Origin of the sequence: Paraburkholderia caffeinilytica, from assembly GCF_046030355.1 — a bacterium.
GTDB lineage: Bacteria > Pseudomonadota > Gammaproteobacteria > Burkholderiales > Burkholderiaceae > Paraburkholderia > Paraburkholderia caffeinilytica_B.
This window is the reverse complement of sequence record NZ_JAQQCQ010000020.1, coordinates 1-50,311: the sequence shown is the minus strand read 5'-3', so window position 1 is coordinate 50,311 and position 50,311 is coordinate 1. Positions and strand designations below refer to the sequence as shown.

79 protein-coding genes and 2 tRNA genes (1 of these 81 cut by a window edge) are annotated in these 50,311 nt (G+C 58.6%); 41 read left to right on the top strand and 40 right to left on the bottom strand.

Annotation, left to right across the window (positions count from 1 at the left end; translation table 11 throughout):
- The 3 genes in view from PQQ95_RS26345 to PQQ95_RS26335 are tightly spaced (at most 12 nt apart) and all read right to left on the bottom strand, a layout consistent with a single transcriptional unit that may run on beyond the window.
- Positions 1-942 carry the 5' portion of a DUF2184 domain-containing protein gene (locus tag PQQ95_RS26345; RefSeq protein ID WP_408442557.1) on the bottom strand. 84 nt of this gene lie to the left of the window's left edge, so only the first 942 of its 1,026 coding nucleotides appear in the window; it begins with the start codon at positions 940-942; its stop codon lies beyond the left edge, outside the window.
- Positions 943-954: 12 nt separating this feature from the next.
- Positions 955-1,560 (bottom strand): hypothetical protein, encoded by a 606-nt coding sequence (locus PQQ95_RS26340; protein ID WP_408442556.1) that lies wholly within the window; start codon positions 1,558-1,560, stop codon positions 955-957.
- Positions 1,561-1,571: 11 nt separating this feature from the next.
- Positions 1,572-3,467, bottom strand: coding sequence for an NUDIX hydrolase (locus PQQ95_RS26335; RefSeq protein WP_408442553.1), 1,896 nt, complete (start codon positions 3,465-3,467; stop codon positions 1,572-1,574).
- Positions 3,468-3,515: 48 nt separating this feature from the next.
- Here PQQ95_RS26335 and PQQ95_RS26330 point away from each other — a divergent pair, with 48 nt between their 5' ends.
- Positions 3,516-3,710, top strand: a complete 195-nt coding sequence (locus tag PQQ95_RS26330) for a hypothetical protein (RefSeq protein WP_408442551.1) — start codon at positions 3,516-3,518, stop codon at positions 3,708-3,710.
- Between the two features lie 51 nt (positions 3,711-3,761).
- On the opposite strand, the gene PQQ95_RS26325 is transcribed toward PQQ95_RS26330, so the two are convergent.
- The 31 genes from PQQ95_RS26325 to PQQ95_RS26175 form a co-directional block, all read right to left on the bottom strand.
- Positions 3,762-4,610, bottom strand: a complete 849-nt coding sequence (locus tag PQQ95_RS26325) for a hypothetical protein (RefSeq protein ID WP_408442548.1) — start codon at positions 4,608-4,610, stop codon at positions 3,762-3,764.
- The gene (locus tag PQQ95_RS26320; RefSeq protein ID WP_408442545.1) at positions 4,607-6,067 is read right to left on the bottom strand and encodes an anti-CBASS protein Acb1 family protein; all 1,461 of its coding nucleotides are present in this window, start codon (positions 6,065-6,067) and stop codon (positions 4,607-4,609) included. Before PQQ95_RS26320 ends, PQQ95_RS26325 begins: the two co-directional genes overlap by 4 nt.
- A 39-nt stretch (positions 6,068-6,106) precedes the next feature.
- Positions 6,107-6,781, bottom strand: a complete 675-nt coding sequence (locus PQQ95_RS26315) for a hypothetical protein (protein ID WP_408442543.1) — start codon at positions 6,779-6,781, stop codon at positions 6,107-6,109.
- Between the two features lie 48 nt (positions 6,782-6,829).
- Complete coding sequence (locus PQQ95_RS26310) at positions 6,830-8,104, bottom strand: hypothetical protein (RefSeq protein WP_408442540.1); 1,275 nt, start codon at positions 8,102-8,104, stop codon at positions 6,830-6,832.
- Positions 8,101-8,526, bottom strand: coding sequence for a DUF2280 domain-containing protein (locus tag PQQ95_RS26305; RefSeq protein WP_408442537.1), 426 nt, complete (start codon positions 8,524-8,526; stop codon positions 8,101-8,103). Before PQQ95_RS26305 ends, PQQ95_RS26310 begins: the two co-directional genes overlap by 4 nt.
- 28 nt (positions 8,527-8,554) lie before the next feature.
- Positions 8,555-9,217: a putative metallopeptidase gene (locus PQQ95_RS26300; RefSeq protein ID WP_408442534.1), complete on the bottom strand. Its 663-nt coding sequence runs from the start codon at positions 9,215-9,217 to the stop codon at positions 8,555-8,557.
- 64 nt (positions 9,218-9,281) lie between these two features.
- Positions 9,282-9,371, bottom strand: a tRNA-Ser gene (locus tag PQQ95_RS26295).
- A gap of 5 nt (positions 9,372-9,376) precedes the next feature.
- Positions 9,377-9,452: transfer RNA gene (locus PQQ95_RS26290), tRNA-Phe, on the bottom strand.
- A gap of 736 nt (positions 9,453-10,188) precedes the next feature.
- Positions 10,189-10,620 carry a hypothetical protein gene (locus PQQ95_RS26285; RefSeq protein ID WP_408442532.1) on the bottom strand — a complete coding sequence of 144 codons (432 nt, stop codon included), beginning with the start codon at positions 10,618-10,620 and terminating at the stop codon, positions 10,189-10,191.
- A 2-nt stretch (positions 10,621-10,622) separates the two neighbouring features.
- A complete protein-coding gene (locus PQQ95_RS26280; RefSeq protein ID WP_408442529.1) occupies positions 10,623-10,757 on the bottom strand; it encodes a hypothetical protein in 135 nt (44 codons plus the stop codon).
- Complete coding sequence (locus tag PQQ95_RS26275) at positions 10,754-10,951, bottom strand: hypothetical protein (protein WP_408442526.1); 198 nt, start codon at positions 10,949-10,951, stop codon at positions 10,754-10,756. Before PQQ95_RS26275 ends, PQQ95_RS26280 begins: the two co-directional genes overlap by 4 nt.
- 424 nt (positions 10,952-11,375) lie before the next feature.
- Positions 11,376-11,690, bottom strand: a complete 315-nt coding sequence (locus PQQ95_RS26270; protein ID WP_408442524.1) for a hypothetical protein — start codon at positions 11,688-11,690, stop codon at positions 11,376-11,378.
- A gap of 181 nt (positions 11,691-11,871) precedes the next feature.
- Positions 11,872-12,075 (bottom strand): hypothetical protein, encoded by a 204-nt coding sequence (locus tag PQQ95_RS26265; protein WP_408442522.1) that lies wholly within the window; start codon positions 12,073-12,075, stop codon positions 11,872-11,874.
- Positions 12,076-12,266: 191 nt separating this feature from the next.
- Positions 12,267-12,527, bottom strand: a complete 261-nt coding sequence (locus tag PQQ95_RS26260) for a Y16D family protein (protein WP_408442519.1) — start codon at positions 12,525-12,527, stop codon at positions 12,267-12,269.
- A complete protein-coding gene (locus tag PQQ95_RS26255) occupies positions 12,524-12,649 on the bottom strand; it encodes a hypothetical protein (RefSeq protein WP_408442517.1) in 126 nt (41 codons plus the stop codon). Before PQQ95_RS26255 ends, PQQ95_RS26260 begins: the two co-directional genes overlap by 4 nt.
- Positions 12,650-12,925: 276 nt before the next feature.
- On the bottom strand, positions 12,926-13,720 hold the full coding sequence (locus PQQ95_RS26250; protein WP_408442514.1) for a DNA cytosine methyltransferase: 795 nt from the start codon (positions 13,718-13,720) through the stop codon (positions 12,926-12,928).
- Positions 13,717-14,319 carry a recombination protein NinG gene (locus PQQ95_RS26245; RefSeq protein ID WP_408442512.1) on the bottom strand — a complete coding sequence of 201 codons (603 nt, stop codon included), beginning with the start codon at positions 14,317-14,319 and terminating at the stop codon, positions 13,717-13,719. Before PQQ95_RS26245 ends, PQQ95_RS26250 begins: the two co-directional genes overlap by 4 nt.
- Positions 14,316-14,519 carry a hypothetical protein gene (locus tag PQQ95_RS26240; RefSeq protein WP_408442509.1) on the bottom strand — a complete coding sequence of 68 codons (204 nt, stop codon included), beginning with the start codon at positions 14,517-14,519 and terminating at the stop codon, positions 14,316-14,318. Before PQQ95_RS26240 ends, PQQ95_RS26245 begins: the two co-directional genes overlap by 4 nt.
- Positions 14,516-14,983, bottom strand: coding sequence for a hypothetical protein (locus PQQ95_RS26235; RefSeq protein WP_408442507.1), 468 nt, complete (start codon positions 14,981-14,983; stop codon positions 14,516-14,518). Before PQQ95_RS26235 ends, PQQ95_RS26240 begins: the two co-directional genes overlap by 4 nt.
- Positions 14,980-15,162, bottom strand: coding sequence for a hypothetical protein (locus PQQ95_RS26230; protein WP_408442505.1), 183 nt, complete (start codon positions 15,160-15,162; stop codon positions 14,980-14,982). Before PQQ95_RS26230 ends, PQQ95_RS26235 begins: the two co-directional genes overlap by 4 nt.
- Entirely contained in the window at positions 15,159-15,659 is a 501-nt protein-coding gene (locus PQQ95_RS26225) for a hypothetical protein (protein ID WP_408442503.1), read from the bottom strand. The genes PQQ95_RS26230 and PQQ95_RS26225 overlap by 4 nt, the downstream gene beginning before the upstream one ends.
- Complete coding sequence (locus PQQ95_RS26220; RefSeq protein WP_408442500.1) at positions 15,656-15,973, bottom strand: hypothetical protein; 318 nt, start codon at positions 15,971-15,973, stop codon at positions 15,656-15,658. Before PQQ95_RS26220 ends, PQQ95_RS26225 begins: the two co-directional genes overlap by 4 nt.
- 25 nt (positions 15,974-15,998) lie before the next feature.
- Positions 15,999-17,393, bottom strand: coding sequence for a replicative DNA helicase (gene dnaB, locus PQQ95_RS26215; protein ID WP_408442497.1), 1,395 nt, complete (start codon positions 17,391-17,393; stop codon positions 15,999-16,001).
- Complete coding sequence (locus PQQ95_RS26210; protein WP_408442495.1) at positions 17,394-18,269, bottom strand: hypothetical protein; 876 nt, start codon at positions 18,267-18,269, stop codon at positions 17,394-17,396. It abuts the gene before it with no gap.
- Between the two features lie 36 nt (positions 18,270-18,305).
- Positions 18,306-18,695, bottom strand: coding sequence for a GIY-YIG nuclease family protein (locus PQQ95_RS26205; protein ID WP_408442492.1), 390 nt, complete (start codon positions 18,693-18,695; stop codon positions 18,306-18,308).
- A gap of 1 nt (position 18,696) precedes the next feature.
- Positions 18,697-18,873 carry a hypothetical protein gene (locus PQQ95_RS26200; RefSeq protein ID WP_408442490.1) on the bottom strand — a complete coding sequence of 59 codons (177 nt, stop codon included), beginning with the start codon at positions 18,871-18,873 and terminating at the stop codon, positions 18,697-18,699.
- A gap of 47 nt (positions 18,874-18,920) precedes the next feature.
- Positions 18,921-19,091: a hypothetical protein gene (locus PQQ95_RS26195; RefSeq protein WP_408442488.1), complete on the bottom strand. Its 171-nt coding sequence runs from the start codon at positions 19,089-19,091 to the stop codon at positions 18,921-18,923.
- A gap of 88 nt (positions 19,092-19,179) precedes the next feature.
- Positions 19,180-19,434 carry a hypothetical protein gene (locus tag PQQ95_RS26190; RefSeq protein WP_408442485.1) on the bottom strand — a complete coding sequence of 85 codons (255 nt, stop codon included), beginning with the start codon at positions 19,432-19,434 and terminating at the stop codon, positions 19,180-19,182.
- Positions 19,431-20,060 carry a hypothetical protein gene (locus PQQ95_RS26185; RefSeq protein WP_408442483.1) on the bottom strand — a complete coding sequence of 210 codons (630 nt, stop codon included), beginning with the start codon at positions 20,058-20,060 and terminating at the stop codon, positions 19,431-19,433. Before PQQ95_RS26185 ends, PQQ95_RS26190 begins: the two co-directional genes overlap by 4 nt.
- The gene (locus PQQ95_RS26180) at positions 20,057-20,422 is read right to left on the bottom strand and encodes a hypothetical protein (protein WP_408442480.1); all 366 of its coding nucleotides are present in this window, start codon (positions 20,420-20,422) and stop codon (positions 20,057-20,059) included. The genes PQQ95_RS26185 and PQQ95_RS26180 overlap by 4 nt, the downstream gene beginning before the upstream one ends.
- Positions 20,423-20,528: 106 nt before the next feature.
- Positions 20,529-20,861, bottom strand: coding sequence for a transcriptional regulator (locus PQQ95_RS26175; RefSeq protein ID WP_408442478.1), 333 nt, complete (start codon positions 20,859-20,861; stop codon positions 20,529-20,531).
- A 103-nt stretch (positions 20,862-20,964) separates the two neighbouring features.
- On the opposite strand from PQQ95_RS26175, the gene PQQ95_RS26170 reads away from it, so the two are divergent.
- The 3 genes from PQQ95_RS26170 (at position 20,965) to PQQ95_RS26160 (ending at position 22,298) form a co-directional block, all read left to right on the top strand.
- Complete coding sequence (locus PQQ95_RS26170) at positions 20,965-21,762, top strand: S24 family peptidase (protein WP_408442476.1); 798 nt, start codon at positions 20,965-20,967, stop codon at positions 21,760-21,762.
- Between the two features lie 87 nt (positions 21,763-21,849).
- Positions 21,850-22,110 (top strand): hypothetical protein, encoded by a 261-nt coding sequence (locus tag PQQ95_RS26165; protein ID WP_408442474.1) that lies wholly within the window; start codon positions 21,850-21,852, stop codon positions 22,108-22,110.
- The gene (locus tag PQQ95_RS26160) at positions 22,107-22,298 is read left to right on the top strand and encodes a hypothetical protein (protein WP_408442471.1); all 192 of its coding nucleotides are present in this window, start codon (positions 22,107-22,109) and stop codon (positions 22,296-22,298) included. Before PQQ95_RS26165 ends, PQQ95_RS26160 begins: the two co-directional genes overlap by 4 nt.
- A 170-nt stretch (positions 22,299-22,468) precedes the next feature.
- On the opposite strand, the gene PQQ95_RS26155 is transcribed toward PQQ95_RS26160, so the two are convergent.
- The gene (locus tag PQQ95_RS26155; RefSeq protein ID WP_408442468.1) at positions 22,469-22,693 is read right to left on the bottom strand and encodes a hypothetical protein; all 225 of its coding nucleotides are present in this window, start codon (positions 22,691-22,693) and stop codon (positions 22,469-22,471) included.
- Positions 22,694-22,852: 159 nt separating this feature from the next.
- Here PQQ95_RS26155 and PQQ95_RS26150 point away from each other — a divergent pair, with 159 nt between their 5' ends.
- The 33 genes from PQQ95_RS26150 to PQQ95_RS25990 all read left to right on the top strand — a co-directional run bounded on the left by PQQ95_RS26150 (position 22,853) and on the right by PQQ95_RS25990 (position 39,592).
- Complete coding sequence (locus PQQ95_RS26150) at positions 22,853-23,245, top strand: hypothetical protein (protein WP_408442466.1); 393 nt, start codon at positions 22,853-22,855, stop codon at positions 23,243-23,245.
- Positions 23,246-23,290: 45 nt separating this feature from the next.
- Positions 23,291-23,623, top strand: coding sequence for a hypothetical protein (locus tag PQQ95_RS26145; RefSeq protein ID WP_408442463.1), 333 nt, complete (start codon positions 23,291-23,293; stop codon positions 23,621-23,623).
- A gap of 1,357 nt (positions 23,624-24,980) precedes the next feature.
- On the top strand, positions 24,981-25,676 hold the full coding sequence (locus PQQ95_RS26140) for a pentapeptide repeat-containing protein (protein ID WP_408442461.1): 696 nt from the start codon (positions 24,981-24,983) through the stop codon (positions 25,674-25,676).
- Between the two features lie 212 nt (positions 25,677-25,888).
- Complete coding sequence (locus PQQ95_RS26135) at positions 25,889-26,161, top strand: hypothetical protein (RefSeq protein WP_408442459.1); 273 nt, start codon at positions 25,889-25,891, stop codon at positions 26,159-26,161.
- A 229-nt stretch (positions 26,162-26,390) separates the two neighbouring features.
- A complete protein-coding gene (locus tag PQQ95_RS26130) occupies positions 26,391-26,732 on the top strand; it encodes a hypothetical protein (protein WP_408442456.1) in 342 nt (113 codons plus the stop codon).
- 2 nt (positions 26,733-26,734) lie between these two features.
- On the top strand, positions 26,735-26,959 hold the full coding sequence (locus PQQ95_RS26125; protein WP_408442454.1) for a hypothetical protein: 225 nt from the start codon (positions 26,735-26,737) through the stop codon (positions 26,957-26,959).
- Between the two features lie 133 nt (positions 26,960-27,092).
- Positions 27,093-27,347, top strand: a complete 255-nt coding sequence (locus tag PQQ95_RS26120; RefSeq protein WP_408442451.1) for an acyl carrier protein — start codon at positions 27,093-27,095, stop codon at positions 27,345-27,347.
- Positions 27,348-27,397: 50 nt separating this feature from the next.
- Positions 27,398-27,883 carry an HNH endonuclease signature motif containing protein gene (locus tag PQQ95_RS26115; protein WP_408442448.1) on the top strand — a complete coding sequence of 162 codons (486 nt, stop codon included), beginning with the start codon at positions 27,398-27,400 and terminating at the stop codon, positions 27,881-27,883.
- A 152-nt stretch (positions 27,884-28,035) separates the two neighbouring features.
- Entirely contained in the window at positions 28,036-28,341 is a 306-nt protein-coding gene (locus PQQ95_RS26110) for a hypothetical protein (RefSeq protein WP_408442446.1), read from the top strand.
- Positions 28,338-28,727 carry a hypothetical protein gene (locus tag PQQ95_RS26105; protein WP_408442443.1) on the top strand — a complete coding sequence of 130 codons (390 nt, stop codon included), beginning with the start codon at positions 28,338-28,340 and terminating at the stop codon, positions 28,725-28,727. Before PQQ95_RS26110 ends, PQQ95_RS26105 begins: the two co-directional genes overlap by 4 nt.
- Entirely contained in the window at positions 28,727-28,930 is a 204-nt protein-coding gene (locus PQQ95_RS26100; RefSeq protein WP_408442440.1) for a hypothetical protein, read from the top strand. The genes PQQ95_RS26105 and PQQ95_RS26100 overlap by 1 nt, the downstream gene beginning before the upstream one ends.
- 7 nt (positions 28,931-28,937) lie before the next feature.
- Positions 28,938-29,339, top strand: a complete 402-nt coding sequence (locus PQQ95_RS26095; RefSeq protein WP_408442437.1) for an LIM domain-containing protein — start codon at positions 28,938-28,940, stop codon at positions 29,337-29,339.
- On the top strand, positions 29,332-29,517 hold the full coding sequence (locus PQQ95_RS26090; RefSeq protein ID WP_408442434.1) for a hypothetical protein: 186 nt from the start codon (positions 29,332-29,334) through the stop codon (positions 29,515-29,517). The genes PQQ95_RS26095 and PQQ95_RS26090 overlap by 8 nt, the downstream gene beginning before the upstream one ends.
- A 324-nt stretch (positions 29,518-29,841) precedes the next feature.
- Positions 29,842-30,171: a hypothetical protein gene (locus PQQ95_RS26085; protein ID WP_408442432.1), complete on the top strand. Its 330-nt coding sequence runs from the start codon at positions 29,842-29,844 to the stop codon at positions 30,169-30,171.
- Positions 30,168-30,389, top strand: coding sequence for a hypothetical protein (locus PQQ95_RS26080; RefSeq protein ID WP_408442429.1), 222 nt, complete (start codon positions 30,168-30,170; stop codon positions 30,387-30,389). The genes PQQ95_RS26085 and PQQ95_RS26080 overlap by 4 nt, the downstream gene beginning before the upstream one ends.
- A gap of 18 nt (positions 30,390-30,407) precedes the next feature.
- Positions 30,408-30,710: a hypothetical protein gene (locus tag PQQ95_RS26075; RefSeq protein ID WP_408442426.1), complete on the top strand. Its 303-nt coding sequence runs from the start codon at positions 30,408-30,410 to the stop codon at positions 30,708-30,710.
- Entirely contained in the window at positions 30,707-32,017 is a 1,311-nt protein-coding gene (locus PQQ95_RS26070; RefSeq protein ID WP_408442423.1) for a coiled-coil domain-containing protein, read from the top strand. The genes PQQ95_RS26075 and PQQ95_RS26070 overlap by 4 nt, the downstream gene beginning before the upstream one ends.
- Positions 32,014-32,943: a hypothetical protein gene (locus tag PQQ95_RS26065; protein ID WP_408442420.1), complete on the top strand. Its 930-nt coding sequence runs from the start codon at positions 32,014-32,016 to the stop codon at positions 32,941-32,943. The genes PQQ95_RS26070 and PQQ95_RS26065 overlap by 4 nt, the downstream gene beginning before the upstream one ends.
- The gene (locus tag PQQ95_RS26060; RefSeq protein WP_408442417.1) at positions 32,940-33,707 is read left to right on the top strand and encodes a lambda exonuclease family protein; all 768 of its coding nucleotides are present in this window, start codon (positions 32,940-32,942) and stop codon (positions 33,705-33,707) included. The genes PQQ95_RS26065 and PQQ95_RS26060 overlap by 4 nt, the downstream gene beginning before the upstream one ends.
- Positions 33,708-33,860: 153 nt before the next feature.
- Complete coding sequence (locus PQQ95_RS26055; RefSeq protein ID WP_408442415.1) at positions 33,861-34,550, top strand: hypothetical protein; 690 nt, start codon at positions 33,861-33,863, stop codon at positions 34,548-34,550.
- A gap of 47 nt (positions 34,551-34,597) precedes the next feature.
- Entirely contained in the window at positions 34,598-35,098 is a 501-nt protein-coding gene (locus PQQ95_RS26050; protein ID WP_408442412.1) for a class I SAM-dependent methyltransferase, read from the top strand.
- Between the two features lie 2 nt (positions 35,099-35,100).
- On the top strand, positions 35,101-35,595 hold the full coding sequence (locus PQQ95_RS26045; protein ID WP_408442409.1) for a DUF1643 domain-containing protein: 495 nt from the start codon (positions 35,101-35,103) through the stop codon (positions 35,593-35,595).
- A complete protein-coding gene (locus PQQ95_RS26040; protein ID WP_408442406.1) occupies positions 35,592-36,152 on the top strand; it encodes an HNH endonuclease in 561 nt (186 codons plus the stop codon). Before PQQ95_RS26045 ends, PQQ95_RS26040 begins: the two co-directional genes overlap by 4 nt.
- Complete coding sequence (locus tag PQQ95_RS26035) at positions 36,145-36,423, top strand: hypothetical protein (protein WP_408442404.1); 279 nt, start codon at positions 36,145-36,147, stop codon at positions 36,421-36,423. Before PQQ95_RS26040 ends, PQQ95_RS26035 begins: the two co-directional genes overlap by 8 nt.
- On the top strand, positions 36,423-37,088 hold the full coding sequence (locus tag PQQ95_RS26030) for a hypothetical protein (RefSeq protein ID WP_408442401.1): 666 nt from the start codon (positions 36,423-36,425) through the stop codon (positions 37,086-37,088). Before PQQ95_RS26035 ends, PQQ95_RS26030 begins: the two co-directional genes overlap by 1 nt.
- A complete protein-coding gene (locus PQQ95_RS26025; protein ID WP_408442398.1) occupies positions 37,085-37,345 on the top strand; it encodes a phiTE_015 family protein in 261 nt (86 codons plus the stop codon). The genes PQQ95_RS26030 and PQQ95_RS26025 overlap by 4 nt, the downstream gene beginning before the upstream one ends.
- The gene (locus PQQ95_RS26020; protein WP_408442396.1) at positions 37,342-37,575 is read left to right on the top strand and encodes a hypothetical protein; all 234 of its coding nucleotides are present in this window, start codon (positions 37,342-37,344) and stop codon (positions 37,573-37,575) included. Before PQQ95_RS26025 ends, PQQ95_RS26020 begins: the two co-directional genes overlap by 4 nt.
- Positions 37,572-37,847 carry an ASCH domain-containing protein gene (locus tag PQQ95_RS26015; RefSeq protein ID WP_408442393.1) on the top strand — a complete coding sequence of 92 codons (276 nt, stop codon included), beginning with the start codon at positions 37,572-37,574 and terminating at the stop codon, positions 37,845-37,847. Before PQQ95_RS26020 ends, PQQ95_RS26015 begins: the two co-directional genes overlap by 4 nt.
- The gene (locus PQQ95_RS26010; RefSeq protein ID WP_408442390.1) at positions 37,848-38,144 is read left to right on the top strand and encodes a hypothetical protein; all 297 of its coding nucleotides are present in this window, start codon (positions 37,848-37,850) and stop codon (positions 38,142-38,144) included.
- A 175-nt stretch (positions 38,145-38,319) separates the two neighbouring features.
- Positions 38,320-38,454: a hypothetical protein gene (locus PQQ95_RS26005; RefSeq protein WP_408442387.1), complete on the top strand. Its 135-nt coding sequence runs from the start codon at positions 38,320-38,322 to the stop codon at positions 38,452-38,454.
- On the top strand, positions 38,451-39,056 hold the full coding sequence (locus PQQ95_RS26000; protein ID WP_408442385.1) for a hypothetical protein: 606 nt from the start codon (positions 38,451-38,453) through the stop codon (positions 39,054-39,056). The genes PQQ95_RS26005 and PQQ95_RS26000 overlap by 4 nt, the downstream gene beginning before the upstream one ends.
- Entirely contained in the window at positions 39,056-39,295 is a 240-nt protein-coding gene (locus tag PQQ95_RS25995; RefSeq protein WP_408442383.1) for a hypothetical protein, read from the top strand. Before PQQ95_RS26000 ends, PQQ95_RS25995 begins: the two co-directional genes overlap by 1 nt.
- A gap of 24 nt (positions 39,296-39,319) precedes the next feature.
- Complete coding sequence (locus PQQ95_RS25990; protein ID WP_408442380.1) at positions 39,320-39,592, top strand: helix-turn-helix transcriptional regulator; 273 nt, start codon at positions 39,320-39,322, stop codon at positions 39,590-39,592.
- Here PQQ95_RS25990 and PQQ95_RS25985 read toward each other — a convergent pair.
- On the bottom strand, positions 39,549-40,859 hold the full coding sequence (locus PQQ95_RS25985) for a tyrosine-type recombinase/integrase (RefSeq protein ID WP_408442378.1): 1,311 nt from the start codon (positions 40,857-40,859) through the stop codon (positions 39,549-39,551). The genes PQQ95_RS25990 and PQQ95_RS25985 overlap by 44 nt on opposite strands.
- Before the next feature lie 717 nt (positions 40,860-41,576).
- Here PQQ95_RS25985 and PQQ95_RS25980 point away from each other — a divergent pair.
- The 4 genes from PQQ95_RS25980 (at position 41,577) to PQQ95_RS25965 (ending at position 47,006) form a co-directional block, all read left to right on the top strand.
- Positions 41,577-42,317 (top strand): response regulator transcription factor, encoded by a 741-nt coding sequence (locus tag PQQ95_RS25980; RefSeq protein WP_408442375.1) that lies wholly within the window; start codon positions 41,577-41,579, stop codon positions 42,315-42,317.
- Positions 42,314-43,768, top strand: coding sequence for a FecR family protein (locus PQQ95_RS25975; protein WP_408442373.1), 1,455 nt, complete (start codon positions 42,314-42,316; stop codon positions 43,766-43,768). The genes PQQ95_RS25980 and PQQ95_RS25975 overlap by 4 nt, the downstream gene beginning before the upstream one ends.
- A gap of 66 nt (positions 43,769-43,834) precedes the next feature.
- On the top strand, positions 43,835-46,357 hold the full coding sequence (locus PQQ95_RS25970) for a CHASE2 domain-containing protein (protein WP_408442370.1): 2,523 nt from the start codon (positions 43,835-43,837) through the stop codon (positions 46,355-46,357).
- Between the two features lie 34 nt (positions 46,358-46,391).
- Positions 46,392-47,006 (top strand): DUF4136 domain-containing protein, encoded by a 615-nt coding sequence (locus tag PQQ95_RS25965; protein ID WP_408442367.1) that lies wholly within the window; start codon positions 46,392-46,394, stop codon positions 47,004-47,006.
- 16 nt (positions 47,007-47,022) lie between these two features.
- On the opposite strand, the gene bluB is transcribed toward PQQ95_RS25965, so the two are convergent.
- The 4 genes from bluB to PQQ95_RS25945 are packed head-to-tail and all read right to left on the bottom strand — an operon-like array spanning position 47,023 to position 50,199.
- Positions 47,023-47,682, bottom strand: coding sequence for a 5,6-dimethylbenzimidazole synthase (gene bluB / locus PQQ95_RS25960; RefSeq protein WP_408442365.1), 660 nt, complete (start codon positions 47,680-47,682; stop codon positions 47,023-47,025).
- Entirely contained in the window at positions 47,666-49,045 is a 1,380-nt protein-coding gene (locus PQQ95_RS25955) for a cobyrinic acid a,c-diamide synthase CobB (RefSeq protein WP_408442362.1), read from the bottom strand. The genes bluB and PQQ95_RS25955 overlap by 17 nt, the downstream gene beginning before the upstream one ends.
- 3 nt (positions 49,046-49,048) lie before the next feature.
- A complete protein-coding gene (cobO, locus tag PQQ95_RS25950; RefSeq protein WP_408442360.1) occupies positions 49,049-49,651 on the bottom strand; it encodes a cob(I)yrinic acid a,c-diamide adenosyltransferase in 603 nt (200 codons plus the stop codon).
- Entirely contained in the window at positions 49,648-50,199 is a 552-nt protein-coding gene (locus tag PQQ95_RS25945) for a cobalamin biosynthesis protein (RefSeq protein ID WP_408442357.1), read from the bottom strand. The genes cobO and PQQ95_RS25945 overlap by 4 nt, the downstream gene beginning before the upstream one ends.
- Between the last annotated feature and the right edge of the window lie 112 nt (positions 50,200-50,311).

Sequence of the window (50,311 nt, the reverse complement as noted above, 5' to 3'; positions counted from 1 at the left end):
CGCGCCGTCTTCAGTCGGAGTCGGGATTTCGATCGGCGCCGCCATCGACGCGTACTGGACATTCACCGCCTTCATCGAAGGAGAGGTTTCGCCGAACACGTTGGTGTTGATACCCGGGATGTCCGGCACTTCGATTTCAGGGATCGTCAGGATCACTGCGTCGGAACCGCCCGAGCCCTTGCCTTGGAGGGTGTCATCGAAGAACCACACGAGATCGTCGCCAGCCGCAGCCAGGTTCTCTTGCGCGACATTCGCGGTGGTCGACGTACCCGCGCCCGGACGTTGATACGCCGTGACCTGCACGATGTTCGCGATCTGGGCCTGCAGGAAGATGCGCTGCGGGCTGATGACGACGATCTTGTTATGGATCTTGCCGCCCGACTGATACATGCCGATCTTCAGGTTGACGATCTGCGTGAGCAACCACAGAGCCATCGCACCGTTGTCGTACGTCGAGAACGTCGTGTTGCCGTACGGGTCAGGTGGAAGCGTCACTTGCGTGGCGGCCGGAGCATTCAGCAGGCCTTCACCGTTCGACGGCTGGTAGCCATAGAGCAGTGACGTACGGTACTGCTGGTAATGGCCCTGACGTGCAGCAAGACCTTGCGCGGCCGGCAGGCTAACGTTGTAGTTAGCTGCTGCGGCAATGTCGTGCCGATCCCACACCGAACGCGTGCGAACCAGGTACGTGGCGGTGCTGAATTGATCGCCGGCCAGCGTTGCGGACGGCAGGAAGTTCGGCGCCGCACCCGAGGCCTGTGCTTCCGTACGCAGATCCAGCGAGTTCACGTAGACGTACAGATCGTCCTGACCGATCTTGACGCGGGGCTTGCCGCCCTGGAGTGCTTCGAACGCACCCGATGCCTGCGCATAGGTGACGATGAGATCGGGCTCGGCGAAATGCGGATTGATCCGCGCGCGAGCCGGGAACAGATTTGCCATGTGGTGGGCTCCTTAGATCTGGATGATGGCTGCGTTACCCGTCGTCCAGGTCAATGCCCCGGTGCCCGAGTTGTAGCTGATGGTCTTGCTGTTGGAATTCAACGAAAGAATCTTCGTCGTCGCCGGCAGCGCGAACGCACCGCTCGTGCCCGATGCCGTCAATTGCTGGAGCGCCGGATCCCAGTACAGCGTCTGGTTGATCGCGCCGCTATCCAGCGTGGCGACGATGCTCGAGAGCACGCCGACTGCGATACGGATGTTCGAACCGAAGCGGAAAAAGTTGACCGTCATGCCGGCGACGGACTGCTGCACTGTATTGCCCGGCACGATGATCATGTTGTGCGCCTGGTCGAACACCGTGAAACCTGTCACGTTGCCAGCAGCGCTTGCCAATACAAGCGAATTGCCGAGGGCGTTGGCGTTGACCGTGGCGACTTCTTCGGTAATTGCCATGCCGCCCCATACAGGCTGCGTGACGCTCGGCGCGACGACGCCCGAAGTCAGCCACATGCGCGCCGACGTATCGTCAAGGGTGGTGCCCTGGACGTAGCCTTCCGTCGATTGCAGAAACGTATTCGACGGAGAAGTCGTCAACTGCGGATTGAAAGAGACAGTCATCTATCGACTCCTTAGTGTTTCTGGCGGGGGTCAAGGATGCGAACACCCTGACCTTCGTGTTTGAAGAAGCCGAGCCATGCGTTCATGTCGCCGCTATACTCGGTGATCTGGCGACCAGCTTCGTCGCGGCGCACGATCGGAATCAGGCGGCCAGTCGGCGATACAGCGGGGCTACGTGCGTAGGTTTGCGCGTCCATGCGGATCTGCTCTTCGATGGCATCGAACGAGTCGATATCGAGAGAGTCCAGCCGGATAGCCTTGAATTTCGGGCTGTGCTTCTGATATTTCGAAGCAAGGCGAACCATGTAGGCGCGCGGGCTTTCGCCGTGAAGTGGTGCCGACGCCTGTTCGCCGAACATCTGCGCAACCGAATCCCAGCGGGCTTGCGCCGAACTTAGTGCATCGCGATCAGTGACCGACAGGGGAGTCGTAAGCGAAGTGATGCGAGCATTCATTGCATCGAGCTTCGCCTTCAGATCGGCGTTTTCGCGGGCTTGCGCATCCATGCGCTCTGCTGCGTCCTTGCGTTCCATCGCTTCCTTCTCCTTGCGCTCCTTTTCTTCGGAGTCAAGCCGTGCCGTTTCTGCGGCGTCGCGGCGCTCAGCATCTGCGCGCGCAGCCTTGGCCTCTGCCGATTCCTCGACAGCGCCAGCAGCCAGAGCCGCGGCTTCGAGCTCGTGCTCCTTGTGACCGGCCGTCTCGGCAGCACCGAGTTCGCCAGCAGCGGAATCAGCGGTCAGCGGCGCGGCCGGCATCGGATCGCCGCCCTTGTTTTCCAGCGTGTCGAGGCGCGAGCACACTTCATCGAAGCGTTTGCCCAAAGCGTCAGCCCATGCCGGAACCTGTTCGGCCGGAGCCGCGGTTACGTTTTCATCCATTCTGATTTCTCCATTGTTGACTCCGCTGGGCTCGCCACCTTTGTCCCACACGCCTTCCTTGCAGATTGCGAGATGGTCCAAGTAGGAGGGCTTACCTTCGATAAGAACCGTCTTCCCATCTATTTCCAGGAATTCGGCTGAGCCCGCGTCGCGGAAGACAACCGCGGGACTGGTCGATTCGTGAGACTCGTGCATCAGCACGGCCGCATCGTCATCGAATACTTTGGCGATGCCCCAGACCTCATCAGTGGTGAGGTAGGGCAGGAAAATTGAGCCGAGATTGCGCTCTCGGTACTCCTTCGAATTCAACAGCGTCTCGGGGTGTTCGAAGATGACCGGCAGACCATTGCAGCGCTGGCGGAACTCTTCGGTCAGGAAGTCATCCGGCGTGCGCCATGAATATTCATCGAGCGCCGTGCGGTAACTCAGCCCTGTGCCTGTGATGCGGATATCAAAGAGCCAGACGTTTTCGTATCGCTGGGGCGACGGCAACTCATGTGCTGCCATCCGCTTGGCGATGTCGAGTTCATTACCCGAGACCAGCGCAATGGTTTTGGCGACTTCGGGGTGCGTCGGCTCGGGGAGCGCAGAAGGCGAGACCCATTGCCATTCGGTATGCTCGTCGTTGAGCTTCGGGTCGAAGGGTTCCGGGACGTCCTGCAGAAAGCAGGTGTAGTCGCCGCCGTCCGGATTGACTGTCGTCCGGGCGATCCAGCGGACGCCGTCAGGACAGCCGCCGATTTCCTCGACACATTCGCGTGCTGCGGATTCTTCGGGCGTTTCATCGGCTTCGATGTGGCCGCCCGGCTGCTCCCACTCACCCGTGTCGCTGCGCTTGACGAGCAGGTATTGCGGACCGGGAGCGCGGAAGAGGATGCCGGCGCAGTGGGGCGAGGTAGAGTCGTTGCGACTCTTGCCCGCCTCTTTCTCTGCAATGGCGATCGACTGATTCTCGGGATGCCCTGCGTGGCGAAGTTCTGCGATGTTGTGCCCGATTACCTCGTCGCCAGATCCTTTCTCGAGAGGCATAGGTCGTTTTCAAGGAGTAAGATTGGTGATTCGCACTAGGAGCCAGCCATGGACGAAGAACTTCGACCAATTGAGACGGCGCCGCTGGACGGCACCACGATTTTTCTCGTGACGCCAAGGATGAAATGCCAAGGCAGATTCAAGAACGGACAGTGGTGGATAGCGCCGCCATACCCAACCGTCCTTGCCGACATGGCCTATTCGCCATCGAATCTGAAACCAGCTTTCTGGCATCCGCTTTAGGCAAAAGAAAAAGCCACCGCATGGGTGGCTTCGTGTGTGAGTGAGGCGGGGTCAGGCATAAGCAGGGCGCTTGATGCGAGTTTCTTCGAGCAGCGTCTTGCCCTTTTCAGTCAGCATCTCTTCGGACAATTCACGCAAGGCATAGATCGCCACGACGTAGCACTGGCAGAAGGGCTCCTGCGCCGCAGACGTGATCTCGTCGTAGTAGCCGGCAGGCCCGACCTTGATCAGCCCTTGCTCTTTGGCCCAGCTATTACGCAACAGATAAATCTTGCCGTCGCGCTCCTTGTGATCCTCTCGGTAGTCGTATCCAGCGCGCTTCCAATGAGAGCGCCACCGGTATGCTATTGCGCCGCCTTGGGTCGCCACTACATCATTGATCGCGGCAACGAGTTTCGCGCCCTGGTCGATCTGGCAACGCCGCGCCTCGTATTTCACCTGGGCGATCGGCTTGGCGATGTGTTCCTTGACGTCGGCCTTTTCGACTATGCGTGAGCCGCCGTCAGGAATGGACGTTGCCCAGCCGGAGAAGCGCTGGAGGGTCTTGTCGATCGCCTGTTCACGATTCAGTTTGATCAGGTTCGCGCTGGCCAGAACTTTTCGATCCAGCTCCGCTCGAGCGTAAGGCTTTAGCCGTTCCAGCGTGAACCTCGGCATGCCCGGGTGATACTTGAGCGCCGCAGACTTTGAGAACGTCCGATTAAAGACGGTCTGCATTGCCAGTTGCATGCGGCTCTGGATTTCCTCTGGCGAGGGGAGGTCAGCAACAGCGGCGTATCTCAGGCGTTTCAGCCAGTCATCAAGTCGCGCAACGTCGTCGTAGCCATTTTCCGAAATGTCGCGCACCGCCGCCGTCAGGACTTCGTGAAAAGTCGCGTTGATGGATGGACGGTCGCTCATTCGTGGCTGCTTTCGACAACAGGTTTAGGTTCTGCGACAGGCTCGGGCGGGACATACGATGCAAGAGCATCTTCGTCCAGTTCCAGCGGGTTGGAGAATAGATTTTTCCGCTCGTTGGCGACTTCGGTCAGCCAGATGGTCGCTCGTGCCTTGTTCACCGGATCAAGCTGCGGCGATGCGACTTCGTACAGAGAGATGGCCGACTTCATAATGATGTCGTCCACTTTCGCCTTTTCACTATCAGGCTCGACTAGCAGATTAGGCCACTTCGCCGTGAACGCGTTCTTCCACTCGTAGAACGCCGTCTCATACGGAACCGATTGATACTCGGCATACTTGCGCTGGATGATCTTGTAGAAGTCGGGACTCCACGCGCGCCGCATGACAATCTCGTCCATGAAGCGGTAGTCAGGGTTCATTTCGATCCGCATGCGGTCGATGAAGCGCGCGATGATCTTGGCGTCTTCCGAGCCTTCGCCGAACCCTTCTGTCAGTGTCTCCTGATACAGCATCGATGCGGGCATCTTCGCCGCGGTCGAGATGTTCTTGATGCAGTTATTGCGCGAGAACTCGGCGGCATCCCTGACGTTCTTCAGATCGACCGATTCGATATTCTCAGTCAGGCCAATCGAGATCACATTTCCTGTTTTGGCACCTTTCAGGGCTTGCCGCTTCAATCCGAACCAGGAGCGCGCACGCTGGTCGATGACCGAGCCGGGCGATTGCAGTTTCATCACCAGCAGTGCAGCCTTTTCAGCCACCGCCTGGTCGGTAATCATCGTCTGGACATAAGTCTTCAGCGGGAAGAGGGCGCGCTGATAGACGGAACGTCCGACGAAGCCAAAGGCGCTATTGGTCCATTCAATATAGACTGGCGACTCGTTGAGCGCGATCACGGCCCGAGAGAAGTGATAATCCTTGCCGGCGACGCGGATGTGTTGCGGTTGCTGGAAGTCGGGCGCGTTCGGATCCTGATTCAACGTCAGGGAGCCGGCCGTATTCAGCGGGTCCCAGATTTTGAAATCTAACTCCATTTCGTGGAGTTTGTCATACGGCAAAGGATCGGTGGATGGTAACTCCGTACCATTCAGGAACTTTCCGCCCACGCCGAGAGACGCTATGCCATAGACGCGTTTGAGCGTCTGGTGACCTTTGATAATCTCGTCGGCGCCCGTCCTGCCGATAGCCATCCATTCGCGCTGGAAGGCCTGTTTCAGATCATCCTCGGGACCGCCGGGAATAGTGATCTCGCGTTCCTGGCTCTGAGCTTCCTCGATCGGAGCCTCGGCCATCTTGGCGCCAAGCGGATGCGCCACATACAACGTTTTCGCCATCTCGTACGAGGGCATGGACCCTGGGACGATATCCTCCGCCATCAGAATCTGCATGAGCGAAGACGGAATGCTGGCGCCGATGCTTACTGTCGCCGCACCGCCGTCATTATCGATATCGCTCATTTACCAGCCTAGTTGATGCCAAGGCTGGATGCCCGGCGATTAATCCGTTTGATCGAATAGAGGTTTCTGGGTAATGGCGCGCTCGGGCGTCCAGCCCATGTAAAGACGGGTATGAATGAGTCCGCGTCGGAAGCCTTGACGATCCTCCCATTCAGCAACTGTCAGGGTTTCGCCGTTGAATTCGAGCAAGCGACTCGATCGACGATTGTTTGCCTGTTCTTTCGCCGTAGCCCAGCGCACATTCTCCGGCTCGTAGTTCCCATCGTTGTTCGGGAACCGGTCCAAAGTCATGCCTTTTTGCGGGGGCAGCCCCATATCTTCGAAGAAGTTTTCGAAGGTATGCCAGCGCTCGCATACAGTGATCCCGCGACCGCCATATCTCGAGAATGAGTCAGATTTGGGGTCATTGCAACGCTGCAGCATGGTCATCCAAGTGTTATGGATGGATGTGTGCGACATGCCATGGCGCTTGCTGGCAGCGCTCGCCCGCTCACGCTGAAGGCATCCGCACGATAACGTTGCTCCGCGACGCAGGCTCTGTGCCATCGCAAAAGCCTCACCACCACAATCGCATTCGCACTTGTAGTAGAGCTTTTGCTGCGTCTTACCCATCACAGAGACGCTTTCCCCGGCAATCAATCGCCCAAATCGCTGACCAGTCAAATCCTTTCTATTAAAAGCGGCCCTTCCAGTAACAGCACCTTTCACGCTCATCCCAAGACTCCCACTTTAAAGAGTCATTAGGATAACACAATGTTTATTTCACCACCCTTCTGAATCGCCCATAGATATTGCTACGCTGTAGCAGAAGACGTCGAGGGCGTCCATGTGATGAGGGGTTTTTGTGCCAATACGAAATCCGCAAACTTGCGCCAAAAGGTGATTGCGTATCTGCCCTTTGAAGTTCGTAACCTTGTCGTATGCGTACTGGCTGAATTTCACGTCGCCGCGGTATATATAGCCGCTCACTGAGAGTGCACGCCCTTCCTTTCCAAGTTCGACCAGTTTTTCCGAGATCGGGTAGACCGGAAGGCCGCGACGCTCGGACTGTTGTATCAGGACGATGCCGCTGCCCTTGTCCTCGACCCAGATGCCGATATTGCCCTGGCGCGCGCCCGTTTCACCAGCCAGATCTTCAAGCCGCTGATTGACCGATGGAAGCCACTCTTCAAGCAGCGCGCCCTGAATCTGGATCAGATCCCAATCGAGGATGATCAGTGGATGGCCAGCGATCTTGTTGCGCGCGCAGTAAATGACTGCCGTGCCGTCATGCTCCAACCCGTCTTTGAGCGCCGTATCTACGACAGCGAATACCTGATCGCATCGAGTCGGATAATCGACCCCGCGACCATCGGCAAGCAGGCTGATTTCGGAGAAGAACGCTGAGCCGCGCCAGTCGACGAAATCCGCGAGATATTCTTGCTGGTAGACCAGCGGCGGATAATCATGAATCAGTTTTGCGACAACATCCGGGTCTAGGTGTGGATTGGATGCAGTCGGGGCGTGGTACTCAACCCATCCTTCAACGGGGTTGGTGCACGCCTCATAGAAGTAATTGTCAGGGTCGATGCCTTTCGGCGTACCGGCCATGATGATCGAGCCGTTGTAATCCAACAGCGTTGGACGTATCGACTGATCGATGATCTCTTTCAGGCCCTTCGCCTTGAGGCTTGCCTCATCAACGATGACCTTGTGATATTTGCGGGACCGGCCGGCATTCTCGTCTTCCAGCGTCCAGAATTCAACCAAGCCGCCCGTGTTGAGCTGGATAAGCTGATCGATCTTCGACTTGGATTGAATGACCGGCTTTAGCGTATGGATGAGATTCCCATACGTCGGCGCATTCAACTTGTACTTCGGCCCAAGCCAGCCAACACGCTCACCATTGAACGCCCATTTTGCAGCGCATCGCTCAAGCAGGCTGGTTTTGCCGAAGCGTCGTCCGCAACGGATCACTACTTTTTTGTGCTGCTTGAAACCTTGAGCGATCTCTATCTGCCGCTCGTGAAGCTTCTGCAGCTTGACGGATTCCTTCATACATCTGGATCCGGGTCATTGAGCTTTGGCGCCTGGTCATCGTCGGACTTAGCCCGAGCCGAAAACATCCCGCCAGCCTCTTTGGCCGCCTGTTCAATCAGTTGCGCTGCCATCGCAAAATTGCCACGACCGGTCGATTTCTCGTACATGCGCTGAAGCGCGCGCAGACGGAAAGACTGATTGGCTATCGGGATGGCCGCAGTATTGGCAAGGAAGGTCTTACGTGTTGCATTGAAAATCGCATGCCATTTCTTGCCTAGCGTCCGGGAAGTCTTCTTCGTCGGGTCGTATGCCGCAACCTGCTGGCGCGTTACATCGAGGCCAAATTCTTCCTTAACGGCTTCAGAAACCTGTGTGGGAGTATCAAAGCATGCCAACGCTTGCACGATGAACGCTTTCACGTCCTCCGTGAGCGTTGTCATTTGGTATTCCGTAAGATGTTAGTAAAACTCAAGCCGCCCTCAACAAACAAGTCCCGCACATCCGCGCGATATCCACACCCCCGATCTCAGGCGTACGCTTTGCAGCCTCAACCAGAGCGGCTGTCTTGCCTGCTGCGGCACCGACGCCATACCTGCGAACGATGCCAACAAATTCCTCGACGTCGTGTGCGGATATGCCGATCTTGGGGAGACCGTCTTTGGTGAAAGCTGGTTGGTCGAACTCGTCCAGCTTGTGGGCGATGTGCATCAATTCATGCTCTACGAGAGCGCAGAACTCAATGTCCGAGCATTCCCGCGCGTAATGGGCGTCGAGCGTGATGAGGTAGGCCGGGACTCGCCCGAACCATTCCTTCATCTGCTGTTCCTGCCGTCCTTTCTGCCATGCGCCACAGCGGAAGGTCACTTCCTCGCACTGTCCGACTACCCGGCGCATCTGCCTGGTGTTGGGAACTGCGGCCCAGAGGTATTCGATGTCGGCGAAGTGAAGGTGTTTGTGATCCTCGTTGTACAGGGGCGAGGATTCATCCATCAGGGTCTTGGCTACCCACTCGGCGAGGCCATCAGCCGGCACAAAGTGCTTGGTCCAGTTGCTCTCGTCGAAGAGCGCAGCGGGTGGCGTTGGGCGCAACGACGCGAGATTGGCCGAATTATCGGGTTTCTTCTTGCGCATATACCGGCTTGAGAAGATTCCACCTTGCCGCCCAGCGACAGGGTTTAAGAACGTTTCGCGAAAATGGCGGAAGCGGGGTAGAGTCGAACTCCCAAGGCCTTGCGGCTCGCACGGTTTTCAGGACCGGTCCCGTCGCCAATCGGGTAGCGCTTCCGAAACTGGCCGTCCCAGATGGATTCGAACCATCGACGCCTGCGCCTTCAACGCAGCGCTCTACCAACTGAGCTACAGGACGAAATAGAAAAAGCCCGATCCACTGGGCGAACGTCGGTGAGAGCCGACGCGAGGAGTGATGGGTTGAGGAAGACACCAGAGCTTAAGACGCAGTCACCGGTTGACCTTCGCGAAGGTGTGGGCGGGCATACGCTACTGGTTTTTCATCTGACGCGATTCTCATGGAGCAACCCTATGTTTCAGTGGATCGGCATAATTGGACGTCCGATCAACCTAATTCCCTTGGCTGTCCACACCCGGGAGGGCTGCTTCATGAAGAGGCTCTTAACGGGAGCCACGCGGCCGATTATTCCTTCGGCGTCGTGTCCACCCCAGTGACGCGAATGGCCCTACCACTTCAGCCGCTCCAGTGCTTTCGCAAAGCTAGCGGCGTGTCACATCGTTGAGAATGGCCAGAGCTGATCTCTGGCTTGCCGGAACCGTTTTTTACCCGGACCATCGGAAACACGTTTAACGCAGTCAGCACCTGCGCATTCACCCTCATGAGTGGCGGCTTGGTACTCGGGACTTTACTTTCCAGTGCTCCGGCTACCCCTCGCAAACCACCACACATGAAGAGGCTCTAATTTCGGGAGCCAACCGGATACGCTTTGGGCTTATGAACTGGCGTATCACCGGAGACTCGGACCACAAGGGCCGGGCGGCTTCACCCGATTGCTCCTGTCTGTTGCCGTTATTGCTCTCCCGCCATCCGTATCACGCTATGCAGTCGATCTGCATTGATGGGGGGAGCAGAGTTATTTCGCGGACACAATTTCAGCATTCGTGAACCCGGCCAACTGGTATGCGGGTTCGGTTTTCATTGGCATCACCGATAGATCAATCGGCTTATACCAGCCATCCATCTGGATTGTGCATGCACGACGCCCGAGCGGTTTGGCCTCGACTTCGACAAGCTTAGCGCCCAATCCGTCAGCGATGTGGCTCATGACTTCGAGGTAGTTGAGTTTTAATGCCTCTTCCGACCAGGGTGCGGCGATCAGATCAAGATCGCGCTCCAGCGATCTGTGCACCCCAATCGCATAGCCGATTTCTTTCGCCAACTCCCGGATGCGGCCAATCGGCGGTATTTCGGGATATTCCCACCCCGCGACAGGCTCAATCGTTTCGGCCCCGCATTTCCAGCATGCGCCGCCGTTGCGCTGAGAATTGCATTGAGGGCAGTGCATATTCACTTCTCGCTCACGAGCGTCCGCAATTCATCCAACCTCGCCAGCATCGACGTCTTCAGCGCGGGATCCAACTCGCGCATCCGGTCAATGTCTGCCTCAAGGCTATCGAGGATCGTTTCGGCTTCGGATTTCATTGGCGGGTAGCGAATAGGGCCTGCGCTGCCTCGGCCGGGTTCAACCCCGACACATAGTAGCTCTGCAGCGTGTTACGCATGGCGGCGGATGGTTTCCATGGTGGCGAGATATATCCAGCGTGGACAGCGGCGTCGAAGGCGTCACGCACCCATTCTGAAAGCATTGCCTGATCCCGCTCCGACATATCGTCCATCGCTCAATCCGCAAAAAGCTTTTCAGCTGCTACCCGAGCCGGACTGGGGGCGGTGCGTTCGTCTGCCGACCCAGCGAAAAGCGCTTCGGCAGCCTGACGGGCAGGGCTCCATGCCTCGACGGATTCCAGCGCCGGAGTGCGGCGCCCTGAATCCGAGAGCGGGCGATTTCCCATCTCCGAGCGCTCGCGCAAAGATGGCTTCTTGCCAGACGCGTTGGCTTGCTCCCATTCCAGTTGAGCCAGCGGCTCACGTCCGAATGATGGGGACGAGAATGTAGCGGAGCGGGCCATATGGTCACCAGAATGCAAAAAGCCCGACCGGGCCAACCGAATCGGGCTTGTGGTAGCTAATGCCACCGTAGCCGAAAGGGTAGCAAAAACAGAGAAAGTGTACGGGCCTAAAATGCACGGAGAAATCCGTACACTAATCCGCCATCGCCATATCTTCCACGTGCGCCACTGCGGCCAGGTGCACTTTTTTGATCGTCGGCGTCCACTTCAGCGCGAGTCGAGCAAAACGGTGCATCCGGTCATAGAAGGTCTGGCGTCCGATGCCGAGATCGTAGGCGAGCGTTTTGATGTTCTTCGCGCGGTGGAAATAGTAGAGGGCGAAGCAAGCGCCGCCTTCGGGATCATCCTCTGCGATCCGCTGTAATGCCATATTGAAGAATGACAGGTCGGCGCTCATCGGGCCGTCAGGCTCCCAATCGCCGCGGTCTGCGACCTGTAGTTTCGCCATGATGCTCGGCGGCACAGGCGGGGCAAGATATCGCCGCGTCCTCGCCCAGAACGCCCATTCATTACAATATGCTCCGAGTTCCTGATCCGTCATGCGATACCCCCGATTCAGTTAAACCAAGCCTCAATCAGGCTGAAGTATTTTACCGTAAGTACTACTTATAAGCCATTGAATCTACTACCTAATCAGACTCCTGACCCCCTCTCGGATAAGCCGCCTCAACGCCCACATCGTAGAGATCGGCCTCACGCAAGCCATTCCGATCTTTCCTCGGCAAAACAGGCGCAACATACCTCGGGCGGTAAGTGAGCATCAGCAGTAGCGGAACGCCGACTGAGAAAGCGCCTGCGGCAAAACAGGTAACGCAGAGCAGCAGAGTTTTCATGCGTCCCTCCGTCCAGTGATTCGGGCGAGCCGAAGTCGATAAGCCATTTCGATGGCCTTATCGAGAGTTCCGGCGACGAAACTAATGTGTGAATCAGGGAAGCGCACGCGCCATCCATCGGGCCTATTGCCGTGCGGCGATGGTGACCAACGTGCGCGGGGCTTTGTAGTCTGGAGATTCATTTGCGCCCCTTAATAAAGGTTCTCGGAATACAGCGTTCCGCCGTTCGTGTCATCGCCACCGACGCGACGAATGATCTGCCCGGCAGCCTCCGCGACTTTCCATGCATCAATGCGACTCAGGAAATTACCGCGGTTGTCGATAAAACCCTGTTCGACGGGATCGCCTTCCGTATCCAGCTTGTGCATAAACGCATCCCAATGACGGATGCCAAGTACGATTTCGCCCGTGAAGCACTTCTTGTTTGCAGCGCATACGATGCGGATAATCATTTCTTCCCCCACAAAGCCGGCGCACAGATAGCACGCGCCACACTAACAATCGATACCGTTGCAAAGTAGCCAAGAATGACCGTAAGGATTGGGTGGTCGGCCATGAATTGGTAGAGGGTCATGCGATCTCCAGGATTTCCATTGATGCCTCTATGAACTCGGCGGCTTGATGTGGGTTTATGGCGTTTCCATATCCGCGCAGACTTCCGACTCGATAGGCCTTTGCTCGCTTGAGGCTTGCAGCATCAAGGCCTACCACTTCGACCAATCGGCGTAACCCGGCGCTGAGCTTGCCCATTCCGGCGGGTAACCCATCAACCAGCGGGAATGTTCCGGGTTCAACTGGCCGCCACTTTTCGTCCCGGCAGAGCAGCCAGTCAGCATCTCTCCAGAAGCCGTTAGTCGGGCCGTGCGAGCGCATCGCCTCGCGTATGCCGCCCTCCGTTGACCGAACGCCCTTGCCCGCGAGTGCCGATGTCGGCGTCGGCCAACTCGCGAGCATCGCCAGGTCGTTCAAGTTCGCCATGCCGTGGCCCAGCGCCTTCTTCGCCGCGATGTATTCCGGCGAGTGAGCCGGAAAGTGATCCCGCGCGCATGGCGTCGGCCATCCCGTCAGCCAAACCACCCGACCCAACAGAGCGTTCAGCGGCACGTTCGCGCACTCGGCGCCGTCCTTGTGATCGCGTGTGGTTGGCGTGGGCCATCCAGTAAAGTCGGTCACGGATGTGCGGAGCACCGATGCCCGCAGACGGGAACGCAATCGCCCCAGCGGCGTAACCCAAGCCTTCCAGGTCAGCCGAAACAAGGTCGATCCACGGTTCTGCATCGCGGCTCGCAACTTGCTCTCCAAACAGTATTGAAGGGCGACACTCTGCGATGAGCCAATGCCAGAATGGCCAAAGGTGCCGCTCGTCAGCAAACCCAAGTCCTGCGCCTGCCTGGGAGTAAGGTTGGCAAGGAGCGGAACCGGTCCAAATAGGTCGATCGTCGGGATATCCTGAGAGTCGGAGTGCGAGCGGCCATCCCGCAATGCCGGCGAAGAAGTGACACTGGGTGTATCCGCGAAGGTCATCAGGTCGGACATCTCGAATATCTCTCTCATCAACGTCGCCGGCGGCAATATAGCCATCGGCTATCAGGTTGCGAATCCACTCTGCGGCATTCGGGTCTATTTCGTTGTAGTAGGCCGTCATACGACCTCCAATTCAACAGTTGCCACTTTCTTCATCTCCCGAACTTTCGCCCTGTATTCCGCCTTTAACGCCACGATCTCGGCGATGGTGTACTTCTTCGGTTCGTGCGGACCCTCAATCCATTCGACGCGCGCCAGGCCGATTTTCTTGATCATGCCGATACGCATTTGGATCAAATTTCCAGACAAGTGCACGTTGCATGGCTGGCAGGTTAGATGCACGTTATCCGGCTCGAACCTTAATTCCGGGCACGACCCAACGCTGCGATAGTGGCCGGCGTGATTCTGCCCCTGGTGGTGACGCTGGCAGGCGATGCATGGCTGTCCGGCGTCCCGTTGGCGCACCCATGCATTGAACACCGCCTGCAATTCCTTCAGATGCGTGCCGCGAGTCTTGGATTTTTCGACCGCTTCACGGAATGATTTGCGCTCGTCTCGCTTGGCGCGGGCCGCCTTCTGCTCCGAGAGTTTGCGAGCCCATGCTTGTGCGCAGGCAGGGGAGCAAACGACGGCCATGCTCCGCTGCGGGACGAAAACCGAAGAGCACATGCGGCATTTCTTGGGCTTGAGCATCTTTGGCTGGAATGAGGAGCGGTTCACAGTTTTCCTGCCGCTTGCAAAATAGCGTCAGCGCAGTCCTGTTGCGTCTTGAACCACGATTCCTCAAGGACTGCTGCAGCAGCCAACATCCCCTCGCGATAGCCGATTCCAAACAGCATCAATTGGGTCTGTTCACTCGCAGGCTCACTGGCTATTTTCTCGACGTTGAATTGCTCGTGGAGTTTTTCTTTGATGTTCATTTAATCCCCCGCGCCGCTTTCCACTTAACCCATGGCCCGCGAATTACGCGATGGAATACAGTGGCCGCATCGGCGTTATGGTCGAGCTCGGCGCGGGTCGTCACCCCGCACATCTGCCTAATCGTCTCTGCTGCCTCCTGATCGTTGCCGGCGTGCCAGCCCTGCGCGCTCATGAACACTCGGAATTCAACGTCCTGGCAGAGAACGCCTGCCATGCGGGCAAGTTCTCCGCCCTTGGGCTTCTCTGGCTCGACCTGTTGCACCGGCTGTTCGTCATCGCCGATTTCTACAAGGACGGCAGCGACACGATGACCCGCGATCTTGCCGCTCTTGCACTTGAGGCTACGGAATGCCTCGAGGTCTTCCGGCGTTATCCAGAATTTGACCCATGCGCCGTTAGCCGAAGACTCGCCCCAGTTCATTAGCTGCATTTCGCCGCTGAAGACGGGTTGTAAATCGCTCATTCCGTCTCTCCCAAAACACGAATCTCAACGACTGGACCATCTACCGCCACAAACTGGGCGAGAGTGGCGGATTCAATAAATGCAGCGAGTGCGTCAAACTCAGCAATCGAGCAGTGCAACTTGAATTTCTCGATCGCGTCGCATTTCTCGCGCTGGGTGAATTTGAGGACGGTGGTCATGCGGCACGACCAAACATGGCTTCAATGAAGGGGTCGCGGCGAACTGGTCGGCTACGCTCCACCTCGCGTTGCGCATCAATCGCGGCCTGCTTGCGTTCGCGTTCAATTGCGAATTCACTTGGCACATGCTCGCCAGCGCCAACCATCCACAACGGCGCACACTTGCCTCGATGCTTCGAGGGAAGGTGGTCACAGATTCGGCAAAGATCCTCTTCGTGCGCGCGCTGCAGCAGAAAATTGACCGAGTTCGGGCGATAGCCAAGGCGCTCGGCGATCTGTTTCACCGTCAACTTCTCTTTCCCCATCGCAGCAAGCAATTTGGCATGCGAAAGGTCTTTCAGATCAGGGCGGTGCAAACCTAGTGCGTTAGCCTTCTTGCGGATCGTCGTGCAGTCGCGGCCCGGCAGCATCGGCTCTAGTTCGTAAATGCTGTTGGCTGACTCGAAATGCGCAAACAGGACGGCCTTTTCTGCGTCTGTCCATTTCACCTTGCTCATGCTGCCTCCAATACGGGAGTGGCTGCCAGTTGCCTGCGCCCGGCCTCCTGCATGCCCCGCAGCGTTTCCTTCGCTCTGAAGATCGGCGGCGTAGCAACTGGTGCAACAACGTCGAATTTCGCCAGGCTCCAGACGTCATCGAACCGCGACCCGTTGCCCGCGCGCTTGACCTGGCTGTGCTCAAGCAGACGAACAAGCGACTGGGCGGCAATTCGCAAGCTGACGCCGACGTGTTCCGCGATCTCGTGACCGGTGGCGCCACGCGGCTTGGTGGCAAGAAACCGCTCGATTAACTGCATGCTGCTGGATTTCATGGTTTGCGATCCTTCCGGAATGTGATTACTCAAACCCTCGCCGTGCTTTCTCGGGTGCCTTGCGCGGCACCGACACATAGCCGGGCGCCATGTCTGCGAACTTCTGATGTTCGCCAATGAACGCGAGTCGAACCGGACCGGTCTCGCCGTTGCGTTGTTTGCCAACGATGATTTCAGCGGTGCCGCGATCAGGTGTGTCCGGGTTGTAGACCTCATCGCGGTAGAGCAACAGGATGATGTCGGCGTCCTGCTCGATGGCTCCCGAGTCACGAAGGTCGCCCATCGTCGGGCGCTTGTTCGGGCGTTGTTCGACTCCGCGGTTAAGCTGGGCCAGCGCGATAACCGGAATTCCCAGTTGTTTCGCCAAGCCCTTAAGGCCCGCTGAATAGCTGCCGATCTTCAGATCCTGCCGTTCGTCGGTCCCACCGGTCATCAGGCCGAGATAATCGACGACGACCATGCTCAATCCCATCCGGCGCTTGACTATCCGTGCGCGGCTTGCGATCTCCGGCATCGTCAGGCCCGACGTGTCATCAACAAACATCGGCAGTTCAGACATGACCGACACTGCATGCGTCAGGCGCGGCCAGTCTTCTTCGACGATCTTCTTGCCGTCGAGGATATGCCCCAGCGGAATTCCGCCAATGCGAGCCAGATTGCGTTGGTGCAGGGATTTCTCCGACATCTCGAGCGAGATAATCAGCACCGGGCCGACTTCCTGCGCAACATATCCGGCAATGCACATGGAAAATGCCGTCTTGCCCATCGACGGGCGCCCGGCAACGATGACCAGTTCTGAGCCGCGCAGACCACCGCCGAGCTTGTGGTCAAGATCGCGAAAGCCCGTCGAGATTGCCGATGACTCCGCGCCGTGATAGCGCTCATCGATCTCAGTCACGATCTCGGTCAACGCAGCACCGGGCAGGCGGGGCTCAAATGATCGAGCCTCGGAAAGTGGTTCAAATCTGGCTTGGGCTTCGCTGACGATGTCCGACGCTGTCTTGCCGGCGCGGTTATGCACCATCGCACCGATCTCATCGACGGCGCACAGGATGCCGCGAAGTTGGGCGCGTTCGATCACGATCTCGGCGTAGCGGCGGATGCCGGCACTGCCAGGGACGTTCTGCGCCAGGGCGTTGAGGTATTGCAAGCCGCCGATCTGCTGATCCTTGCCGGAGGTGCCCAACGCCTCGTAAGTCGTGATCACGTCGGCACGGCGACCGGCCATGATCATTCGCGTGATGTGCTCGAAAATGATCCGGTGGTCGTAGCGGTAGAAGTGCTCGGCGCGGAGTTCAGCGATGCGGTCTACAGCGTCGTTGTCGAGCAGTAGGGCGCCGAGTACGGATTGCTCGGCTTCCAGGCTATGCGGCGGTACGGCGAGGCCGTGTTCGTTGGGGATGCGGTCGGGTGCGTTCATTTAATCGTCCTCGTGATATCTGTTCTCAAGCGACTTCGCGAAACCTTTGGGCGACATCAGAAAATCGATGTCGGCGAAGAATGGTTTCTTTCCGGGCTGCGGAGCTTTGCGACCCGTTAAGAAATCCGACTGCGCGCAAATCGTGAAGAACGCTTTCCATGCCTTCAGCCCTTCAGGCCCGGTCGTGTAGCCGAAAGGCTTAACGCTGTTCAGCAGAGCTGCTTGCTTCCATCTCGCGCGGATCGCTCCCTTGCGCGAGTCGTCCAGGATCTTGACCCTTGGGTTGAGAGGCATGCACTCGTGATACAGGTCGACAATCTGCTGCGCAGGGCATGCAGGAATGTTCGTCGTCACGCGCTCCCCGGATTTCCCGTTACCTTCGCGGACTTCGCCAAGCAGGTCGGCAGCAACGCTGTCGACAGAGCCGTTAGGCTCAGGGTTTTCTCTACTCTTATCTTCTCTACTCTTATCGTCACTCTGCGTCACAGACGCGTCACCGGTCGTCACAGAGGACTCCTTAGCCTTACGCTCACGATAAGCGCGAGTCCTTACTGCGCTTGAATCCTCCCGCTTTGGCTGGCGTTTTTCCCAGTTAGCAATTACGCCGTCAGCGATCATTCCTTTGACGGTGAAGGCATCGAAAATCTTGGCGCAGGAACCATCGTCTAAGCAGAACAAAACATCGTGGTCGTCACAGTCAAATCCTGTGACGTCACCTCGCGTCACATCTGCGTCACCTTGCGTCACACTGCTTGCTCGTTCCAACAAGGCAACCCACAAGGAGATGACCGCAGTGAACGGCTGGCCAGACTTACGTGCGACCCATTGGAACTTCGGGTCGGTCAGTGTTCCGTGCCACCAGCGAAACCATTCCATTTAGGCTCCCGCCTTATTGCGATTCTTCGACCACGTTTATTCCGACGTCACGCGCCATCTGATCTGCGACGCGCTTGCGCTCGTGGAAAAGCTTGCTGTCCGAATAAAGAAGGGGTGCATCTGGTGCTCGCAGAGCGACGATGCCTCTTCCTCGTCCATGACAAGGTTTGTGATGTGCATCAGATCGCACCTGAAGAACTCACGATCAGGCGTCACCCTGAACTTGTCCAAAAGGCTATGGATCTCCTGTTCGCGATCACGCGGGTTCTCATATTCGGCGTAACAGATCAGATCGAAGTCGCCGGGCACCGATGTGCTTTTACTGAGCTCCTCAAGACGAGCCCGCGGACTGCGCTCCGTAAAGCCAACCTTGTAAACACCAGGCATGCAGTGATGCCCCAAGATATAAACAAATCCCCAACTCATTTCACTTCCCCTTAATCAAATACGCCCGCAGCCTCCGGATAGCCTCTCCAGCCATGCGCGTTGCCGGCGTATCCTCCTGGCACACGGTCATCCGGTGCAGCAGTTCCGACAGCGCCGCCAAGTCAGGGTCGGCGATCGGGAAGACATCAGCCGGCAGTTTCTTGACCAGCGAATCCATCGCCCTGGCTATGCGCGTTTCAGCTCTGGACAGTCGGCGCGGTGAATTCACAGCGGCCTCCGATGCTTCGGCTTTTCCGTCATGCGTGCGAGCGATGTACACAGGAGGCTGACCAGTTGGTGCTTTTCCGCCTTCTTGCGGGCCTGCGCGATCTTTCGGGCGAGTTCGGATTGCTCGAGCCAGGCAGGCGGTGGGTGATTGAATAGGTCGGGGCTCATGCTGCCGCCCGGTCAAATTCCCGTATTGCTTCCTTCGCTACCGCGAGACCCGGCAGCGCCATCGGCCCATCAATCCATTCGGACGCGCTCATGCCGACACCTCGTCACAAAAACTTTCAACCGGCGTCAACCATTCATCGGGTATGTGGAAATTCAGTGTGGGAACGACGGTACCGTCCGGAGCCCGGCACAGAATCGGCTCGCCTTGAATTTCAACGTACCAGGATGGAAGGCCCGATGAGTGAACATGAGGCGCTTTCGTTTTATCAAGGATGAAAACTTCACGGCCCTTGTGGGGTCCGTCCTTGCTGATGATTGCCAGGTCCCACTGTGTGCAGTTCATGCAGCCCTCTGCGCAATAACTTCTTCCATGATGGTCAACGTCAATTCGATTCCTGCCTTGTAGAGCAAATACTGAGTGACGGCCCGGTTTCCCGCAGCCCATTCAAAATCATCAATCAGATCAGCCGGAAGATTGCGGCGCGCTTTTTGATCATCCGGGTGCATGTAGTCGCTAACGTGAGATGCGTAAGCACCGATTCGTTCAGCGAGCGAAGATCGCGTCATGTTTTGAATGCGGCGCAATTCCCAACCTAACCGAACAGCATCCCGGAATGACTCGCATTCAGCGACAGAATCAATCGGTGCGAGTGCCGGTTGTTCGGCGCGCGCTTTCCATCCACGCTCACTCTCAATAACCGCCTCACGATATTTCTCAAGCGTTTCCGGATTGGGGAGCGCCCGTCCGCGCAGCGCGTTGCAGGAGTCGCAAACGGGCTGGACATCAAGCGGATTTGCGTAATCGCGATGGTCGTATGCTTGTGCTTGTACCCCGCAATCAACGCAATTCTGCGTAGATACGACAGGGAGATCGCCACGCGCGACGGCCTTATTTACCTCCACATGAGCATTACGGGCTCCAGAGATCGTGATTGCCGCGCGCCTTGCCTGGATAACCGGTGTATTCATGCCGCCCTCGCTGCCGCAAGTTCACTTTCAAGCTCACGGATGCGCCGTTGTTCGGGCGTTTCCGTAACTGTTTTGAATCCCATCACCCGATCTTCGTACTGGCGGATCGCATAGTTGCCGCAAAACGTTTGAAAGCGAATTCGCATGTCGTATGGCAAATATTTTTTGCCTCCCAAAATATTCGATAGATGCGACTTCGGAAGGCCAAGGAGGGCCGAGGCATCGCTCATCGAATACTTGATTCGGCGCTTGTTCCAGCACAACAACACTGAGTCGTGCTCATTGCGCAAACGCTCAATCAAATACTCAGGCAGCCAATCGGGATCCTTGATGGCTTGGAGAATCGGCATTTCTTGTTGCATTGGATGCCTCAGATAAAAGTTATCGGTGTTACACGTAGCGTTCCATGTGCTGCACCGCGTCAAATAAAGACGTCACTAAGGACGTCTAAAAATGAAATCGAACTACTTATTCCTTGCTGTCGTCGATGCTTCCGCCAGTCGGACTCTGTGCATCATCCGATGCCGCGCTGTTGTGAACGACGCCATTGCCTTGAAATTCACTATTGGCGATAGACTGGGCCGAGCTACGGATGTATGCCCAATCAACATCGGGGCGAAGATCTTCGACACGAACTGCGCCCTTGGAAGCCTTCTCGATTTCAATGGCCATCGATTCAGCGCAACGACGTTGTTCGTAGGCGATCTGCCAGAGATAGGCGACGGATGTGCCGACCTGATCGGCAATCGCTTTGCGCTCGTCCTTGGACAGAGACTTAAAGTAGGCGTGGAAAGTGTTCATGGCTTTGACGATAGCATTTGCTCTCGCAAAGCGCAAGCACTTGCTCGCAAAACAATAGCTTTTGTGAACACAGCAAATGCTAGTTTTCGGGTTTAATCGAGCGATGGATATCCACGCATACCGACGAAGCCGGCTCCAGGAACTCGTAGACAAAGAGGCGGAAGGAGTTGCAGCAGAATTTGCACGCAAGCACAACCAGGACGCGACACGCATCCGTCAACTATTGAGCGCGACCTATCGGGAGGGGCGCGGATTCGGTGAGGGTGCAGCGCGCAATCTGGAGAAGGCGCTAGGGCTCCCCAACCTGTATTTTGACTTTGGCGTGGAGAGCGCACTCGCTGCTGAGCACAATTCAGGCATTCCCGATGCCTCAATTAGTGGGATGAAAGGTACTGTAATTGTTAAATCGGATGAACAGCACGTCGATAGTCTGGATGAAGGAGACCTTCCCCATCCAACATCAGACGAGTTCGCCTACGTGCAACAACTAGACATTGCAGCAGCCTGCGGAGATGGGCGGTTTGAAGATCATGTCGTCGTCAAAGGCGGTTTGGCCTTCAAGCGTTCTAGTCTTCGGGAGTTTGGCGTTCCGGAACATGCTGCCCGGATTATCTATGCTGCAGGCGGCAGCATGGCCCCGAGAATTCAGGACGGGAGGGTGGTTCTCATCAATACCGCAGATACGGCTCCATCGGATGGCAAGATCTATCTGATTTGCATGCCAGACGGCGGCATGATTCTGAAGCGCCTGATTCATGACTACAGTCCCATGGTTGGAGGCCTTGTCTGGATTCTGAGAAGCGATAACCCTGACAAGACCACATTTCCTGACAAGATTTTGCCGCCAGATGATCGGACCATGATTGCCGGCCGCGCCGTGTGGACTGATAGCGTGCTTTAGGCCATTGGTGGACTGCGATGCGCCGCACAAACCCGAGCGCAGCCAGCTAAACTTTCAGGCTACAATGCGGTCAATCAAAAAGAGCAAATGTCGGAAACAACATCACACAAAGCAGTCCTCGCGTTTGCGGGGCATGCAATTGCAGGGGCGGCGATCTTTATCATTCTGGCCCTTATTGCATTTGGGGTAGGTAAGTTTGTCGACCTCCTTGCTATTTGGGGCTTGGATCCAAACATTGTGATGTGCTTGCACGGACTCGAGTATTTGTTGTTCGCTGCCGACGTTGTGTCTTTGTTGTTTTTCCTGTTTAATGCATTGAAGGCTGCACTCAAGGAGGTCTCGAAATGAAAGGTTCAGTGAAAGTATTCCTAGATGCCGCAAAGGAAACGCCGCGCCTGTATTTCGCCCCCCTGGTTGAGGCTTTCCAAACGGCTTCCAAGATACAGGACCAGATGAGCAGCACCGGGCGAGGCGCGCCTTCTGAATTCGGCAAGTTTGAGGTCAAGCAGGACCGCACGCATCATAGAGCTCGATGAAGCCAGATATGCTGGTCTCGTAGCACGAAGCCCCGCCTCGATCGGGGCTTTTTCATATCTGCCACCTGAACATCCTTAACATTCCACCCTTTTTCGCCATCGTATGCTTGATGGATAACGAATCGGGGATCGCATGAAACATCCATACCATTTTCTTACCGGCGGCCTGTTCATGGCTTTGGCGATTGCATGTCTGGTTGCCCTGATGGTCGCCTGAACACCTCTGGATAGTTCAGCCTCACCAGGCGCGCCCCTGCGTCGATCAACACCCCCATCTCCCGGTCACTGAGCATCCGCTCGAGCTCGGCCAGCAAATCTGCATATCTTTCGATCGGCGCCCAGGTTCCTTGTGGGCGCGCCTCGGTCATCCGCAGCAATACGTCTTCTCGCGTCATGGCGGCCTCCGTCTCATTCGAAGAGTTTAGGACGTGCTCTCGCAAGCATCAAATTGGCTGTTACAAATTGACGATAGCTTTTGCTTGCGTATAACGAGAGCGTTTGCTATTGTTCTCTCAACGCACCACCCACACCACAGCAGCAGCCAGGAGCCGAACATGAACGCAGACCGCCGAGTTTGGAAGGTGACCTTCAGCGACCAGTCGTGGGTAAAGATGGTCAGTTACTCCGACATCGAACGGGCATGGGAGGCAGCGCAGTACGAGTTCGGCGAATGCGCTGGAATGGAATCGCTGCCCGACGCAGACGCCGCCGTGATCGCCTGGAATGCCAAGGTCGCCAAGACGGAGAAAGTGCGGGCGGCGGTCGAAAAGCACACTGGTCGTCCGCTGCCGGCGTCAGCGTTCCGCATCAGCCAGTACGCGTTTTGCATCTTCGTTGTCGACGCCGAGGGCATCTGCGTGTTCTCGGAACGGGTTTTCACCGGAGAGGACGAGTTGTATCGACTGGGCGTTGACATGCGTGGCATGGAGTTGGCTGTCACGCACTGAACATTGCACCACCCACACCACAGCAAACGGAAACGGAGAGAGGGCATGAGCCTAGAAGAACTGATCGCCACAGTTAAACAGACTAGCGAAGCACACGACGCAGCAAAGCTGGCGCTCGAGCTGTTTGAGCGCGATCCGCAGAACAACGTTTTCGAATCCCTCGCCAAGGCAGAGTACGAGCTCGAAGATGTTCTGCGCCACAGGGCATCGGCTGACTGTGAGGGGTCATACAACTGCGGCGCGGAGGAATATCGCCAAGGGTTTTTCGTTGACGGCGTCGAGTATGTGGCCATCGCGACGGTGGAATACAACCGACACGACAAAACGTATTACTACATCGAAGAGTTCGATTTCCGGATTGAAGCAGTGACCGCCTGATTCCGAGGTAGCGCAATACGAAGTGGTTTGACTGGAGATAGAGATGATGCCGGTCTGCAACGAATGCAATGCGCCGCTGTTCAGCGATTTTTACCGCGGCCTCGGTGTGTGTCCTGAATGCAATGGGGACTTCGAGGAGGGCGCTGTGGATCTTGAGGATCGCCTGAATCAAGCAATGGAATAACTGTCCGCAGCGCTATGTCTTCGGGCATATCAGTGCGAATAGCACCGCAGTAGAGGACCACGGGTAAAGCATGGCGCTATCCCGGTAGTGAATGTGATCTTTAAAAATCGATGTTTTTAATCCGGGACCCGTAAGGGAGCAACCGGGCGTTGTGCCCATGGTGCACACGAGACAGGCGAGAGCCAACCATTCCCTTCGGGGCTCGGAACAAAGCAACCGCTCGAGTAAAAAGCGGAGCGCCCGCAGTAGTCGCGCAGACAGGATCTGTGGCGAGATTGCGGAAGGCGTGGGGCTGGGAGACAGACCGGTTCCCACACGCAGCAGTTTTTCGTGAATGGCGTTGTGCGGCGTGGAGCCTGTCGGAGCTATGAACCGCCGTGTTGGTTGGGCCTGATCGGACATGCCGAACCCTGACTGGCGAAAAGGATCGCGAGAGCGCCTTGGCCACAGCGTCATTCACAAAGAATTGCAGTAGAGCAGAGCCGGCGCGATGACAAGCGTCCTCCAATTGGCGGAGAAAAGCAGTTGTCCGACCTGCCGCCGTTAGCGGCTCTGAACCCATAAGCGAGAAGCCGCAGCACCCACGTAGAAGTCGCAAACGTGGGCGTCTCGCAGACGGACGGGTCGTCTGCCACCCGGCGCAGTAGTTGAACATTCGCGTCGCCGTCACGCGGGTAAGCGGCAAGAATTGATGGGTTGCGGTCGCGCATCCCTTAACCGGTGGCCTGGTAATCAGGGAACTTTGCTGGATGAAGCCGTAGGGCCTTCTGGCGATGAAATACGGGCGAAACAGTTGGGCGGCTGGCACCTCGGAAAGACGAGGGTTTTCATGGAATCGGAATGCGCAGGCTGATACGCGCAGAAGTGACTAATGGGTAGGTGGGAGATTGGAGGAATGGCTTGGGGGTGACGCCCCGGCAACATGGCCCACATTAGGCGAATGGTCATACCGAGTACCACGTCAAGGTACACAGGAACATCGACGCCATGCCGGAGATCAGCGCCGGCCCGATTCCATGAGAACTGAACTCCCGCCCCAGGATAAGGGGTATACGACCGGCCGATGGGCCATAGCGAAACGGGATGCCGCCCGCTAGGCGGCTGCCGAAAGAATTCCCAAGCGCGTCGCTCTGGCTGACGTGATTAGTACACCAAATTACGAAGAGGAAAATCATGAAGATTTCAATCCTGCATCGCTGGTCGCTCAGAGTTCTCTTTGAGCATGACGTCGAAAACAACACTATTGCGCTCACGGTCAGGGCGGCAGTTGAGTCTGGCGCGGACCTCCGTAGCGCGAACCTCCGTAGCGCGGACCTCCGTAGCGCGAACCTCGGTGGCGCGAACCTCCGTAGCGCGAACCTCGGTGGCGCGGACCTCCGTAGCGCGGACCTCCGTAGCGCGAACCTCCGTAGCGCGAACCTCGGTGGCGCGGACCTCCGTAGCGCGAACCTCCGTAGCGCGGACCTCCGTAGCGCGAACCTCGGTGGCGCGAACCTCCGTAGCGCGAACCTCGGTGGCGCGGACCTCCGTAGCGCGGACCTGCAGCCGATCCGCGCCGACTTCTATGACGTGCTTTCTCATGCTGGCAAGGAAGTGCCGGCGCTGATCGATGCCCTTAAAAATGGGCGAGTCGATGGATCGACCTACACGGGCGAATGTTCTTGCCTTGTCGGAACGATTGCGACGGCGCGCGGCGTTGATGTCTACGGCGATGACTTCGGCATTCAGACTGACTCCAATCGTCCGGCCGAGCGCTTTTTCATGGGTATCAGCAAGGGCGATACGCCCGAAACCAATCAGGTATCAAAGATTGCCCTCGAATGGGCGGAAAGCTGGCTGGATATGCAACGCAAGGCGTTTTTAGCCTAACTTGCGCCCAGCGCACAGGAGCCAATCGTGACCTCCCGAAAAGCTTTGCACCGCGCAGCCCGCAAGAGCCTCGACGGCCACTGCCGGTTTGTCGCACGCGTTGACCGTTCGCTAATGGTCATGACGCTCTCTGATCTAGCTCACTGCCCGAAGGCGCGGATTCATGTTGCGTTTTCTTGCGGCCGACTTGTTGCGCCACGGTAGGAGGTGTGATGAGCAATAAATTCTCAGTAGGACAGGTATGGCGTGCGAAAAAGCCCGCTCCGACAGGCGAGTTCCTGAGGCCGCTTGTCAATGACCGCGTGATTATCTGGATCGGGGTAGAAACGCTGCAATTCGACGGACCCAGCGTAGGGCTGGGCCAGCACTATCGGAAGGTGACTATCGAGGCTTTCGAGAAGTGGGCCGCTCGCGAGGTCACGAATGAACTTCCCGAAGGAGAATGGCAGCGATGGGATAACGCCGACCGCAGCAAAAACAAATGACCGGAGGTAGCTGTGGCAACCGACCAATTCCGCAATCGCCCAATGGAAGTCAAGGTCTTCACCCTCTGCGACCACTGTTCGACGCTCAGAGAATCTGTCGAAAGGCGTGAGTACAAGTGCTATTGGCCCAGCTATTCCGTGAGCATGACGAGTTGCATCGGCTGTTTTGAGACTGCTAAACGCGAGGGGGCAGCTCAGGCTGAAGGGTTGATTATTTGTTGAGGATGAAATGAAACCATTTAATCTCGGATGCGCTCTTGCTGGCGATCCGTTTGTACTCGTGCAGGCGAGCGAACACGACATCATCCCCGTTCGCTTTGTTGGCGAGCTAACCGACGGGCGTGTGGTGGTCGAGCGCCGGGCGGAAAGCGGCGTGTATTACGTTGAGGTTTGCCGCGACGAACAGCTTCGCATGGCTCCCATCAAGCGTACGGTGTACATCAACCTGCATAAGCAGCGCGATAGCGGAGAGATCGTTCCATATCTCTACGAAGACCAGCGGTTGGCAAACAACCAGCGAGGTAGCTCAATGAACTGCCTCGGCACGTTTGCTATCGAGATCGAGGACTAGCCATGCGCGACTTCGGATCATGGTTCGGCGAGCAGGGCAGCGAGAAGCCTGCCGAGGTTGATACCGGCGCTACCGCATGGCTCAGATGCACCGGCTGCGGCAAGACGCAGATTGTAAATCTGAAAGCCTACGAGAACGGTGACACCGGCTGGTACGTCTGGGAAGAGGTGGATGCCGATGGCGACTATGAAGGCCGCTGCGGCGGCTCTCAATTCTGTATGCCATAAGGAGGCGCTATGTCGCCAATAGTCAAAGAGATTTTGTGCGTCTACAGCGTTCTGCTTGTGGCGATTCTGATAGTCACGGTGCCTATGTGCAGGGCTGCCTGGCGTGGAGATCAACAGTTGAGGGGTGAGTGATATGAGCGAAGTCCAGCAGGGCATTGAAGAGCGCGTGAAGCGAATCATTACCGAGCAATTCATCGTCGATGGTCTCGAGCCGCCCTCAATTGCGAGCGAGAACAGGTTCGACCATGACCTTGGTTTCGACTCGCTGGATTGCGTCGAAGTCACGATGTGCGTCGAGGATGAGTTCGATATCTACATCGACGATACCGAGATGCGGGGCATCGAAACGGTTCAGAAGTTGATCGACACGGTGCGGGCGAAGATTTAACCGGAAAGCCTGTCGGGGCTAAACCCGGCGCCCCGAGTTTGGAGGGTTTGATGATTACGTTTGATCGCGCAAAAGAATTGTTGGAATACAACGCAGAAACCGGAATTTTAACGCGAAAGGTCGCCCGAAGTCGATTTAAAGCAGGTGATGTCGCGGGATATGCCAATGATGAGGGATATATCCGCATATGTATTGACGGTCGCTATTATTACGGCCATCAAATAGCTTGGCTTCTGTATTACGGAGTATGGCCTGCAAGGCAGATTGACCATCGAAGCCGTGTACGCCATGAAAACTGGATCAGCAACCTTAGGGAAGCTACCAACGGACAGAATTCGCACTACGCAAATAAGAAAATATCGACATCGAGCGGATATCGCGGCGTGTATTTCAAGAAGTCAGAGAGCAAATGGTGCGCAAAGATTATGTCGGAAGGAAAGACGATTCACCTTGGATACTTCGATGACCCGGCCGTAGCGGCTGAAGCCTATAAGGCTGCCGCGATCAAATTTCACGGGGAATTCGCCAACGTGTGAGTCCCTTGATGACTGGCGTATGCAGCGCCTGATGTTCCCCGGAGAGTTGCCGGGACGCCAGCCACCAGGGCCAAAGCGGATGCTGCGCAGAAGGCTGTACGAGTAAGCGCAGTGCAGCGAGTAACTCTGACTAAATGTAAGGACTACAAATCATGAGTGCATTTCACATGGCCTTCGCCGAATACGAGCCAGACGTTGACGTAGAGGATGCTCGCTATGGCTTCTGCTGGAACTGCGACTGCAATGTGCGCAGCGTAAAAGCCGATTTCGGTATCGGCCCATACGAATATTGGGGCAGCAAGGAAGTCCACCACGACTGGCGGGACGTTTGCCCGACATGCGAGGAAGAGGTCAGCGATCCAGAACCGGAGCCTGAGGAGCCTGTTTGCAAGGTCATCCTGGGCGACGAAATGTACGCGCCGGGGATTGAGCGGGTGCGGCTGGGAGTAGGGCGATGAGCGAGCTAACCGACGAACAGATCGAATCCGTAGTGAGTGCATGGTTCGATTACACCGCTGAGTCTCGGGGTGACTTTGTGGGACGTATGAGAAAGGCTCTGGAGCGGGCAGAGGCGTTTCGACATTGCCAATACTGTGACGGCACCGGCGATGTGCATTCAATCGATGGTGAGTGGCGTGGCGAATGCACTGAGTGCGGTGCATCCAAGCTCGGGGAAAAAACGGTGACCGTCGCAGACGTCAGCCGCGCTCTCTATAACCATTTGATGGGTGGCACTTTCGATATCGGCGAGGCATATCTGAAACTGAAAGTCGCCGGCGCATGCCCGAGCGAAGCGGACTTTACGGCAGCGCTGTTAGAGCTTACCGCCACTAAGAAATCGTGATGCCCCGCCCATATTTCCTCCAGCGTCTCTCAGGCCGAACCCTCCGCCGCATCCACGGCATCGACCGCGAGCCAGTCTGCCCCGACCGCTACGACGATCTGCGCATCTGCGCGCTGATCTTCCTGTCTGGCGCGGGACTGGCGGCGTTGATTTTGGTTGGACTGTTTGGTGACCGTGTATTCACCTTGATTTGTGGAGTTTGACATGTGCATGAGCGACGGCGCTGAGCCCGTAACGATGCTATCCGAGGGATTCCGGACTGCACGCAAGGAGCACAAGTGCTCCGAATGCAGGCGTCCCATCGGATCAGGTGAGACGTATTACTACGAACGGTTCAAGTGCGAAGGCGACTTGAACTATCACAAGACATGCTCGCATTGCATGGTCGTTCGCCAGTGGCTGGCCGATGAGTGCGGCGGCTGGGTATATGGCGCCGTCGAAGAAGATATCCGCGAGCATGCTCAAGAGGGCTATGGCTGGCCGATTCTGCGTCTCACGGTGGCAATGCAGAACAACTGGGTGCGGCGGGATGGATCGCTTCGTCCCGTTCCCGCAATACCGAAAACCTCACACGACATCATGCGCGAAATGGGGGCCAACCATCATGTTTGATGCCTATACAGAGCAACGCAAGGAAATGCTTCGCCAGTGGGGCGATTACGTCGATTCGCCGCAATGGCTGAATGACCGACGCGAAGTGATTATTCGCTGGCTAGGCTCTCGCTACCTACTGCATCCGGCGAACCGAGTACAGCGTCGGACGGTGCCGTATGGGGAGCGCTCGAAATGATCCACGCTTTTGACCGCTTCTACACAAAACGTCCCCGCACCGCCCTAACCCTAATGATCATCCTCGCCTCCGTCGTACTTTACGCCGCCATTCGGGCTGATCATGAGAACAGTGCTGCGCTGAGGTTGAGGTGGGTGGCTAGTGTTAGGGGAGGGGCATGAAACCGCTATCCGGAAAGCGCGCCTTCTACTCACTGGGCTGGCGCGCGTTCACAAATCACTGGGCCTGCGAGATCAACTCGAACATACCAATGTGGGCGGTTCGAGCATTCGAGCGCGGCTATGAGGATGCGCGCTGGGCGAGCGTTGTTCAGACCGTCAAGACATGGCCTGCCAGCAAGTTAGCGGAGAGTGTGCGATGAGTTATTGCCCGACATGCGGCACCTACATGCTTTACCCCGAACATCACACATGTCCGCCGCAATGGGAGGCGCAAGACCCGGACGAACGCGCCGATGACGATTGGACGGTTGTTCATGCGCATGACGGCGAAGGCGCTGCGGTGAAGTATGCCGAAAGAGCCGACGACCGGTCTGGCGAAGGTCCGCATGAGCGAACTGTTCTAGTGCGCGAGATGGGTTCGACGGATGCCAAACACTTCGTTATCACATGGGAATACAGCGTCGATTATTACGCGAATGAGGTGACAACATGAAACGACCCGATCCGAATCACGAAGTCGCGATGTTCAATAAGGCTGTAAAGGTTGGCGACCGCGTGCGTTACCAGTCCTACAAACCGGATGGCCCGATCACCGAGTACGCCACGCGTTCGCCTGCCGAAGTCCTGAGCGGGCATACCGCGGTCGTTTGGCTCGAAGGTAAATCGGGATGCGTGGCTGTCTCGCATTGCTTGCCGGTCGCCACTCAATAACGCAGATAGGGGAAAGACATGAAATCGAAAATATACGTGTTCTCAAATGTGGTGGGCGGTGGTGATGGGATCGCATACGCGATGGCCGAAGACGGGACGGTGTTGGGCAGCCATTGGTGCAGCCATGAGGAGTATGCCCGGGGCGACCTTGGTGTGACTGAGGGCAGTCGCCCAGATCGCCATGTGACGTACGCCGAGCATTATCCGGATGGGTATGAGATGGAGTTCGTTCCGGCATCTGAAGTACGAACGCACGCCGGTCTGAAGGCGGCCTTCGAACTGAACAAGCAACAAGCCGAAAAGGCGAAGGAGGGATCGTGAGCGACTCAAAAGAAATCACGGTTGCCGAGCAGCCGCAACAGCTAATTACGATCGAGCCGGCGAAGTATGTAGCCTTGGTGTTCGAATCGTTCCGCAAGAAGTTCGACGCCTACAAGGCCGAGGCCGACAAGATCACCGTCGACGCCACGACGCCGGCCGGCATGAAGGTCGCAGTCGAGTATCGCGCCAAGTTCCGCGACGAAATCCGAATTGCCAGCGAGAGCGCCCGGAAGGAGCGCAAGGCGCCCATCCTTGAAATTGGCCGCTTGCTCGACGGTGCCGCCAAAGAGATCGCAGAGGAGGTCGCGCCCTACGAGTCGCGCTTCGATGCCGCAATCAAGGCCGAAGAAAAGCGTAAGGACGACGAGAAAATCGCCAAGGCATTAGCCGAGTCTGCGCGCATTTCGGCTATCCGGAAGCGTATCGCCGAAATTCAGGCTATTCCGGCAATGCTGGTCGGCAAGTCGTCCGAGACGATCGCCGCGGCGATTGAGAGTCTGGAAGCGGTGGAGATAACGATCGAGACTCACCAGGAGTTCGCGGGTGAAGGTGAGGTCGCCAAGCTCGCTACCGTCCAGAAGCTATGGGAAATGTTCAAGGCGCAGCAAGAACATGAGGCGGAAGCTGCACGGCTCCAGGCGGAACGCGCCCAACTTGAGCGTGATCGCGCCGAAGCCGCAGAGCGCGAGCGTCTAGCCGCTATCGAACGCCAGCGCGCCGAGGATGAGCAGCGCATCGCCCGAGCGAAAGCGGAAGCGGCGGCACTCGCCGAACGTCAGGCCGAACAGCGCAAGCTTGATGAGCAGCGTGCGGAGTTTGAGCGACAGCAGGCCGAGCTTCTGGCCCAGCAACAGGCATTGCGCGAAGCAACCGAAAAATTGGTCCGCGAGCAGCGCGAACGGGAAGAAGCGGAGACCGCACGCATTGAGGCAGAGGCGCGGGCCACGCAGGAGGCAATTGACGCAGCAGAACGCGCGGAAGCCCAGCGCGTCGCCGATGATCTGGCGGTAGAAGCCGAACGCCGTGAACGTGAAGCGGCGGCAGAAGTAGAACGGGCTGCGCTTGAAGCCGAGGTTGCTCGTCTGCATGCCCTGCATTTCGCCAATGACGGCCTTGGGATGCTCGAAGACGTGCTGCACGAAATTGTCAAGCCGATCGGGCAGGAATGCTGTGGGATGTCGGATTACTCGGAATGCTGCGGAACTCCTATCCCGTTCTTCCACGACATCGATTCTCTTACGATCGAACTCAACAAGTGGCGCGACGAACTGATTCAACGTCGCGCCGAACAGAAGGAGGCAGCGTGAACGAAGTCATTGAAATGCCCCGCCAGAACGGGGCGCTGGTCAACAGCGGTCGAATGTCCGCGATGGAAGTGGTGGCGCATGCTGCCGCGGTCCAGGAAGTCATGCGGTCCGTGATGAAGGAAAACGTCCACTACGGAAAAATTCCAGGTACCGACAAGCCGACGCTATACAAGTCCGGTGCGGAAGTCCTGTGTATGTCGTTCCGGATTGCAGACGAGTACGAAGTCGAAGACCTTTCAACGGGCGACATGATCCGCTACCGGGTGACGTGCATCGGCAGACATCAGGTGTCGGATGTTCGCTTGGGCTCCGGCATGGGCGAAGCGTCCACGGGCGAGGAAAAGTACAAGTGGCGCGGGGCGGTCTGCGATGAGGAATTTGAAATCACGCCCGTCACGATGCGGCGCATCAAGTTCGGCAAGAAGAGGGGCGGCGGATTCTATAAGGCAAATCAGGTCCGCACTGAGCCGTCCGACCTCGCCAACACGGTGCTCAAGATGGGTTGCAAGCGAGCCAAGATGGCGATGGTACTGAACGTCACGGCGGCGTCAGATATCTTCTCCCAAGATTTGGAGGAGTTGGACGAGACGCTGCGCGATCACCTGGCGGGGCAGGACGGTGGTGGCGAGCCGGTGCTGAGCGAGTTGGGCGTGAAACTCGTTGGCGAGGTTGCGGACGTCACAACGCGCGAGCAATTCGAGACGCTCTGGAAACGAGGCGTCAAGGAGATCAACGACGCAAAGGACGCCGGCGCATCGGACGCGTTCAAGGCAGCCATGGAGGCAAAGAGCAAGACGCTACCCGCCAAAGTTGCAACGCAAGCAACCGCGCCACCAGCAGATGCCGTCCGCGATCCGGGTTCCGACGACGCCGACCTCGAAGCCGATTTCCAACGTCAGATGGCACGCGAAGGAGGCCAATCGTGAAAATTATTGAATGCGCGCAAGGCTCGGATTTTTGGCACCAAGCAAGAGCTGGCTGCATCACGGCCAGCATGTTCGCGACGGCCCGCAAGAAGACGGGCGAACTTGACGAACGTCAGTCCAAATACGTCGCGCTGAGGCTCGCCGGCACGCCCGAGAAAGCTGCCGCCGAGGCCGCCGGATACAAGAACGTGCCTACTTCGGACGGTATCAAGCGCGCGCTCGAAGGTCAGAAGGTTGGCGACTGGGCGGATGTTGCAAAAGACTACGCTTTCCGTCTCGCCATTGAGCGAATCAGCGGCGAGCCCCTGGACGAAGGTTTCGAGACGTGGCAGATGAAACGCGGCCACGACCTTGAGCCGGAGGCCCGCATGGAGCACGAAGCCAAGACGGGACTATTTGTGAAGCGCGCCGGGTTCGTAACGACCGATGACGGTCTGTTCGGCGCGAGTGCCGATGGGTTGATCGGCGATGACGGCGGCAGTGAGTACAAGTGCTTTATAGCGCCCGACAAGCTCCGAGCGATCCTGCTGGATCACGACTTCACGGAGGTGCTTGAGCAAGCGCAAGGGTGTCTCTGGCTCACGAATCGCAAGTGGTGGCACATCGGCCTGTACTGCCCTGCGCTAGCGCCTGCTGGCAAGCAGTTCACGATGGTCGAAGTCCAAAGGGACGACGAATTCATTGGGAAGATGGAGCAAGACCTCTGGCAATTCGCCATGCTCGTCGCCCAGTATGAAAAGCAGCTTCGCCAGCAAGCCGCCTGATTCACCCGCACCACTCGCCATTGGGATGAAGCCTTCGGGTACGAATCTCCCTGAACTTGGCGTAGTGGTGCGCCCCATCCCCGAAACGTACGGTGGTCTCCGTGCGTGTGTGTTAAAGCCCGCTGGTTCAGGGGCTTCTTTTTTGAGATCAATATGAACGCACCGAACGAATCAGAACAATTAGCGATTGATGGCGTGGCGCCCGCCGAGTCCGAATCCAAAGAAGCGCCGCACATGATCGCGCGTGTGAATGCCATGGCGATCAAGGTAGCGTTTCCCTTCATGGCCCAGAACGATATCCGCTACTACCTGAACGGCATCAATGTGCGCCCGCTCGAAGACGGTACGACGATGATTGTTGCCACGGATGGTCATCGGTATGTGGTGATCCGCGATCAGCACGGCTATGCAGAGAAAGAAGTCATCGTGTCCATCAAGAAAGACGGGCTCAAGACGTGTAACGCCAAGAGCACGCTTGATGTGATGTCGAACGGTTCGGCGATGGTCAATGATGAGAACGGTCAGGCGCAGTTTATCCAGCCCGGTAATGCCTTGGTCGAGGGAAACTTCCCGCGCATCGAGAACGTCGCAGCGGCGATCGGCTACAGCGAGGGCATCTCTGGTGCGATCAACCCGGCCTACCTGAAAGACGCCCTGACCATCGGGCAGTTCTTCGGGAGCATTCGATTCTTCACGCGCGACGCGGATAGTCCGCTGATGTTCGTAGTCGGCGGTTTAGGCGACCTGGAGGTATTCGGCGGAATCATGAAGATGCGCGATTCGTTCGAACAGTTACCAACGTGGTTCCCGCGCCCTGTCCCGTTCGAGCTCGCTGAAGCCTAACCCCATCCGCGCAGCGCGCGAAGCAATCGAACAATGAGTGACCTCACATGAAAACAATTCTCGACCCGTGCTGCGGCAGTCGAATGTTCTGGTTTGATGCGAATCATCCGAGTGCGGTATTTGGCGATGCGCGATCCGAGTCGATCGTCGTCACCGATCGTTCGCACGATCCGGCGGGCACGCGGACGCTCAACATCGATCCCGACGTCCTCATGGACTTCCGCGACCTTCCGTATCCGGAGGACTCGTTCAAGCTCGTCGTGTTCGATCCGCCGCATCTAGTGCGCGCTGGTCCGCGAAGCTGGCTCGCAGCCAAATATGGAAAGCTCGGCGCCGACTGGCGGGAGGACATTCGCAAAGGGTTTGCCGAATGCTTCCGGGTGCTCGAACCGCATGGCGTGCTGATCTTCAAGTGGAACGAAACGCAGATCAAGGTAAGCGAGATTCTGTCGCTGACCGAGTGCGCGCCGCTGTTCGGCCACAAGTCGGGAAAGCGCTCCGATACGCACTGGATCTGCTTCATGAAGCAATCGAACTATAGGGAGTAGACATGAGCGCCATCATCAGCCCCTGCGGCAAATTCCGCTTTCGTCTCGAACGCAATGTGATGTTCACGGGCGGACCGACATATGCATTCTTCGGCGTGAATCCCAGCACCGCTGACGCCTCGATAGACGATGCGACCGTGCGCAAGTGGATTGGGTTCGTCAAGCGCTGGGGAGGGCGGCGTTTCATTGTTGGCAACGTGTCGGCTTACCGGGCAACCGACGTCAAGAAGCTCGCCGACGTGTTGATCACGACATCGCAATGGCACGAGAACCTGAACCACATCGGGCAGATCATCGCAGAAGCTGACGTATTGGTCCCGTGTTGGGGAAACCGCTCCAAGGCTCCGCGACATCTGCATAACGAATTCGACATGGTACTCGCCATGTTGCGGACAAGCGGCAAGCCTGTGAAGCACTTCGGGCTGACCGCCAGCGGCGACCCAAAGCATCCGCTGATGCTCGGCTATGACACCCAACTCATGGAATTGACCCCATGACCCAACCCACCAGGCTCGAAGTGAGGGCGAATATGCAACTGACAGATGAACAGCTTGACCATTCGAGGACGATCATTCTATCTGGCGGCGAAGTCGCAATCGTTGATGCCTCCGACTATGAGCTAGTTTCGCAGCACACTTGGCGGCTTAACGAAAAAGGCTATGCGCAAGCATCTATCTACATAGACGGAAAGCGCTTCAACGTTCGCATGCATAGGCTGATTATGGGCCTACGCAACGGCGACCCGCGACGCGTTGATCACAGAAGCGGCGTTCGCCTAGACAACCGGCGATCGAATCTTCGGATTTGCACGGTTGCCGAGAACAATCGGAACGCTCGCATCGGAAACACGAACACGTCGGGCCTCAAGGGTGTCCACTGGGACAAGATCAATCATGTGTGGCGCGCGCAGATTCACGTCAACGGACGTAACCGGACACTGGGACGGTTTAAGGATCGAGAGCAGGCCCGGCAGGCATATGAGAAAGCCGCCAAAGAGTTACATGGAGAGTTTTTCTGCGAGAACCAATCAAACGTTGAGGTGAAGTATGGATAAGGACACTGCCGCACCAGCGCAATCGGCAGAGCCGATCTATCAGTACCAGTATTACGGCGAGGGTGTCTGGCGCGATACATCGAAAGCGGATTGGGACGACCGCAAGAATGGTGTTCTGTCCGTCGATCAGCGCTTCCGCATCGTCTACGCCGCCCCGCAGCCCTCTCCGACTGCCGTGGTGCTGGACGACGGTTGTCCCCACGCAGCGCCGTTTCGCTACTGCCCGAAGTGTCCTGTTACACCGTGCCCGATCGGCCTAGGAGAGAAGTAATGGACTCGAATCACGATATTGTGCCCACGCTGCGCATGTTCGATGGGTTGATGATGAACAAGGCAGCCGACGAGATTGAGAGGCTTCGCGCATTGCTTAACGAGAAAACGACCATCCCCTCTGCCGTGGCGCTGGACGATGAGCGGGTGGCGTTCGAGCGTCATTGGTACAACTTTTACCACTCTGGCAGCATCAAGGCGCGCTCTGACGGTAGATACATGCAGCCCGTTGTTCAGCATGCATGGGAGGCTTGGCAAGCCCGCGCCGCATCCCCGCAACCAGTGGAGCAGACGAAACAGTCGGAAAACGTTCTTGATTGGCTGGAAACTGAGGTGACGGCAGTTTCGTGTCGTTACCACGGCGATCCCTCCTATGACCACGACGCCTACTGGATGAGGGACCGTGTTGTTAAATTGATCGGTGATGCTCGCAAGGCATTTCCAGCCGCGCAACCAGTGGAGCAGACGCGGGCGCTGGCTGAAGACGCGCGCGACGCAGCACGGTATCGGTGGCTTAGGCAGGACCGAAAACTAACGCCAGAGGCGTTTTGGATAGCTGGCGGCAATCTGGTAAATGGTCTTGGCCGATTTATCGGAGCAGCGGCCGACAACGCAATTGACGCCGCCATGACCGCCGCGCAGCCAGCAAGCGGAGAGACAGAATGAGCGATCGAGATCAGTTTGAGGTGTGGGCGACTAGCGAAGGGCTGATTAGTGAGTCGCACGGCGTTCGATTCGTCAATTCAATGTGCGATGTCGCACGGAAGTCGTGGCAAGCATCCCGCCGCGCGGCGCTGGAGGAAGCGGCGGTCGCTTGTGAGGCAGTGCGTGATCTGAAATGGAGGGGAACGGTGTTTTATTCTGCTGCTGCGACCGAATGTGCCGCCGTTATCCGCGCCCTTGCCGATGGAGACAAAGCATGAGTGACCTGATTAAGCGATTGCGCTCCGCGGCAGGCGATGGAGACGCCATCTATCTCGCAAATCGTTGCACCGAAGCCGCCGATGCCATCGAAGCCGCAAACGCCCGAATCGCCGACCTCGAACAGGAACTCCGCAACATCGCCAACGCCGACACCGTTGCATGGGACGACCCGACCGAGTTTGAGGCATGGGCCAAGAGTCGGGCGCGGCATACCTTGGGGAAAACGTGACCGACCTTATTCTCCCGCTCAAGCGCGAATATTTCGAAGCCATCAAACGCGGCGAGAAGGTCGAGGAATACCGGCTCTGCACGCCGTATTGGGCGAAGCGCCTTCGCGGTCGGCGCTACGGTCAGATCGTCCTGACACTCGGTTACCCGAAACACGACGACCACGAGCGCCGAATCATCAAGCCGTGGCGTGGCTACGTCGAACGAACAATCCAGCATCCGCACTTCGGGCCTGAGCCGGTGAGGGTGTTTGCTATTTATGTGGGAGCATAAATGACTCTCTACGCCGTCCACGTCCAAGGCCCGGACGACATTATTGCAGCGCCGAGCAAGCGCGAGGCTGAAGTATTGGCTGAGAAGCTGAATCCTTATTTCATCGAAATGGCGCAGAAGTTTGGCCCATCCGCCCCGACAATCGAAGCCGTAGTGATTGCATGGCCGTACGAGCCATCTAAGCATGCCAACGAACTCGAACAAAGATGGGCTGACCGCGCCAAGTTTATCGGGCCGGTCGAGCCCGAGCCCGAGCGCGACGACAAGACTATCGATATGTTCGAGGATTCAAAATGACCGACCAACCCGAAAAGAAGTGCCCATATTGTGGTCAACCGATGACGACAGTCCACAACCAGAAGATCATTGACCGTAGCCGCGATCCTGTCACGCGCAGGACATACGTGCGGACGCGTGTACTGCAATTCTGTTCACCGAAGTGCGGCGGCAACTATCAGATGGGGTGTGAGGGATGAAAGACCTAGACCAACTGAAAGCCGAACTCCGCTGGTGCATCGAGCATGCCTCCGGCCCGCGAACTGAAAGCACGTTGCGCTGGGCGCTGGAAATGTTGGAGGAGATTACGGAAGCAGAGGTGAAGGCGTGAACGAAGCTTACCCATTACAGTGGCCAACAGGCCGAAATCGAACTGGCAGATACGCTCGCGAACATGGCAAGTTCGACGTCTCGTTTGCGCGAGCGCGCGACAACATCATTGCGGAAGTGACGTTGCTGTGCGGCGGCCGTTACGCCAGAGACCCAAATATCGTGATTAGCACGAATGTCAGCCTACGTCGTGATGGATTGCCGTTGGCGAACCAGAGAGCACCAGACGATCCAGGTGTTGCCGTCTATTTCACATACAAGAAACGGCAAATGTCGTTTGCCTGCGATCGTTGGCTGAAGATCGAGCACAACATGCAGGCTATCGCGAAGACCATCGAAGCGTTGCGCGGAATCGCCCGCTGGGGCACTGGCGACATGCTTGAAGCTGCCTTCACTGGTTTCACGGCGCTTCCTGCGCCAGATGCGCAAAAGACATGGCGTGAAGTGCTTGGCCTTTATCCTGGCGAACGCAACATGGACATTGTCAGGGCGGCGTATCGGCGCCTTGCCAGTTCGGCTCATCCAGACAAGGGCGGCACGCATGATGCGATGACCGCTCTTAATGCTGCTTTGGTGCAAGCCGAGAAGGAACTTGGAGCCTGATGGAAGCCGCAACGCAACGCATCTTAGCCGTCACAGCGGCAGATTGGGAGCCAGAAATGGACGAGAAGGTGTTGGAGGCGCTTCGGTCGGCAGTCAATATGGCTCGCTTTCAAGGCATTCGCAAGATCGAAGCGCTGAAGCGCTGTCTACTCGAAAAGGGCTTTGACGAGCCGACTGCCGATGCTGCCATTCGCGCCTGGTCTGAATACGAACAACGCAAAGGAGTTCCACATGGGTAGCGACATTTTGTTTCGGTCGCCGGCATGCAGGCATTGGACAAAGGAAAAAGAATGAAAATCTGCTTCTCCCTCAAGGAAGTTGCCGAGGCACTTTCCCTATCGCCGACGACCGTACAAAAGATGGTCCGTGAAGGCACGTTCCCGGAGCCGCGCCTACTCTCTGGCCGGCGCGTCGGCTGGTTGGCTCGCGAGGTCCAGGAGTGGGCCGACAAGCGTCCAGTCGCAGACCTATTGCCTCCGGAGAATACTGGCGTCAGACGGCAACGATCGACTCAAGACGCGCAGCCAGTTTCGTGAGCCATTCACGTTTCTCTGCGTCGTACTCGTACAGGTTGTATATCCCAACAATGCCAGCCTTGATGTGGCCGATAATTTCCTCGGCTATTTCATTTGCACACCCCATGGACCCCAACATCGTGCGTGCAGTGCGTCGCAAATCGTGGGGTGTCCAGCCAGTGACCGGAATTGGCGGATCGGTGACAAGGCGATTCTTGCGCACCCAATACGGTTGACATCGGGCTATGACCTGACCGATGGCGGCCTGCGTAATATGACGCTTCGCCTTAGTCGTCTTGCGCCCGGTTTTCGCCGCTACATAGGGGAAGAGGTAGCCCGCTCCATGGCGTGACCATCGCTGTCTGATTATCTGCTCTGCGCGCCCAACGAGCGGCACGCGGTGGGCCGTGGCTCGCTCGACCCGGGCATTTTTGGTCTTGGCCTTCGGGATCGTCCACCAGAGACCATCCTTTTCCTCGGTCAACTCATTACCGCGGATGGCGACGATCTCGTTTCCGCGTTGCCCAGTCCATAGGTAGAGTTGAGCGACGTCGCTAACGTCCGATTCCAGTACTGGCAGCCAGGGAACCAGAACTGAAATCTCAATATCCGTCAGGACGCGCTTATCGGTAATGCGCTCGCCATTGCGGGTTTTGCCCTTACTGCGCAATTTCCCCCGCATGATCTGGCGCCACCAGTTCGGCGTGTTCTCCTTGATACGCCCGGCATCCAAACCATAATCCCATGCGGCGGCTAATTCAGTTTTGATCCTGTTCGCATAGGTCGGGCGATCACGGAGCCCCTCAAGCAACTTGAAAGCGATCTGGCGCGTAACCGCCTCGGGCGTCATTGAGATAATCGGTTTGATAGGATCGCCGAGTGCGTATTTGGTATTTGTCTGAACACGTTGACTAGCATTATGCTCGACGTGGCCAGACAGGTAATCAGCGACCAGATGCTTGACGAGGTATGAGCCGGGCAGGAGCGACGTTTTTGAATCTGACGCCAGCACTCCTTGCCGGGCCTTGCGTTTGGCGAGCGCCGGGTCTTCTCCTGCGTCGCGCGCGCTCCGTCTTTGCTCCCATAGCGCGATCGCCGCTGGCAGAGGCATTGTGGGCCAACTACCCAGTTTGATCTGGCGCATGTTTCCGTCGATCGGAGACTTGTAGCGATACGTCCATGTGCGCCGTGTTTTGGTGGCTTCCAGGCGAAGTCCAGGGAAGTCATCGAATGCGATATGCTCGTCTGGCTGGAGTTGCTTGGCCCGCTTGGCGTCGAACTTGGTCATGTGGCGGCGTCGGTTTTTTTAAACTACGCCGCAGATGTTACGCCGCCGCCGAAGTTTTGCAATACAGCAACACACGACAAAACTATGTTCGACCCAAATCTAGCGCGTCCCAACTCCTTGAGTAAACGAAGTTTTTAATGGTTTCTGTGTGTGTGAGCACTCGGATGCAAGTAAGCCCGAAAACGCGTTTAACATTTCTTAAAGGATTTATTTTGAGACCGTTCCTATACTGACTCGCAAATTGTCAAATCGCTGTTTTCCGAATGCGGGAGACATGGCCCGATAGGACAAAAGGTAGACGGGGCCAATTACTGTGCGGGCGAGACCAACTGACCCGAAGAACGACCCATTGAGGTCGATTTCAATACCGGGCAGAGCCTGAGAGATCTTGGGAGAAAATCCCATGGAACGGCTCGCAATGGCGGAGCCGCCTCGGATGGGCGTTTAATCGCATCCGGGAAAAGAGCATGGCCGTTTTCGATTATGATGATCTGCCCCCTCGGTAATCAGCGCGACAAAGCCAAAATACGCGCTAATTTCGAGACAGTGCGGCAGCAAAGCTGAACAGGGCGCAAGGCAAGGGACCACTAGTCGAAAAAGAGTGCAGCCGAAGATGAAACCAGAAAGCCGGATTGGCGGTGCCAGCACCGCCAATCCGGCCATCTGCCGGCTCACCGGCCACCCATTACGAAGGACGATGTCGCATTGCGGGGTTTTATGAGAATTGCAGTCCTGGATGACGATTCGGCTCAAGCCGATCTTGTTTGCCAAACGCTGTCGGCGGCCGGGCACGTTTGTCACGCTTACGGTGCGGGCCGCGAGCTGGTGCGGCAACTGCGGCGCCAGACCTTCGACCTTCTCGTGCTCGACTGGAACGTACCTGACATGTCGGGCGAAGAGGTGCTGCGCTGGGTGCGCGAAAGCCTCTCCGAGCGCTTACCGGTTCTGTTCATGACGAGCCGCGGCCGCGAAACCGATATCACCTCGATCCTCAACACCGGCGCGGACGACTATGTCGTCAAGCCGGTCTCCGCGGCGGTCCTGCTCGCGCGTGTCGGCTCCTTGCTGCGCCGGGCGTATCACCTGAAGCCGGCCGCCGCGAAAGAAGTATTCGGTGAATTCGAATTCGATCTGGGCGCGAAGCACGTCGTGGTGCGCGGCGCGACCGTCGCCGTGACGCAGAAAGAGTTCGAACTCGCGTTGCTGCTGTTCCAGCATCTGAGCCGGCCGCTGTCGCGCGCGCACATTCTCGACGTGATCTGGAAACAGGCGACAGATATTCCTTCGCGCACGATGGACACCCACGTGTCGATGCTGCGCAGCAAGCTTGGCTTGCGTCCGGAGCACGGCTACCGGCTGACGCCAATCTACGGCTATGGGTATCGGCTCGAGCGGATCGAATCCGGCGCGTCGCCCATGGTGGCCGCTGAACAACGCCCCGAAGCGGGGGACGCGTGACGGTTGCTTTCGATGCGGTAGCGCCCGGCTGCGCGAGTTCACCGGGCCGCCGCGCCGGGGCGATACTGGCGCTGGCCGGCCTGATCGCAATGACCTGCTTCGCACCCATGTCCGCGGATGCGCAATCGTCGCGCGCACCGAAGCCACGTACCAGAACAACCGCGCCAGTCTATGTGTCCTACGTGACCCATGACGGCGACACGTTGTACGAAATCGCCGGCCGCTATCTGCGCGACTCCGGCGATTGGGCCATGTTGAGCCGCCTGAATCATGTGCCCGCGCCGCGCCGCATGCCAGCCGGGATCACGCTGCGTCTGCCGGCCGACCGGCTCAGGCAGGACCCTGAGTCGGCGCGAGTGATCGCGACGAGCGGTCCGGCAGAACACGCTTTCGGCAAAAATCCTTATACGCCACTCACGGCGGGCACGACGCTCGGCGAGGGCGATCGCATCCGCACGGGCCATAACGGCTTTGTCACGCTCGAGTTGCCGGACGGCTCGCACGTCACCGTGTCGCAGGACGGCGTGCTCGATATCGGCAGGCTGCGACGCACCGTGCTGACCGGCGCGGGCGATCGCGTGCTCAATCTGCAACACGGTGAAGTCGAGAGCCAGGTCACGCATGCCACCAAAAAGGACGACCGCTTCCAGATCCGCTCGCCATCGGTCGTAGCGGGCGTGCGCGGTACGCGCTTCAAGGTCGCTTACGACGGCGACGCACAAACCACGGCGGTGGAAGTGCTGGACGGCGCGGTCGGCGTCGACCCGGCCGCCGTCGCTGGCCATGCCTCCGCGCCACTGCCCGGCGTGCCGCTGCAAGCGTCCGCGCAACTCGTCAAGGCGCGTTTTGGCAGCGTCACGCGGGCGGGCGGGGCGATCGGCGGTCCGGTGGAATTGCTGGCTGCGCCGTCGCTTACCGAGCCGGCAAAAGTGCAGGACGGCAAAGCGGTCGCTTTCGACCTCGTCCCCGCCGAGCACGCCGTGGCCTATCGCGTGCAGATTGCGCGCGATGCCGATCAGCTCGACCTGATTCGCGATCTACGCGTGAACGCGCCGCATGCTGACTTCGGCGATCTGGCCGACGGCACCTATTTCGTTCGTATCGCTGCGATCGACGCGAATGGGCTCGAAGGCCTGCCCCAGGTCTACGGTTTCGAGCGGCGCCAGCTTGGGCTGGCTGCCTCGGCGGGGCCGCGCGCCGGCAGCCGCGATTACGAGTTCCGCTGGTTCGTCAGCCGCTCCACGGTCGAGACACGCTTTCGCTTCGTGCTGGCCACGACCGCCGACCTGCGCCATCCGCTCGTCGACAAAACAGATCTGACAGGCGGCCAGATCGTGGTGAGCGATCTGCCGGGCGGCGTCTACTATTGGACGATCGTCGCCGAGCAGTTCGAAAACGGCCGCTTCTATGAGAAGAGCAGCACGGTCCGCTCGTTTACGCTTGCACGCTGACGCTGGTAGATTCACGGGGCCGGGTCGACAACCGACCCGTTCCTTAGCCCTCAACCACGACACGTCTTGCCGACCACACACACGCGTCTGAGCCTCGACCCGCGTGCTCGCCTCGGGCGGCGCGCCGGCCGCCGCTTCCTGCTCGAATGGGTGGCGATCGGCTGCCTGGGCATTGTGGTGATTCTGCTTGGCTCGCTCGGCCGGCTGACCGCCGGCGTCGATCATCTGGTCTACGACCGGTTTCTGGGGCTGCGCGCGCAACCGTTGCTGCACGATATCGTGGTGCTCGAAATCGACAACGCCAGCGTTGCGCAGCTTGGCCGCTGGCCGTGGCCGCGCAGCGTTCATGCCAGACTGCTCGAACAGATCGCGAAGGCGAAGCCCGCAGCGGTGATCTACGACGTGCTGTTTACCGAAGCCAATCCGGAAGACGCCGAGCTCGCGCGCGCGATCGCGCTGAGTCCCACTTATCTGCCGATGCTGCTGACGGCGCCGGATAGCGCCGGCCAACGCGTCGCGGTCGAACCGGTGGCGCCGCTCGCGCATGCCGCGGCCGGTCTTGGACATATCAACCTTGAAGTCGACAGCGACGGCATCGTGCGTAGCGTCGCGCGGTTCGAGGGCGATGCGAATTCGCGCTGGCCGCAATTGATGGTGCCGGTCGCCCAGGCCGTGGAGCGTGGCGCGCTGCAACTGAACGAGCGGCCGCGTCGGCCCTCTTCTAGCGAGGCGGCGGCCCAATCCGATGATCATGACGAGGGCGAGGGCCGCTTCCTGATTCCCTTCGGTCCGAATGCGCAGAACTACGCGAAGCTGAGCTTCGCGAGTGTGCTGGCGGGCGAGGTCCCCGCGGACCAGCTGCGCGGGCGCATCGTGCTGATTGGCGTGACCGCGTCCGGTTTGTACGACCGCTTTGCGACACCGGTGTCCGGCGAGCTGGGGCCGCTGCCCGGCGTCTACATCCACGCGAACGTGCTCGATACGCTGCTGACCGGTCGCGAGCTCGAGCCCGCTGAGCCCTGGGTGCTGTTCATGGTGTCGCTGTTGCCGCTTGCCGCGCTGCTCGCCGGCTTTCTGGTGCTGTCGCCGCGCCGCTCGTTGCTGCTGACCGTCGCATTGGGCGCGCTGGCTACCTTCGGCAGCGCAGCCCTGCTGTACGGCGCGCGGCTATGGATGTCGCCGGTGCCGGCGATCGCCGGTTTGATCGTGGTGTATCCGATCTGGAACTGGCGGCGCCTCGAAATGACGATGGCCTATCTGCGCGAAGAGCTGCAGCGCCTCGCCGACGAGCCTCACCTCCTGCCGGAAACGCCGCAGCGCCGCCGCGAGTTCGGCGGCGACGTGCTGGAGCAGCATATGGCGCTGATGGCGCAGGCCGCGCAGCGCGTGCAGGACATGAAGCGCTTCGTGTGGGACAGTCTCGACAGCATGCCCGAGCCGATCCTGGTGAGCGATGTGGAAGGCATCGTGCTGATCGCGAATCATGCGGCCAAGGCGCATTTCGCGCGCCTTGGCGCACCCCTGCCGGAAGGCCTGCCGATGCGCGCGGTGCTGGGCGGGCTGACCCTGGTCAAGACTATCGACAGCGGCGCAGCGTCGGACGCGGAAAACAATCTGCTCGCGCATGCCCATTGGCCTGCGCTCCTCGATCCCGCGCGCGACGAGTTCGCCGTGCTGATGGCGCAAGGCGTCGAGGTGCGCGACGCTCACGAGCGCGACTATCTGTTGCGCTATGCGAATTGCACGAACGAGCAAGGTGAGACGACGGGCTGGATCGCCGGTCTCGTCGACGTATCGGCCTTGCATGCGGCCGAGCGCCAACGGGAAGACGCGTTGCGGCTGCTGTCGCACGATATGCGCTCGCCGCAGGCTTCGATTCTGGCGCTGGTGGAGATCGAGCGGGCGCGTAGCGAGCCGGGACTGGCACGTGGCTTGCTGGAACGCATCGAACGTTATGCGCAGCGGGCGCTGACGCTCGCCGACGATTTCGTGCAACTCGCGCGCGCCGAATCGCAAGCCTATGTGCTCGAACCGGTGAGCATGACCGAACTGATGATCGACGCCAGCGACGAAGTCTGGCCGCAGGCCCACGCCAAACGCATCACCCTGCAAACCGATACGGACGGGGGCGCCGATGCCGACGAGGGCCACTGGATTTGCGCCGACCGCTCACTGATGACGCGCGCGCTCGTCAACATTCTGAACAATGCGGTCAAGTACAGTCCGCCGGACACGCGGATCACCTGCAGCCTGACGAACCTCGGCGGGCCCGGCGCGCCAGCCGGCCGCGCACAGCCAGACGCGCCTGGCGCGGCAAAGCGGGTATCGTGCACGATTCGCGACGAAGGCTACGGCATTCCCAAGGAGCAGCAGGCCGGTCTGTTCGAACGCTTCCGGCGCTTTCACGAGACGGAGCGGCCGGAAGTGGGCGGTGCGGGATTGGGTATGGCGTTCGTCAAGACCGTCGTCACGCGCCATGGCGGCGATGTCGAGGTGGTCAGCGCGCCTGGCGAAGGCACGGCGTTTACGATTTCCCTGCCGGCACTCGATGAAACGCAAGCCGATGTGTCTGTAACCCCACGCTCATGACTTTGAACACTCACCTTATCGAAGCGAGAAGCCGGTGAAAGCAATATTGATCTGTGCCGCGCTGGCCGCGGCGAGTCTGACCGGATGCACGGGTTTGAACGCCGACGTGCACACGGCGAATCCCTCGGCCATGTTGCAGGGCGAGCGCACCTACACGATTGCGCGCCTGCCGTCGCAGGATGCCAGCGCGGATCATCCGCAATTTGAAACCATGCTGCGCGATGAGCTGGCAAAGAACGGCTTCACCGATTCGGCGGGCAAGTCCGCGCACTATTTATTGTCGATTGCGTATGACACGCGGCCGGCAGCGGTCGGTGTCGGCGCGAAGGACGATTGCGCGCCAGGTGCGTGCGAACGCTCGCCCGAACCGCCGTTTTCGCTTTTCGGCGGACGTGCTTATCAGCACGCGTTGACGCTGCGGTTTTTCGAGCAGTCGAGCGGACGCGAAGTTTACAAAGTGAGCGCAGCCAGCAGCGATCGCGATGCCGACCCACTGCACGCGATGCCCGTGCTCGTGAAAAGTGCGCTGGCAAAATTTCCGTTCGATGCACCGCCCGATTGGCGTGTGAAACTGCGGACCGATCAGGCGGGCGGCGTGCCCAACGTGGTTTCGCTTAAACCCGTTCAGCCTCTTCAGCCGCAGCAGTAAGAAACCCGTGCTCGCGTTATTCCGGCGTCTGGTCGCCTTCCGGCCAGCGGTTTTCGAACACGCATTCGGCGAGCGGCATACGGCTCGCCCAGCGTTCGGTTTCCAGCATCGGTTCGCTGTAGAACTGATCGACGTGACCAAGACACAGGATCGCCACCGGCCGTGCGCCCTCGGGCATATGCAGCAACGTACGGACCGTATCGACGTCGAATAGCGACACCCAGCCCATTCCCAGACCTTCCGCGCGCGCGGCCAGCCACATGTTCTGGATCGCGCACGCCACGGAAGCCAGGTCCATCTCCGGCAAGGTGCGGCGTCCGAAGATGTGCCGCTCGCGGCCGTCCATCAGCGCCATCACCAGCAGTTCGCCGCAGTCCAGCATGCCTTCCACTTTCAGCTTCATGAATGCTTCGCGACGCTTGCCGAGGGCGTCGGCGGTGGCGAGGCGTTCGCTTTCGACGGCCGCGTGCAGCGCCGTGCGTAAAGCCGGGTCGGTGATGCGCGCAATCCGCCACGGCTGCATGAAGCCGACGCTGGGCGCGTGGTGCGCCGCGTCGAGCAGACGTTGCAACACGACAGGGTCGACCGGTTCGCGCACGAAATGGCGCATGTCGCGCCGTTCATAAATTGCGCGGTAGACGGCTTCGCGCTCGGAATCGTTAAAAGGCTTCGCCATGGAACAGGGCGGCCGTCAAGGCCGGGTTGGAGGGCCAATAAGCATGCATGTAAGTTGCCACGATCGAGCCGGCGCGGAACACGGCCTCGCCGGGGACATCGCTATGTGGCCGGGTGGCTGAACGCAGCGGTGCGAGCGGCGTCGTCAGTTTCGAGTAGTGAAATGTATGACCGGTCATTGGGCCATGCAGGCTGTCGATCTGTTGCATGCCGAGCGCGGTGAAGCGCGCCTGCATTGTTGCATGGCCGGGCAGCAGGCCGAGCATCGGCGTCGTCATGCCGCGCGTGTCGGTCAACGTTTCGAGCAGGTAGAGCATGCCACCGCATTCGGCGACGACCGGTTTACCTGCTGTGGCGTGCGCGCGGATCGTTGCGGCACTGCGAAGGTTGTTTGCGAGCAATGCCGCATGCAGCTCGGGATAGCCGCCTGGCAGGTACAGGGCGTCGGCGTGCTCCGGCAATGCTTCGTCGGCGAGTGGAGAGAAATAGTCGATGTGCGCGCCGAGTGTTTCCAGCAGTGTGACGTTAGCCGGATAGATGAACGAGAACGCGGCATCGCGCGCAATGGCGATGCGCTTGCCGTCGAGAAGACGTGACGGTGCTTCGTTTGTCGGCGTGCCGAATTCGACCGGCGGCGGCAAATCGGCCAGCGCGGTTTGTGCGAGCGCGTCGGCGGCGCGATCCAGGCGCGTGTCCAGATCGTCGATCTCCGCGGCCTGATGCAAGCCGAGATGGCGATCGGGCAACTCGATGTCGTCGTTACCCGTGATGTGCCCGCACCAGCGCAGGGTCGGCGGTAACGCTTCTTCGAGCATTTGCGCATGCCTTGGCGAGCCGACGCGATTGGCGAGCACACCGTAAAACGGCACCTGCGGTCTGAATTGCGCGAGACCGAAGGCGACCGCGCCGAAGGTCTGCGCCATGGCTTTCGCCGAAATCACGGCGAGTACCGGCACGCCGAATGTGGTTGCCAGATCGGCGCTGCTCGGCGTGCCGTCGAACAGGCCCATCACGCCTTCGATCAGGATCAGATCCGCTTCGGCCGCCGCCTGCGCGAGCAGGTTTCGACACGCCGATTCGCCCACCATCCACAGATCGAGCGACAGGACCGGCGCGCCGCTGGCGCGCGCCAGGATCATCGGGTCGAGAAAGTCGGGACCCGTCTTGAATACGCGCACGCGTCGGCCCAGCCGCCGATGGTAGCGCGCGAGACCCGCGGTAATCGTGGTCTTGCCTTGACCCGACGCGGGCGCGCTGATGAACAGGGCGGGGCACGTTCCGCACGCGCTGCCCGGCTCCGAAGGAAGTCCCGCGGAGAGATTGGGGGCCGCCTCGAAGGACGTCGCCTTGGGGGGCACGGACATCGATCAGAACTCCACGCCGCGCTGTGCTTTGACGCCTTGCTCGCGATACGGGTGCTTGACGATGCGCATTTCGGTGACGAGGTCGGCGGCGTCGATCAGCGCGTCCGGCGCGTGACGGCCGGTCACCACCACATGCAGCATGTCGGCGCGCGCATTCAGTACGGCCAGCACTTCGTCGAGCGGCAGATACTCGTACTTCAGCACCGTGTTCAGTTCGTCGAGGATCACCATCTGATAGTCGCCGCTCTCGATCATGCGGCGCGCTTCGTCCCAGCCCTTGCGCGCGGTGGCGATGTCGGCCTCGCGATTCTGCGTGTTCCAGGTGTAGCCGTCGCCCATCGTGACGAAGTCGCAATTGGCGATCGCACCGAGAAAGTCGCGCTCCGACGTATGCAGTGCGCCCTTGATGAATTGCACGACGCCGAGGCGCATGCCGTGCCCAAGCACGCGCACGGCCATGCCGAATGCAGCCGTGGTTTTGCCCTTGCCGGTGCCGGTGTTGACGATCAGCAGACCTTTTTCGACGGTGGCGCTGGCCTGCTTTTTTTCGTGGCCCTCGCGCCGGCGTTCGGTCATGCGCTGATGCGATTCGGGATCGGTCTTCATGGAAGGTCCTGTTCTTGAGTGTCGTTGCTAGTCTGTTCGCGGGTGGGGCGGGCGGTGGTCGAGGCTATCGCCACCGTGATGCCGCCGTGGCGGGTTTTGCGCACGAGTAGGCGTGCGTTGGAGGTATTGGGGGTAATCGACGCAGGTGAGGCGATTGGGGTAGCCGATGCGGTTGACGTAACTGAGGCAGCTGAGGCAAACGCCGGCGCAGGGGCCACGCCAGGTGCAGCGGCCGCATCTGATTCGGCCGATGCGGCGAGCAAGGCACACGGCTCGCAGACGCCGTCTACGCCGAGATGCTCGCGTGCGGCATCCGACGGATCGTCCACGGATAGCGCGGCGATCTGCTCGCGGCTGAACAGCTTCAGCGGCAACGCATGACGTGTGCAGAATTCGAGCAAGCCCGCTTCGTGGGCTTTGATGTCGACCGAGGCAATCGTGCGGATTTCATCGAACGAATACGAGCCGAGTATGCTGCGCACAGCTGCTTCGATCTGCTCAGCCGAGCTGTGCAAGCGACAACCGAGGCCGACGGTCAGGGTTTTCATTTCGCGTCAGCCGTGTCTGAAGCGTTAGATGTTCCGGCCGAGTCCACCATGTTTACCGCACCCGCACCCGCACCCGCACCCGCACCCGCACCCGCACCCGCACCCGCACCCG

Bases quoted from the DNA above. Each gene is read 5' to 3' on its own strand.
- PQQ95_RS26225 (WP_408442503.1), bottom strand. From the start codon at position 15,659: ATGAGCAAGGTGAAATGGACAGACGCAGAAAAGGCCGTCCTGTTTGCG.
- PQQ95_RS26165 (WP_408442474.1), top strand. From the start codon at position 21,850: ATGTCGGAAACAACATCACACAAAGCAGTCCTCGCGTTTGCGGGGCAT.
- PQQ95_RS25995 (WP_408442383.1), top strand. From the start codon at position 39,056: ATGGAAGCCGCAACGCAACGCATCTTAGCCGTCACAGCGGCAGATTGG.
- PQQ95_RS26280 (WP_408442529.1), bottom strand. From the start codon at position 10,757: ATGAAATCCGAAGCCGAAACGATCCTCGATAGCCTTGAGGCAGACATT.
- dnaB (WP_408442497.1), bottom strand. From the start codon at position 17,393: ATGAACGCACCCGACCGCATCCCCAACGAACACGGCCTCGCCGTACCG.
- PQQ95_RS26005 (WP_408442387.1), top strand. From the start codon at position 38,320: ATGAAAGACCTAGACCAACTGAAAGCCGAACTCCGCTGGTGCATCGAG.
- PQQ95_RS26250 (WP_408442514.1), bottom strand. From the start codon at position 13,720: ATGACGGCCTACTACAACGAAATAGACCCGAATGCCGCAGAGTGGATT.
- PQQ95_RS26055 (WP_408442415.1), top strand. From the start codon at position 33,861: ATGAACGCACCGAACGAATCAGAACAATTAGCGATTGATGGCGTGGCG.
- PQQ95_RS26210 (WP_408442495.1), bottom strand. From the start codon at position 18,269: ATGGAATGGTTTCGCTGGTGGCACGGAACACTGACCGACCCGAAGTTC.
- PQQ95_RS26265 (WP_408442522.1), bottom strand. From the start codon at position 12,075: ATGAAAACTCTGCTGCTCTGCGTTACCTGTTTTGCCGCAGGCGCTTTC.
- PQQ95_RS26220 (WP_408442500.1), bottom strand. From the start codon at position 15,973: ATGAAATCCAGCAGCATGCAGTTAATCGAGCGGTTTCTTGCCACCAAG.
- PQQ95_RS26235 (WP_408442507.1), bottom strand. From the start codon at position 14,983: ATGAGCGATTTACAACCCGTCTTCAGCGGCGAAATGCAGCTAATGAAC.
- PQQ95_RS26340 (WP_408442556.1), bottom strand. From the start codon at position 1,560: ATGACTGTCTCTTTCAATCCGCAGTTGACGACTTCTCCGTCGAATACG.
- PQQ95_RS26080 (WP_408442429.1), top strand. From the start codon at position 30,168: ATGAAACGACCCGATCCGAATCACGAAGTCGCGATGTTCAATAAGGCT.
- PQQ95_RS26190 (WP_408442485.1), bottom strand. From the start codon at position 19,434: ATGAACTGCACACAGTGGGACCTGGCAATCATCAGCAAGGACGGACCC.
- PQQ95_RS26150 (WP_408442466.1), top strand. From the start codon at position 22,853: ATGAACGCAGACCGCCGAGTTTGGAAGGTGACCTTCAGCGACCAGTCG.
- PQQ95_RS26320 (WP_408442545.1), bottom strand. From the start codon at position 6,067: ATGAGCGATATCGATAATGACGGCGGTGCGGCGACAGTAAGCATCGGC.
- PQQ95_RS26285 (WP_408442532.1), bottom strand. From the start codon at position 10,620: ATGCACTGCCCTCAATGCAATTCTCAGCGCAACGGCGGCGCATGCTGG.
- PQQ95_RS26185 (WP_408442483.1), bottom strand. From the start codon at position 20,060: ATGAATACACCGGTTATCCAGGCAAGGCGCGCGGCAATCACGATCTCT.
- PQQ95_RS26230 (WP_408442505.1), bottom strand. From the start codon at position 15,162: ATGACCACCGTCCTCAAATTCACCCAGCGCGAGAAATGCGACGCGATC.
- PQQ95_RS26315 (WP_408442543.1), bottom strand. From the start codon at position 6,781: ATGAGCGTGAAAGGTGCTGTTACTGGAAGGGCCGCTTTTAATAGAAAG.
- PQQ95_RS26045 (WP_408442409.1), top strand. From the start codon at position 35,101: ATGAGCGCCATCATCAGCCCCTGCGGCAAATTCCGCTTTCGTCTCGAA.
- cobO (WP_408442360.1), bottom strand. From the start codon at position 49,651: ATGAAGACCGATCCCGAATCGCATCAGCGCATGACCGAACGCCGGCGC.
- PQQ95_RS26010 (WP_408442390.1), top strand. From the start codon at position 37,848: ATGACTCTCTACGCCGTCCACGTCCAAGGCCCGGACGACATTATTGCA.
- PQQ95_RS26105 (WP_408442443.1), top strand. From the start codon at position 28,338: ATGAGCGAGCTAACCGACGAACAGATCGAATCCGTAGTGAGTGCATGG.
- PQQ95_RS26305 (WP_408442537.1), bottom strand. From the start codon at position 8,526: ATGACAACGCTCACGGAGGACGTGAAAGCGTTCATCGTGCAAGCGTTG.
- PQQ95_RS26085 (WP_408442432.1), top strand. From the start codon at position 29,842: ATGGCCTGCCAGCAAGTTAGCGGAGAGTGTGCGATGAGTTATTGCCCG.
- PQQ95_RS26125 (WP_408442454.1), top strand. From the start codon at position 26,735: ATGCGCGACTTCGGATCATGGTTCGGCGAGCAGGGCAGCGAGAAGCCT.
- PQQ95_RS26075 (WP_408442426.1), top strand. From the start codon at position 30,408: ATGAAATCGAAAATATACGTGTTCTCAAATGTGGTGGGCGGTGGTGAT.
- PQQ95_RS26155 (WP_408442468.1), bottom strand. From the start codon at position 22,693: ATGACGCGAGAAGACGTATTGCTGCGGATGACCGAGGCGCGCCCACAA.
- PQQ95_RS26335 (WP_408442553.1), bottom strand. From the start codon at position 3,467: ATGCCTCTCGAGAAAGGATCTGGCGACGAGGTAATCGGGCACAACATC.
- PQQ95_RS25945 (WP_408442357.1), bottom strand. From the start codon at position 50,199: ATGAAAACCCTGACCGTCGGCCTCGGTTGTCGCTTGCACAGCTCGGCT.
- PQQ95_RS26090 (WP_408442434.1), top strand. From the start codon at position 29,332: ATGTTTGATGCCTATACAGAGCAACGCAAGGAAATGCTTCGCCAGTGG.
- PQQ95_RS26115 (WP_408442448.1), top strand. From the start codon at position 27,398: ATGATTACGTTTGATCGCGCAAAAGAATTGTTGGAATACAACGCAGAA.
- PQQ95_RS26270 (WP_408442524.1), bottom strand. From the start codon at position 11,690: ATGGCGAAACTACAGGTCGCAGACCGCGGCGATTGGGAGCCTGACGGC.
- PQQ95_RS26240 (WP_408442509.1), bottom strand. From the start codon at position 14,519: ATGAACATCAAAGAAAAACTCCACGAGCAATTCAACGTCGAGAAAATA.
- PQQ95_RS26260 (WP_408442519.1), bottom strand. From the start codon at position 12,527: ATGATTATCCGCATCGTATGCGCTGCAAACAAGAAGTGCTTCACGGGC.
- PQQ95_RS26195 (WP_408442488.1), bottom strand. From the start codon at position 19,091: ATGAGCCCCGACCTATTCAATCACCCACCGCCTGCCTGGCTCGAGCAA.
- PQQ95_RS26200 (WP_408442490.1), bottom strand. From the start codon at position 18,873: ATGGATTCGCTGGTCAAGAAACTGCCGGCTGATGTCTTCCCGATCGCC.
- PQQ95_RS26025 (WP_408442398.1), top strand. From the start codon at position 37,085: ATGAGCGATCGAGATCAGTTTGAGGTGTGGGCGACTAGCGAAGGGCTG.
- PQQ95_RS26330 (WP_408442551.1), top strand. From the start codon at position 3,516: ATGGACGAAGAACTTCGACCAATTGAGACGGCGCCGCTGGACGGCACC.
- PQQ95_RS26130 (WP_408442456.1), top strand. From the start codon at position 26,391: ATGAAACCATTTAATCTCGGATGCGCTCTTGCTGGCGATCCGTTTGTA.
- PQQ95_RS26180 (WP_408442480.1), bottom strand. From the start codon at position 20,422: ATGCAACAAGAAATGCCGATTCTCCAAGCCATCAAGGATCCCGATTGG.
- PQQ95_RS26020 (WP_408442396.1), top strand. From the start codon at position 37,342: ATGAGTGACCTGATTAAGCGATTGCGCTCCGCGGCAGGCGATGGAGAC.
- PQQ95_RS26300 (WP_408442534.1), bottom strand. From the start codon at position 9,217: ATGCGCAAGAAGAAACCCGATAATTCGGCCAATCTCGCGTCGTTGCGC.
- PQQ95_RS26170 (WP_408442476.1), top strand. From the start codon at position 20,965: ATGGATATCCACGCATACCGACGAAGCCGGCTCCAGGAACTCGTAGAC.
- PQQ95_RS25980 (WP_408442375.1), top strand. From the start codon at position 41,577: ATGAGAATTGCAGTCCTGGATGACGATTCGGCTCAAGCCGATCTTGTT.
- PQQ95_RS26135 (WP_408442459.1), top strand. From the start codon at position 25,889: ATGAGCAATAAATTCTCAGTAGGACAGGTATGGCGTGCGAAAAAGCCC.
- PQQ95_RS26160 (WP_408442471.1), top strand. From the start codon at position 22,107: ATGAAAGGTTCAGTGAAAGTATTCCTAGATGCCGCAAAGGAAACGCCG.
- PQQ95_RS26050 (WP_408442412.1), top strand. From the start codon at position 34,598: ATGAAAACAATTCTCGACCCGTGCTGCGGCAGTCGAATGTTCTGGTTT.
- PQQ95_RS25985 (WP_408442378.1), bottom strand. From the start codon at position 40,859: ATGACCAAGTTCGACGCCAAGCGGGCCAAGCAACTCCAGCCAGACGAG.
- PQQ95_RS26120 (WP_408442451.1), top strand. From the start codon at position 27,093: ATGAGCGAAGTCCAGCAGGGCATTGAAGAGCGCGTGAAGCGAATCATT.
- PQQ95_RS26255 (WP_408442517.1), bottom strand. From the start codon at position 12,649: ATGACCCTCTACCAATTCATGGCCGACCACCCAATCCTTACGGTCATT.
- PQQ95_RS26035 (WP_408442404.1), top strand. From the start codon at position 36,145: ATGGATAAGGACACTGCCGCACCAGCGCAATCGGCAGAGCCGATCTAT.
- PQQ95_RS26310 (WP_408442540.1), bottom strand. From the start codon at position 8,104: ATGAAGGAATCCGTCAAGCTGCAGAAGCTTCACGAGCGGCAGATAGAG.
- PQQ95_RS26040 (WP_408442406.1), top strand. From the start codon at position 35,592: ATGACCCAACCCACCAGGCTCGAAGTGAGGGCGAATATGCAACTGACA.
- PQQ95_RS26205 (WP_408442492.1), bottom strand. From the start codon at position 18,695: ATGAGTTGGGGATTTGTTTATATCTTGGGGCATCACTGCATGCCTGGT.
- PQQ95_RS26175 (WP_408442478.1), bottom strand. From the start codon at position 20,861: ATGAACACTTTCCACGCCTACTTTAAGTCTCTGTCCAAGGACGAGCGC.
- bluB (WP_408442365.1), bottom strand. From the start codon at position 47,682: ATGGCGAAGCCTTTTAACGATTCCGAGCGCGAAGCCGTCTACCGCGCA.
- PQQ95_RS26030 (WP_408442401.1), top strand. From the start codon at position 36,423: ATGGACTCGAATCACGATATTGTGCCCACGCTGCGCATGTTCGATGGG.
- PQQ95_RS26325 (WP_408442548.1), bottom strand. From the start codon at position 4,610: ATGAGCGACCGTCCATCCATCAACGCGACTTTTCACGAAGTCCTGACG.
- PQQ95_RS25955 (WP_408442362.1), bottom strand. From the start codon at position 49,045: ATGTCCGTGCCCCCCAAGGCGACGTCCTTCGAGGCGGCCCCCAATCTC.
- PQQ95_RS26140 (WP_408442461.1), top strand. From the start codon at position 24,981: ATGAAGATTTCAATCCTGCATCGCTGGTCGCTCAGAGTTCTCTTTGAG.
- PQQ95_RS26110 (WP_408442446.1), top strand. From the start codon at position 28,036: ATGAGTGCATTTCACATGGCCTTCGCCGAATACGAGCCAGACGTTGAC.
- PQQ95_RS26095 (WP_408442437.1), top strand. From the start codon at position 28,938: ATGAGCGACGGCGCTGAGCCCGTAACGATGCTATCCGAGGGATTCCGG.
- PQQ95_RS26275 (WP_408442526.1), bottom strand. From the start codon at position 10,951: ATGGACGATATGTCGGAGCGGGATCAGGCAATGCTTTCAGAATGGGTG.
- PQQ95_RS25990 (WP_408442380.1), top strand. From the start codon at position 39,320: ATGCAGGCATTGGACAAAGGAAAAAGAATGAAAATCTGCTTCTCCCTC.
- PQQ95_RS26145 (WP_408442463.1), top strand. From the start codon at position 23,291: ATGAGCCTAGAAGAACTGATCGCCACAGTTAAACAGACTAGCGAAGCA.
- PQQ95_RS26100 (WP_408442440.1), top strand. From the start codon at position 28,727: ATGCCCCGCCCATATTTCCTCCAGCGTCTCTCAGGCCGAACCCTCCGC.